At 38.8% G+C, this 56,084-nt stretch carries 63 protein-coding genes, 3 tRNA genes, 1 pseudogene and 1 riboswitch (2 of these 68 running past the window's edge); of the genes and pseudogenes, 10 read left to right on the forward strand and 57 right to left on the reverse strand.

Annotated elements, in window-relative coordinates:
- The 7 genes from prfB to AB3I27_RS06465 all read right to left on the reverse strand — a co-directional run.
- Positions 1 to 125 (reverse strand): peptide chain release factor 2 gene (prfB, locus tag AB3I27_RS06435; RefSeq protein WP_096948712.1). Its coding sequence is split into 2 segments (ribosomal slippage): positions 1 to 52 and positions 54 to 125, totalling 1,101 coding nucleotides (it extends 977 nt beyond the left edge of the window); the frame shifts between segments, so codons are not numbered across the junction.
- Positions 126 to 251: 126 nt separating this feature from the next.
- Complete coding sequence (gene secA, locus AB3I27_RS06440) at positions 252 to 2,786, reverse strand: preprotein translocase subunit SecA (protein WP_002308589.1); 2,535 nt, start codon at positions 2,784 to 2,786, stop codon at positions 252 to 254.
- Positions 2,787 to 3,007: 221 nt separating this feature from the next.
- Positions 3,008 to 3,559 (reverse strand): ribosome-associated translation inhibitor RaiA, encoded by a 552-nt coding sequence (gene raiA / locus AB3I27_RS06445; protein WP_002292771.1) that lies wholly within the window; start codon positions 3,557 to 3,559, stop codon positions 3,008 to 3,010.
- Positions 3,560 to 3,686: 127 nt separating this feature from the next.
- The gene (locus AB3I27_RS06450; RefSeq protein ID WP_002313494.1) at positions 3,687 to 4,406 is read right to left on the reverse strand and encodes a ComF family protein; all 720 of its coding nucleotides are present in this window, start codon (positions 4,404 to 4,406) and stop codon (positions 3,687 to 3,689) included.
- Positions 4,403 to 5,716, reverse strand: coding sequence for a DEAD/DEAH box helicase family protein (locus AB3I27_RS06455; RefSeq protein ID WP_002313493.1), 1,314 nt, complete (start codon positions 5,714 to 5,716; stop codon positions 4,403 to 4,405). The genes AB3I27_RS06450 and AB3I27_RS06455 overlap by 4 nt, the downstream gene beginning before the upstream one ends.
- 80 nt (positions 5,717 to 5,796) lie before the next feature.
- Positions 5,797 to 6,117: a PTS sugar transporter subunit IIB gene (locus tag AB3I27_RS06460; protein ID WP_002292778.1), complete on the reverse strand. Its 321-nt coding sequence runs from the start codon at positions 6,115 to 6,117 to the stop codon at positions 5,797 to 5,799.
- A gap of 107 nt (positions 6,118 to 6,224) precedes the next feature.
- On the reverse strand, positions 6,225 to 6,512 hold the full coding sequence (locus AB3I27_RS06465; RefSeq protein ID WP_002292779.1) for a hypothetical protein: 288 nt from the start codon (positions 6,510 to 6,512) through the stop codon (positions 6,225 to 6,227).
- Positions 6,513 to 6,638: 126 nt separating this feature from the next.
- On the opposite strand from AB3I27_RS06465, the gene AB3I27_RS06470 reads away from it, so the two are divergent.
- Positions 6,639 to 7,283, forward strand: a complete 645-nt coding sequence (locus tag AB3I27_RS06470) for a YigZ family protein (protein ID WP_002308585.1) — start codon at positions 6,639 to 6,641, stop codon at positions 7,281 to 7,283.
- Positions 7,284 to 7,340: 57 nt separating this feature from the next.
- On the opposite strand, the gene AB3I27_RS06475 is transcribed toward AB3I27_RS06470, so the two are convergent.
- From AB3I27_RS06475 to AB3I27_RS06595, 25 genes are all read right to left on the reverse strand, one after another.
- Entirely contained in the window at positions 7,341 to 8,048 is a 708-nt protein-coding gene (locus AB3I27_RS06475) for a GntR family transcriptional regulator (RefSeq protein ID WP_002313489.1), read from the reverse strand.
- Positions 8,049 to 8,267: 219 nt separating this feature from the next.
- The gene (locus AB3I27_RS06480) at positions 8,268 to 8,438 is read right to left on the reverse strand and encodes a hypothetical protein (protein ID WP_222897055.1); all 171 of its coding nucleotides are present in this window, start codon (positions 8,436 to 8,438) and stop codon (positions 8,268 to 8,270) included.
- 123 nt (positions 8,439 to 8,561) lie between these two features.
- A tRNA-Gln gene (locus AB3I27_RS06485) sits at positions 8,562 to 8,633 on the reverse strand.
- A gap of 5 nt (positions 8,634 to 8,638) precedes the next feature.
- Positions 8,639 to 8,719, reverse strand: a tRNA-Tyr gene (locus tag AB3I27_RS06490).
- Positions 8,720 to 8,806: 87 nt separating this feature from the next.
- Positions 8,807 to 9,043, reverse strand: coding sequence for a DUF2969 domain-containing protein (locus AB3I27_RS06495; protein WP_002316425.1), 237 nt, complete (start codon positions 9,041 to 9,043; stop codon positions 8,807 to 8,809).
- A gap of 110 nt (positions 9,044 to 9,153) precedes the next feature.
- Positions 9,154 to 10,038, reverse strand: a complete 885-nt coding sequence (locus AB3I27_RS06500; RefSeq protein WP_104771547.1) for an ROK family protein — start codon at positions 10,036 to 10,038, stop codon at positions 9,154 to 9,156.
- An 81-nt stretch (positions 10,039 to 10,119) separates the two neighbouring features.
- Positions 10,120 to 10,590, reverse strand: coding sequence for an N-acetyltransferase (locus AB3I27_RS06505; RefSeq protein WP_002308582.1), 471 nt, complete (start codon positions 10,588 to 10,590; stop codon positions 10,120 to 10,122).
- Positions 10,591 to 10,769: 179 nt separating this feature from the next.
- Entirely contained in the window at positions 10,770 to 11,066 is a 297-nt protein-coding gene (yidD, locus tag AB3I27_RS06510) for a membrane protein insertion efficiency factor YidD (protein WP_002308581.1), read from the reverse strand.
- A 131-nt stretch (positions 11,067 to 11,197) separates the two neighbouring features.
- Positions 11,198 to 11,374 carry a DNA-directed RNA polymerase subunit beta gene (locus tag AB3I27_RS06515; protein WP_002292789.1) on the reverse strand — a complete coding sequence of 59 codons (177 nt, stop codon included), beginning with the start codon at positions 11,372 to 11,374 and terminating at the stop codon, positions 11,198 to 11,200.
- Positions 11,375 to 11,386: 12 nt separating this feature from the next.
- Complete coding sequence (gene murA / locus AB3I27_RS06520; protein ID WP_148411288.1) at positions 11,387 to 12,688, reverse strand: UDP-N-acetylglucosamine 1-carboxyvinyltransferase; 1,302 nt, start codon at positions 12,686 to 12,688, stop codon at positions 11,387 to 11,389.
- A gap of 99 nt (positions 12,689 to 12,787) precedes the next feature.
- Positions 12,788 to 13,018: a DUF1146 family protein gene (locus AB3I27_RS06525; RefSeq protein ID WP_002300479.1), complete on the reverse strand. Its 231-nt coding sequence runs from the start codon at positions 13,016 to 13,018 to the stop codon at positions 12,788 to 12,790.
- 336 nt (positions 13,019 to 13,354) lie between these two features.
- Positions 13,355 to 13,777, reverse strand: coding sequence for a F0F1 ATP synthase subunit epsilon (locus AB3I27_RS06530; RefSeq protein ID WP_002289005.1), 423 nt, complete (start codon positions 13,775 to 13,777; stop codon positions 13,355 to 13,357).
- Between the two features lie 13 nt (positions 13,778 to 13,790).
- The gene (gene atpD, locus AB3I27_RS06535; RefSeq protein WP_002289006.1) at positions 13,791 to 15,197 is read right to left on the reverse strand and encodes a F0F1 ATP synthase subunit beta; all 1,407 of its coding nucleotides are present in this window, start codon (positions 15,195 to 15,197) and stop codon (positions 13,791 to 13,793) included.
- 22 nt (positions 15,198 to 15,219) lie between these two features.
- Positions 15,220 to 16,122 carry a F0F1 ATP synthase subunit gamma gene (locus AB3I27_RS06540; RefSeq protein ID WP_002292792.1) on the reverse strand — a complete coding sequence of 301 codons (903 nt, stop codon included), beginning with the start codon at positions 16,120 to 16,122 and terminating at the stop codon, positions 15,220 to 15,222.
- 13 nt (positions 16,123 to 16,135) lie between these two features.
- On the reverse strand, positions 16,136 to 17,692 hold the full coding sequence (atpA, locus tag AB3I27_RS06545; RefSeq protein WP_002292793.1) for a F0F1 ATP synthase subunit alpha: 1,557 nt from the start codon (positions 17,690 to 17,692) through the stop codon (positions 16,136 to 16,138).
- Between the two features lie 22 nt (positions 17,693 to 17,714).
- A complete protein-coding gene (locus AB3I27_RS06550) occupies positions 17,715 to 18,257 on the reverse strand; it encodes a F0F1 ATP synthase subunit delta (protein ID WP_002292794.1) in 543 nt (180 codons plus the stop codon).
- Positions 18,244 to 18,768, reverse strand: a complete 525-nt coding sequence (gene atpF / locus AB3I27_RS06555) for a F0F1 ATP synthase subunit B (RefSeq protein WP_002292796.1) — start codon at positions 18,766 to 18,768, stop codon at positions 18,244 to 18,246. Before atpF ends, AB3I27_RS06550 begins: the two co-directional genes overlap by 14 nt.
- 90 nt (positions 18,769 to 18,858) lie before the next feature.
- Positions 18,859 to 19,074 carry an ATP synthase F0 subunit C gene (gene atpE, locus AB3I27_RS06560; RefSeq protein WP_002292797.1) on the reverse strand — a complete coding sequence of 72 codons (216 nt, stop codon included), beginning with the start codon at positions 19,072 to 19,074 and terminating at the stop codon, positions 18,859 to 18,861.
- 52 nt (positions 19,075 to 19,126) lie between these two features.
- Positions 19,127 to 19,846, reverse strand: coding sequence for a F0F1 ATP synthase subunit A (gene atpB / locus AB3I27_RS06565; RefSeq protein WP_002300474.1), 720 nt, complete (start codon positions 19,844 to 19,846; stop codon positions 19,127 to 19,129).
- A 301-nt stretch (positions 19,847 to 20,147) separates the two neighbouring features.
- Entirely contained in the window at positions 20,148 to 20,612 is a 465-nt protein-coding gene (gene smpB, locus AB3I27_RS06570) for an SsrA-binding protein SmpB (RefSeq protein WP_002292799.1), read from the reverse strand.
- 21 nt (positions 20,613 to 20,633) lie between these two features.
- Complete coding sequence (gene rnr / locus AB3I27_RS06575) at positions 20,634 to 22,991, reverse strand: ribonuclease R (protein ID WP_002308574.1); 2,358 nt, start codon at positions 22,989 to 22,991, stop codon at positions 20,634 to 20,636.
- Positions 22,992 to 22,993: 2 nt separating this feature from the next.
- Positions 22,994 to 23,749 (reverse strand): carboxylesterase, encoded by a 756-nt coding sequence (locus AB3I27_RS06580; RefSeq protein ID WP_180811643.1) that lies wholly within the window; start codon positions 23,747 to 23,749, stop codon positions 22,994 to 22,996.
- A gap of 102 nt (positions 23,750 to 23,851) precedes the next feature.
- Positions 23,852 to 24,088, reverse strand: a complete 237-nt coding sequence (secG, locus tag AB3I27_RS06585) for a preprotein translocase subunit SecG (protein WP_002292802.1) — start codon at positions 24,086 to 24,088, stop codon at positions 23,852 to 23,854.
- A 117-nt stretch (positions 24,089 to 24,205) separates the two neighbouring features.
- Positions 24,206 to 24,484 carry a GNAT family N-acetyltransferase gene (locus AB3I27_RS06590; protein WP_002300467.1) on the reverse strand — a complete coding sequence of 93 codons (279 nt, stop codon included), beginning with the start codon at positions 24,482 to 24,484 and terminating at the stop codon, positions 24,206 to 24,208.
- A 112-nt stretch (positions 24,485 to 24,596) separates the two neighbouring features.
- The gene (locus AB3I27_RS06595) at positions 24,597 to 25,565 is read right to left on the reverse strand and encodes an alpha/beta hydrolase (protein WP_222897052.1); all 969 of its coding nucleotides are present in this window, start codon (positions 25,563 to 25,565) and stop codon (positions 24,597 to 24,599) included.
- Positions 25,566 to 25,779: 214 nt separating this feature from the next.
- Positions 25,780 to 25,824: riboswitch (PreQ1 riboswitch) on the forward strand.
- A 23-nt stretch (positions 25,825 to 25,847) separates the two neighbouring features.
- On the opposite strand from AB3I27_RS06595, the gene AB3I27_RS06600 reads away from it, so the two are divergent.
- Positions 25,848 to 26,822, forward strand: coding sequence for a nucleoside hydrolase (locus AB3I27_RS06600; RefSeq protein WP_002316429.1), 975 nt, complete (start codon positions 25,848 to 25,850; stop codon positions 26,820 to 26,822).
- Positions 26,823 to 26,826: 4 nt separating this feature from the next.
- On the forward strand, positions 26,827 to 27,402 hold the full coding sequence (locus tag AB3I27_RS06605; protein WP_002308568.1) for an ECF transporter S component: 576 nt from the start codon (positions 26,827 to 26,829) through the stop codon (positions 27,400 to 27,402).
- A 64-nt stretch (positions 27,403 to 27,466) separates the two neighbouring features.
- Here AB3I27_RS06605 and AB3I27_RS06610 read toward each other — a convergent pair whose 3' ends face one another.
- The 9 genes from AB3I27_RS06610 to rpoN all read right to left on the reverse strand — a co-directional run bounded on the left by AB3I27_RS06610 (position 27,467) and on the right by rpoN (position 37,118).
- Positions 27,467 to 28,606 (reverse strand): ArgE/DapE family deacylase, encoded by a 1,140-nt coding sequence (locus AB3I27_RS06610; protein ID WP_087064022.1) that lies wholly within the window; start codon positions 28,604 to 28,606, stop codon positions 27,467 to 27,469.
- 219 nt (positions 28,607 to 28,825) lie between these two features.
- A complete protein-coding gene (locus AB3I27_RS06615; protein WP_002346068.1) occupies positions 28,826 to 29,188 on the reverse strand; it encodes a hypothetical protein in 363 nt (120 codons plus the stop codon).
- 2 nt (positions 29,189 to 29,190) lie between these two features.
- On the reverse strand, positions 29,191 to 29,352 hold the full coding sequence (locus AB3I27_RS06620; protein WP_002292811.1) for a hypothetical protein: 162 nt from the start codon (positions 29,350 to 29,352) through the stop codon (positions 29,191 to 29,193).
- Between the two features lie 578 nt (positions 29,353 to 29,930).
- Positions 29,931 to 31,229, reverse strand: coding sequence for a phosphopyruvate hydratase (gene eno, locus AB3I27_RS06625; RefSeq protein WP_002292812.1), 1,299 nt, complete (start codon positions 31,227 to 31,229; stop codon positions 29,931 to 29,933).
- Positions 31,230 to 31,344: 115 nt separating this feature from the next.
- Positions 31,345 to 32,100 carry a triose-phosphate isomerase gene (gene tpiA / locus AB3I27_RS06630; protein WP_002292815.1) on the reverse strand — a complete coding sequence of 252 codons (756 nt, stop codon included), beginning with the start codon at positions 32,098 to 32,100 and terminating at the stop codon, positions 31,345 to 31,347.
- A 103-nt stretch (positions 32,101 to 32,203) separates the two neighbouring features.
- Positions 32,204 to 33,394, reverse strand: a complete 1,191-nt coding sequence (pgk, locus tag AB3I27_RS06635) for a phosphoglycerate kinase (RefSeq protein ID WP_002292817.1) — start codon at positions 33,392 to 33,394, stop codon at positions 32,204 to 32,206.
- Between the two features lie 109 nt (positions 33,395 to 33,503).
- Positions 33,504 to 34,505 carry a type I glyceraldehyde-3-phosphate dehydrogenase gene (gene gap / locus AB3I27_RS06640; protein WP_002292818.1) on the reverse strand — a complete coding sequence of 334 codons (1,002 nt, stop codon included), beginning with the start codon at positions 34,503 to 34,505 and terminating at the stop codon, positions 33,504 to 33,506.
- A gap of 40 nt (positions 34,506 to 34,545) precedes the next feature.
- The gene (locus AB3I27_RS06645; protein WP_368022954.1) at positions 34,546 to 35,637 is read right to left on the reverse strand and encodes a sugar-binding transcriptional regulator; all 1,092 of its coding nucleotides are present in this window, start codon (positions 35,635 to 35,637) and stop codon (positions 34,546 to 34,548) included.
- 149 nt (positions 35,638 to 35,786) lie between these two features.
- Entirely contained in the window at positions 35,787 to 37,118 is a 1,332-nt protein-coding gene (gene rpoN / locus AB3I27_RS06650; RefSeq protein WP_002308565.1) for an RNA polymerase factor sigma-54, read from the reverse strand.
- Positions 37,119 to 37,177: 59 nt separating this feature from the next.
- Between rpoN and AB3I27_RS06655 the strand changes: the two genes are divergently transcribed.
- The 3 genes and pseudogenes from AB3I27_RS06655 (at position 37,178) to AB3I27_RS06665 (ending at position 39,502) form a co-directional block, all read left to right on the forward strand.
- Positions 37,178 to 37,249, forward strand: a tRNA-Arg gene (locus AB3I27_RS06655).
- Positions 37,250 to 37,957: 708 nt separating this feature from the next.
- Positions 37,958 to 38,884 carry an ABC transporter ATP-binding protein gene (locus AB3I27_RS06660; protein WP_002347791.1) on the forward strand — a complete coding sequence of 309 codons (927 nt, stop codon included), beginning with the start codon at positions 37,958 to 37,960 and terminating at the stop codon, positions 38,882 to 38,884.
- Positions 38,874 to 39,502: pseudogene (locus tag AB3I27_RS06665) on the forward strand (ABC transporter permease). The gene AB3I27_RS06660 and the pseudogene AB3I27_RS06665 overlap by 11 nt, the downstream one beginning before the upstream one ends.
- Before the next feature lie 258 nt (positions 39,503 to 39,760).
- Here the strand turns inward: AB3I27_RS06665 and AB3I27_RS06670 are convergent.
- The 9 genes from AB3I27_RS06670 to AB3I27_RS06710 all read right to left on the reverse strand — a co-directional run bounded on the left by AB3I27_RS06670 (position 39,761) and on the right by AB3I27_RS06710 (position 45,726).
- The gene (locus AB3I27_RS06670; protein WP_218569146.1) at positions 39,761 to 39,904 is read right to left on the reverse strand and encodes a GHKL domain-containing protein; all 144 of its coding nucleotides are present in this window, start codon (positions 39,902 to 39,904) and stop codon (positions 39,761 to 39,763) included.
- Positions 39,871 to 40,497, reverse strand: coding sequence for a sensor histidine kinase (locus AB3I27_RS06675; RefSeq protein ID WP_230309693.1), 627 nt, complete (start codon positions 40,495 to 40,497; stop codon positions 39,871 to 39,873). Before AB3I27_RS06675 ends, AB3I27_RS06670 begins: the two co-directional genes overlap by 34 nt.
- 547 nt (positions 40,498 to 41,044) lie before the next feature.
- Positions 41,045 to 41,254, reverse strand: a complete 210-nt coding sequence (locus AB3I27_RS06680; RefSeq protein ID WP_230078816.1) for a LytTR family transcriptional regulator DNA-binding domain-containing protein — start codon at positions 41,252 to 41,254, stop codon at positions 41,045 to 41,047.
- A 66-nt stretch (positions 41,255 to 41,320) separates the two neighbouring features.
- Positions 41,321 to 41,743 (reverse strand): LytTR family DNA-binding domain-containing protein, encoded by a 423-nt coding sequence (locus AB3I27_RS06685; RefSeq protein ID WP_002342852.1) that lies wholly within the window; start codon positions 41,741 to 41,743, stop codon positions 41,321 to 41,323.
- Positions 41,744 to 41,931: 188 nt separating this feature from the next.
- Positions 41,932 to 42,822 (reverse strand): polysaccharide deacetylase family protein, encoded by an 891-nt coding sequence (locus tag AB3I27_RS06690; RefSeq protein ID WP_104771550.1) that lies wholly within the window; start codon positions 42,820 to 42,822, stop codon positions 41,932 to 41,934.
- Between the two features lie 82 nt (positions 42,823 to 42,904).
- Positions 42,905 to 43,804, reverse strand: coding sequence for an RsiV family protein (locus AB3I27_RS06695; RefSeq protein ID WP_002308550.1), 900 nt, complete (start codon positions 43,802 to 43,804; stop codon positions 42,905 to 42,907).
- A 16-nt stretch (positions 43,805 to 43,820) separates the two neighbouring features.
- Positions 43,821 to 44,327 carry an RNA polymerase sigma factor gene (locus AB3I27_RS06700; protein ID WP_002292824.1) on the reverse strand — a complete coding sequence of 169 codons (507 nt, stop codon included), beginning with the start codon at positions 44,325 to 44,327 and terminating at the stop codon, positions 43,821 to 43,823.
- A gap of 265 nt (positions 44,328 to 44,592) precedes the next feature.
- Entirely contained in the window at positions 44,593 to 45,213 is a 621-nt protein-coding gene (gene rpoE, locus AB3I27_RS06705) for a DNA-directed RNA polymerase subunit delta (RefSeq protein ID WP_002292825.1), read from the reverse strand.
- 75 nt (positions 45,214 to 45,288) lie between these two features.
- The gene (locus tag AB3I27_RS06710; RefSeq protein ID WP_002346076.1) at positions 45,289 to 45,726 is read right to left on the reverse strand and encodes a DUF1934 domain-containing protein; all 438 of its coding nucleotides are present in this window, start codon (positions 45,724 to 45,726) and stop codon (positions 45,289 to 45,291) included.
- A gap of 162 nt (positions 45,727 to 45,888) precedes the next feature.
- Here AB3I27_RS06710 and AB3I27_RS06715 point away from each other — a divergent pair, with 162 nt between their 5' ends.
- The 3 genes from AB3I27_RS06715 to yidA are packed head-to-tail and all read left to right on the forward strand — an operon-like array spanning position 45,889 to position 48,898.
- On the forward strand, positions 45,889 to 46,719 hold the full coding sequence (locus AB3I27_RS06715) for a lipoate--protein ligase family protein (protein WP_002313475.1): 831 nt from the start codon (positions 45,889 to 45,891) through the stop codon (positions 46,717 to 46,719).
- On the forward strand, positions 46,703 to 48,070 hold the full coding sequence (locus tag AB3I27_RS06720) for an HD domain-containing protein (protein ID WP_002308544.1): 1,368 nt from the start codon (positions 46,703 to 46,705) through the stop codon (positions 48,068 to 48,070). Before AB3I27_RS06715 ends, AB3I27_RS06720 begins: the two co-directional genes overlap by 17 nt.
- A gap of 18 nt (positions 48,071 to 48,088) precedes the next feature.
- Entirely contained in the window at positions 48,089 to 48,898 is an 810-nt protein-coding gene (yidA, locus tag AB3I27_RS06725; RefSeq protein WP_002292832.1) for a sugar-phosphatase, read from the forward strand.
- A 48-nt stretch (positions 48,899 to 48,946) separates the two neighbouring features.
- Here the strand turns inward: yidA and AB3I27_RS06730 are convergent, their stop codons facing one another.
- Positions 48,947 to 49,390 (reverse strand): NUDIX hydrolase, encoded by a 444-nt coding sequence (locus tag AB3I27_RS06730; protein WP_002308540.1) that lies wholly within the window; start codon positions 49,388 to 49,390, stop codon positions 48,947 to 48,949.
- 133 nt (positions 49,391 to 49,523) lie between these two features.
- Between AB3I27_RS06730 and AB3I27_RS06735 the strand changes: the two genes are divergently transcribed.
- On the forward strand, positions 49,524 to 49,895 hold the full coding sequence (locus AB3I27_RS06735) for a VOC family protein (protein WP_047927411.1): 372 nt from the start codon (positions 49,524 to 49,526) through the stop codon (positions 49,893 to 49,895).
- A gap of 188 nt (positions 49,896 to 50,083) precedes the next feature.
- On the opposite strand, the gene AB3I27_RS06740 is transcribed toward AB3I27_RS06735, so the two are convergent.
- The 6 genes in view from AB3I27_RS06740 to AB3I27_RS06765 are tightly spaced (at most 29 nt apart) and all read right to left on the reverse strand, a layout consistent with a single transcriptional unit that may run on beyond the window.
- Positions 50,084 to 51,439 (reverse strand): TrkH family potassium uptake protein, encoded by a 1,356-nt coding sequence (locus AB3I27_RS06740; protein ID WP_002308536.1) that lies wholly within the window; start codon positions 51,437 to 51,439, stop codon positions 50,084 to 50,086.
- 29 nt (positions 51,440 to 51,468) lie between these two features.
- Positions 51,469 to 52,104: a V-type ATP synthase subunit D gene (locus AB3I27_RS06745; protein WP_002313474.1), complete on the reverse strand. Its 636-nt coding sequence runs from the start codon at positions 52,102 to 52,104 to the stop codon at positions 51,469 to 51,471.
- Positions 52,105 to 52,110: 6 nt separating this feature from the next.
- Positions 52,111 to 53,487 (reverse strand): V-type ATP synthase subunit B, encoded by a 1,377-nt coding sequence (locus tag AB3I27_RS06750; protein ID WP_002313473.1) that lies wholly within the window; start codon positions 53,485 to 53,487, stop codon positions 52,111 to 52,113.
- Positions 53,480 to 55,261, reverse strand: a complete 1,782-nt coding sequence (locus AB3I27_RS06755) for a V-type ATP synthase subunit A (RefSeq protein WP_047927413.1) — start codon at positions 55,259 to 55,261, stop codon at positions 53,480 to 53,482. Before AB3I27_RS06755 ends, AB3I27_RS06750 begins: the two co-directional genes overlap by 8 nt.
- Positions 55,262 to 55,282: 21 nt before the next feature.
- The gene (locus AB3I27_RS06760; RefSeq protein ID WP_002292844.1) at positions 55,283 to 55,594 is read right to left on the reverse strand and encodes a V-type ATP synthase subunit F; all 312 of its coding nucleotides are present in this window, start codon (positions 55,592 to 55,594) and stop codon (positions 55,283 to 55,285) included.
- Positions 55,584 to 56,084, reverse strand: the 3' portion of a protein-coding gene (locus AB3I27_RS06765; protein WP_047927414.1) for a V-type ATPase subunit. The gene runs 486 nt beyond the window's last position; 501 of the gene's 987 nt are visible here — the last part of the coding sequence; its start codon lies beyond the right edge, outside the window — the gene reads right to left on this strand; it ends in the stop codon at positions 55,584 to 55,586. Before AB3I27_RS06765 ends, AB3I27_RS06760 begins: the two co-directional genes overlap by 11 nt.

Below are 56,084 nucleotides of genomic sequence, written 5' to 3' on the forward strand. Positions count from 1 at the left end.
CAGCCATTTTTGCTTCTGCTTCCGCAATGTCTTCTTCCAGCTGGTCTAAGTCAAAGAGACCTCCTGAAGCTTGTGACCTTTTCCTGCATTTCTGTCAGGAGATTTCGAATTTCGGATATTTCCATGTTTTTTTCCTTCTTTCACTATACTTTTTTTATTATATCTAGTCTAACAGAATCGTCAAATAACAGAAAGAAGGTGAGACAAATTCTTTAAAAAAGAATTTGTCTCACCAATCCTGCTGTCAGAAATTAGTTTGCATCTTTTCCGTGACAGTTCTTATATTTTTTCCCGCTTCCACAAGGACAAGGATCATTTCTACCAACCTTGTTCACATGGATTGGTTGTTTTTTCGCGCTAGTATTACTGTTTTCTTTGGCATCTCCATCTTCTGAGTGAGAAGCTGTTCCTTGAGAAACTTGCTCACGTTGTACGTTTTGACGGATCTCAGCTTTCATGAAGATACGAGTGACTTCATATTCAATGGCACCTACCATATCTTCGAACATCTTATAACCTTCTGTTTGGTATTCGACTAATGGATTGTTTTGACCATAGGCACGCAAGCCGATTGACTGACGTAATTGGTCCATTGCATCAATATGATCTGTCCATTTAGAGTCCACGACACGTAAGATCACGACTTTTTCAAATTCAAGCAGTTGCTCTGGTCCGTTCAATTGAGCTGCTTTGGTATTGAATACTTCTTGTGCTCGTTCGTTTAGATATTCTTTGATTTCTTGAGAGGTTTTTCCTTCGATATCTGTAAGGGAAATACTGTCTTCATGGACAAGCGTGCTGCCAGCAAAATCGACGATACTTTCCAAATTCCAATTTTCTTTTTCTAATTGCGTATGCGCATCTACCACACGACTGATTGTCCGTTTGACCATATTCATCAGTGGTTTAGATAAGCTTTTTTCTTCCATGATCACTTCTTGACGCTGTTTATAGATTACTTCACGTTGCTCACGCATCACGTCATCGTATTGCAAGACGTTCTTACGTGTGTCGTAGTTGTTTCCTTCTACGCGTTTTTGTGCAGCTTCTACTTGTTTCGTCAGCATCTTGCTTTGGATCACAGCATCTTCGTCACCGATCTTCATTCGATCTAAGAAAGCTTTGATTCGTTCTGAACCGAATCGTTTCATCAAATCATCTTCTAAAGACAAGTAGAATTGTGACATACCAGGGTCTCCTTGACGTCCTGCACGTCCTCGAAGCTGGTTATCGATACGACGAGATTCATGTCGTTCTGTCCCGATAACTGCTAGGCCACCAAGTTCTCTTACGCCAAGCCCTAGCTTGATATCTGTTCCCCGACCAGCCATGTTGGTAGCAATCGTCACTGCACCTTTTTGACCCGCATTCATGATGATTTCTGCTTCTTTAAAGTGATTTTTCGCATTCAGTACTTCATGAGGAATACGTTCTTGATTCAGCATATCTGATAATAACTCAGATGTTTCAACCGCAACAGTTCCGACTAAGACAGGCTGTCCTTTGCGGTAGCGATCTTTGATATCTTGTACGACAGCATGGAACTTGCTTTGTAATGTTGGGTAAAGCAAATCTGGTCGATCGTCACGGATGACCGGACGGTTTGTCGGAATCTGGTATACTTGAATATTATAAATCTCTCTGAACTCTTCTTCTTCTGTCTTAGCTGTACCAGTCATCCCCGCAAGTTTCTTGTACATACGGAAATAGTTCTGGAAAGTAATCGTCGCCATCGTTTTCGTTTCGTCTTCGATCTCTACGCCTTCTTTAGCTTCGATCGCTTGATGAAGACCATCTGAATAACGGCGTCCATCCATGATCCGACCCGTAAATTGGTCAACAATCAATACTTTTCCATCTTGAACAACATAATCGATGTCTAAAAGCATGATGTAGTTGGCTCTCAATGCTTGATCCAAGTGATGGGTCAATGCAGTATTTTCAATGTCATATAAGTTGTCCAAACCGAATGTTTCTTCAGCTTTTTCGATCCCTGCTTCAGTTAAACTGATTGTTTTTGATTGTATATCGATTTTATAATCTTCTTCTTCTTTCAAACGTTTCACGAAGTTGTCTGCTCTTGTATATAAAGCTGTTGATTTTTCTGCTTGCCCTGAAATGATCAGCGGCGTTCTCGCTTCATCAATCAAGATCGAGTCAACTTCATCGACAATGGCATAATTCAGCGGACGTTGTACCATTTGATGACGGTAAACGACCATGTTGTCTCTCAAATAGTCAAATCCTAATTCATTATTCGTGCTATAAGTGATATCGCAATTATAAGCCTCGCGTTTTTCATCCGAAGATTTTGAGTTGATATTCAACCCAACTGTCAATCCTAAGAAATTATAAAGCTCGCCCATTTCCGTCGAGTCACGGGTTGCTAAATATTCATTGACGGTAACTACGTGGACCCCTTCGCCAGTCAACGCATTCAGATACACCGGCATCGTTGCAGTCAAGGTTTTACCTTCACCAGTACGCATTTCAGGGATATTCCCATCGTGAAGCACGATCCCACCCATTAATTGTACGTGGTATGGATATAACCCCAATACACGTTTTGCTGCTTCCCGAACGACTGCAAAAGCTTCCGGAAGTAATTGATCTAATGTTTCTCCTTTTTGGTATCTGCTCTTGAATTCAGCAGTTTTTGCTTGTAATTGTTCATCAGTTAATGCTGCCATTTGGTCAGCGTATGATTCAACTTTTTTTGCAATGCTATCTAAACGTTTTAGTTCTTTCTTATCATTTTCGATAAGTGAACGAATCAAATTGGCCATGCGTTGTGTAATCTCCTTTTCCTTCTGTGTATTATCCAGACTATGTAGACTCTACTTTTTATTTTATCATTAGTTATAGATAATTGAAATATCTTAATCGTATTAAAGTAAGAACTTCATAATTTATTCATATTTTAACTAAAAAAGAGACGAACTCAAAAAAACTTGCGGCAGCTATTGACAGCTGCTGCAAGTTTTTGATGTTATTTAAGTATGGATGATCAGTCTGTTTCGATCAATCCGTATTTTCCATCTTTTCGGCGGTAAACGATACTTGTACCATTTGTTTCTGCATCTTCAAAAATAAAGAAGTTATGTCCCAGCATGTTCATTTGTAAGACTGCTTCTTCACTGTCCATTGGTTTCAATGAAAGGCGTTTTGTACGTACGATATCTAATTCAGAATCGTTTTCGTTTTCTTCCTCTCCATTGAATAAAACAGCAGCATCTGCAGTATTCATGCCCGTTTCACGGGATTTACGATTGATTTTTGTTTTGAATTTGCGGATTTGGCGTTCCAATTTGTCAACAACCAAATCGATACTTGCGTATAGATCTGGAGAAGTTTCTTCGGCACGTAATACAAGATAAGGTAATGGGATCGTTACTTCCACTTTTGCTGTTTTTTCTGTATAAACTTTTAAGTTCACATGCGCCGTAGCATCGGGTGCGTCACTGAAATAGCGTTCTAGTTTGCCTACTTTTTTCTCAACGTAGTCGCGAATCGCTTCAGTTACTTCGATATTTTCGCCGCGTACATTATATCTAAACATAAAAATTACCCCTTTCGTCTACCACAATCAAGAAGGAGAAGGACCACTCTTTCCCTCTTCTTAATTCTATTATATCGAACTCTAAGTTATTTGCAAATTAAATCGCTATCAAATTTCCACATCTGATTCATCTTGCCAAAGAAATGGTTCGGATGATTTTTGGCTGTGCGGTCTGCAAGCAATCTGCTGCATGAAAAAGTGTCTGACCTGTTGTATAGACATCGTCAATAATCAATATTTTTTTATGTTGTATCTTAGAAAGAGGTACAGCAAGCTCAAAAGGCTGAGGCATCTCCAATCTTTCCTTTCGCGTGTTTTTTGCTTGAGCAAGCAGATGTTGCTCTCTTTTGAGCAGCATCTGAAAAGGAATTTTTGCTGCTTTCAACATCTCGCTTACTTGATTGAATCCTCTTTCTAGCCACCTTTTTTCAGATAAAGGTATTGGACAATAAATATATGCCGGGTAATCTTTTTTTATCTGAGTCCATTTATATGCAAAAGTCCCTGCTAATCGGATGTCTCCCATAAACTTGTACCGATTGATCCAAGCCTGCATTTTTTCATCGTACGTAAAAAAGGCGCGGTGTTGAAAATCATATGCAGGATATTTCTTCTTCCATTCTTGACAGTCGTTGCAGAAAACGAAACTAGTCTTTGCTTTCTTTTTCGTCTCCTCGTATGTCAAATGGATTGGTTTTTGACAACCTGCACAACCTTTTGCTTCCAATAAATGGAATTGTGCGCGGCAAACTGAACAGGTCTGAGGAAGTCTATATTTCGACACACCGATGATCTCGCTGAATGTTAAATTTTGGATGATGTCTTTACTGCAGCAACTACATCTCACAGCATCTTCTTCCCTTCTTCGTTCATTTCTTTGATTTCCTGACAGGCTTTTCGAATAGCTGAAGTTTTTTCTTCATAGAAAAAATAGACTCGACTGTTCGTATAAGGACCTTTACGATCGGCTCTTCCTGCGATTTGCACCAAAGAGGATTTAGTAAAAACTGGATGATCTGCTCCTAAAACGATGACAGAGATTCTTTCAAATGTGACTCCTCGTTCTAGGATCATCGTGGTTAACAGTATCTCGTATGTTGCTTCTCGCATTTTCTGAACTTTCTTTGCCCGTTGATCGTCTTGTGAAGAAACATCTGTTATCTCATATTCTGGAAAAGCTTCTTGCAGTGTGACTTTTAAACGATGCATCATCGTAATACTTGGACAAAATAAAAGGATATGGTTTTCTTTGATTAGTTGCTGAATGATCCGCACCAAAGAGTTGATTTTCTTTTTGTTCCCACATTTTTGTCGCCAATTATTCATGAAAACAAGTACGGGTTCAGGAAGCAAGCGCCGATGAAAGCGCAAGGCAAGTTTGTGGATCTCAAATGTCTGCTTGATTTCCTTTAGTAACTTTTCATCAGGCGTGGCGCTTAAGTAGATGAATCGACCGTCTGATTTGATTGCTGTTTGCACAGCGTGAGCTAGCCCAGCATCCCCGCTATAAGGAAAAGCATCAATCTCATCAATTACTAATAAGTCAAAGGATCGATAAAAACGATATAGTTGATGAATCGTACAGATAACAAAAGAACTAAAGGTATAAGCTGTTGTTGTATTCCCATGGAGTAACATGATTGTTTCTTCTGGAAAAACAGGACGATAACGTAAAAACAATTCATTACAAACGTCGATTCGCGGTGTACAAATGGCTACTCTTCCTCCAGCTTTTAACGTTTTCACTAAAATCGGATAAAGCATTTCTGTTTTTCCTGCACCTGTTACTGCCCAAATAAGATGGTGTCTTTTTTCTGAATGATAAAGTATCCTATCTGCGATTTCCGTTTGTTTTTCAGTAAGCTGTCCTGTCCAAGAAAAGACGACTTCTCGAGATTCTGCTTTTGGCTGATCAAATAAATATAACTCTTGTTGACTGTCGCATCGCCCTAAAGACAGGCAATGTATGCAAAAATAGCCATAGTCTGCAAGCTGTCCCTCAAAGAAAGGCGTTTTCACTCCACAACGATGACAAAGAATCCTGTTACCTAAACGTTCTACAGCTGCGATCTTCTTATAATTTGGTAAGTTTCCCTCCTCACAATCCATTGCTTCAATCTCTCTCGTAAGAAGCCTTCTGCCCCAAAAATGATTCATATCATTCGCCCTAAAAAAATATACGAAAAAACAAGCAATCTTTTTTTTGATTGCTTGTTTGATAGTTCTATATAATCTATTTATTCACCAATCAATGTAATTGCTTGGTCTAATACTTTTTCGCCATTCATCATTCCATAATCAGCCATATTGATGACGTCTAAAGGAATGCCTTTTGGTTCCAGACGTTTTTCAAAATCAGCTTTCATAAAGCGAACTTGAGGTCCTAATAACAGTACATCTACATCTTTATTTGCAAGATTATTATCTGCATCAGAAGCTGACACAGCGAAAATATCAGAATCGATTCCTTTTGCTTCCGCAGCTTTTTGCATTTTTGTTACTAGCAAACTTGTGCTCATACCAGCCGAACATACAAGCATGATTGTTTTTTTAGCCATACTTTTCTCTCCTTTTTAAAACAGACTACGCAAACGTTTTCTTAGCGTTTGTTACTCTATTATATAAAAAGAAAGAAATTTGTCAACGTTTTCTAAACACGGTTTATTTAATCAAATAGCCAGCTAGATTTCACTAATTTATTGAATACGACATATTCTTTATCCAAATTGATGACCACTACTTCATAGCCTGCATTTAACCAGCCGTAGGCACCCTTTTCTGGATGTCTATAGTCATTTGCCCACCAATCTGTGCTTTCCCTGGCTGTTTTGGGAAGTCCGTTACTGGGAAACAACAGTTCATCAAATTGAGTAAAGGTTAATGTTACTTGGGAGCCGCCGTTGTTCTTCAAATAATGCGTAATTGCATCATACTTTTTCATTCGTTCCTTCATCCCCGGATCCACCTGCCTTTGTCTTTATTATCGCATACTACAGTAATTGCGCAACCGTTATAGTGTTGAAACAACCTAGAACTTTCTTTATACTGAATAAAGCAACCGAAAAAAAGAGGTGACAAGATGATCGAACGTTATCGTACAATCAAAGAAAATGGACAAAGTGAGATTGAAATCAAGAAATCACGCTTTATCTGTTCTCTTAAACGAATAGAATCAGAAGAAGAAGCGAAAAACTTCATCCAAGAAATCAAAAAAGAACATTGGAAAGCAAACCATAACTGCAGCGCCTTCGTCATTGGCGAAAAAAATGAGATCCAACGTAGCAGCGATGATGGCGAACCAAGTGGAACGGCGGGCGTACCGATGTTGGAAGTCCTCAAAAAAAATCAACTGATCAATGTAGCTGCAGTAGTCACTCGATATTTTGGAGGAACGAAACTCGGCACGGGCGGATTGATACGTGCATACACTCATGCGGTCTCTCAAGCATTGTCCGACATTGGAATCGTAGAAGGTACCTTGCAACAGGAGATCTCCGTAGTGATCACGTATCCGCAACTAGGAAAATTACAAAATTATCTTGAACTACAGCATTTTTTCATAAAAGAAATCCAATACACTGATCAAGTCATCGTCATCTGTGCAGTGGATGAAAAAAATGCTGACAGCTTTAAAGAATCCATCATTGAGCTGCTGAACGGACAAGTCCAATTTGAAGAAGGTCCTGTTTCTTATCACGAGCAACTGATAACTGATCATAGATAAAAACAGGTGATTCTGATTCTCTTTTTTTCGAATAAGGAATCAGGGATCACCTGTTTTTTATTTTTCCAAATAAAACTCAAAACGATTTCCTACATATTGCGTACGCACATACTCAAATGGCGTACCATCATCAAAATAGGAAATCTGACGCAAACGAAGAACTGCATCTCCTCGTTTCACCTCTAAATAGTCTGCGATTTTCTCAGAAGCCAATACAGCAGTAATCGTTTGATTCGCTGGACCGATTTTTTTCCCGCCTTTTTCTTCTAATGTGCGATACAGCGATTCAGTAATCTCTGCTTTGCTGTAGCCATCGATCAGCTTTTGCGGAACACTGGCTACTTCAAAACAAATAGGGACATCATCTGCAAAACGAATACGCTCCATTCGCAAGATCGTGTCATCTTTACTCAAGTTTAGTTTTTCCATTTCACTTGAGCTTGGCGAAGTCAAAAAGTAAGAGATTGTTCGACTAGAAGGTACTCTATTTTGCGATTCCATGATTTCTGTAAAACTTGTCGCGCCAGACATCTTTTCTTGTACTTTTTCTCGCGCAACATATGTACCCGAACCGATCTTTCTTTCTAAGATTCCTTCATCTGCCAAGTTTTGAATTGCTTGTCTCAACGTCATACGGCTGACATTGAATTTCACTGCTAATTCTCTTTCTGAAGGAAGACGGTCTCCGACTTTCCATATACCTTGTTCGATTTCATTTTTTAATTGGTCATGAATCTGTATATATACAGGTAATTGATTCGACATAACGTACACCCGTCCTTTCGTTTCTTCTATTATAACTGGTATATACCTGATTCACAACTGAAAAAGATAAAGGATTCTATCCATAAACAGATGATGTAGGTACAAATCCTTCTTCCCATTCCTATTAATAGAATTCATTTTCTAGATATGTCCTATTGAGAAAATAACAAAAGACCCTATAATCGCTGAAAATGCCGATTTATGGATCTTTTGTTATTATTAGCGGTTTTTAGCCATCCATTTTTTGGTATGATTCGTTGGGCGTTTTGATTTTACATTGACTGCTTTTTCACCTTTTTTAGGAATGTTCACTTCGATATCGTATTTTTCTGATTTGACCAAGTCATATAACTTTTCAGCTGCTTCGTCTACTTTTTCTTTCCACTTCATTTTGACCCCTCCAATTTTTTTTGTTAACTTAACTCTATCTTAATTTGACAGAATCTTCAAGGAACAAGGTAGCAAAGCAAAAAAAGAGCTCTCGAACTTACGAGAGCCTACGGTTGTGCTATACTGGGGTAGCTGGATTCGAACCAACGCATGAGGGAGTCAAAGTCCCTTGCCTTACCGCTTGGCTATACCCCAATGAATGGAGGAGAGTGGATTCGAACCACTGAACCCTAAGGAACGGATTTACAGTCCGTCGCGTTTAGCCACTTCGCTACTCCTCCGAAAGGTTTGTATCAACCTGACTTAGTTATAATACCTAATTTTCCAGATTTTTGCAACCCTTTATTGAAAGTTTTTTTGATATTTTTTTATTCGTGCAGATTCCAGTGACGAATCACTGTTTCTATCGCGTTTTCAAGACTTTTTTCTTTTCCAAAATCTTCTTCACCAAAGAAAATTTCATATTCTTTTGGTCCATAGGCTAAAATTTCACCAATCATTTTTTTTCCTATAAATAACTGAGTGACTTCATAATTCTTACCTTTGATATCTTTTTTTACTTCTTCGATACGTACTTCAATATCTTTATTTTTTTTTGACATCATTTTCACCTCTCAGACATTTTATCATATTGCAGCCAATAAAACATTCCTTAGGCAAAAATCTCTTGTCCATTTCATCTTCTTTTATGCAAGAAGTGACTTCTCTAAAGCTTTTAATTCTCCCCTTGACCTATAGCGATATAGTTGGCCGCTGCGCCTACAAGGTTAGCATCGTTTCTGTATTCACACAATAGGATCTGTGGCTCGAAATCATGCAGGTCGAATTGATCTGTCAACTTCTTCATTCTACTTTGGATCTCATCGATGAGCCCATCCTTTGCAGAAACGCCACCGCCTAATACGATAACTTCCGGATCGAATGAAAATTGGATACTGAATAAACCTTTTGCAAGGTACGTATAAAAACTCTCAACTTCTTCTTTTGCTATTTCATCCCCAGTTTCTGCTAATTCAAAGACGTCTTTTCCGGTATAAGTATTCTTATCGACTCCTTTGCGTTCACAATACCGCCAAGCCATCTGTACGGCTGTACCAAGTTTACTAAATGTCTGATCGCCCTCTAAGAACATCAAACCGAACTCTCCACCATAAAGATGTGCACCTTTATTGATTTGGCCTTTCGTGAACATCGCCCCACCAATCCCAGTTCCTACCACGACAAAAGCAACATCTCGATAATCACGAGCAGCTCCTTCATAAAACTCAGCCATTCCGGCACAGTTGGCGTCATTTTCAATCGTTACCGGAAGTTGAAACAAAGTTTCCAAATCTCTAAAAATATTAAAGCCATGAATATAAGGGATCGCACTGATTCCCTCAATTACCTGTTTCTCATTATTCACTACTCCAGGTGAGCTGATCCCAATTCCTTCAATCTCAAAAGAAAGACACATGTCTTTATAGACTTGTAATAATTGCGCTTTCATTTCTTCCCAAGATTCGGGCGTTGCAAATTGGCCCTTGCCTTTGACATCTTTACTATCCCAACAACCATATTTGACAGCCGACCCGCCAAAATCAAAAACTAATATCCCCATAAACATATTCTCCTTTTTGCTTGCTAAAGCTATTGTAATGTATATGTTTAGTATTTGAAAGCATTTTCTCGGATCACAAGTCTATTCGTTAAAGCTGGTTTTGTGTAAGTGAATTGCTAAAATCACTTGATCTCGCAATTGTTCTCCGTTCTCAAAAATCGGTTTAGAATAATGATGGATAAAATAGTCTTTGACTCGACCAATCTCCACATAGCCCATTTTTTGATAGAGATGTAACGCAGCACTGCTAGTACTGCCGGTTCGTATGATGATCTGAGTTTGACTGGAAGCGAGCTGTGAAAGCTCCTGAAAAGCTGTCTCAAGGAGTTTCCCACCAATCCCTTTTCCTTGATGCGAAGGTTCTACAGCTACGTTAACGATTTCGAATTCTTTTTCCCTTACTATATAGATCAGTATACCTATTGTTTTTTCTTTTTCTTTCCATATCCAGCCGTTCCCCTTTGAAACATATACCTGAACTTTTTCTTTATCAGGATCTGCATCTAATAACAAGGACCATGGTAAATCTATCTTATTGAGTTCTTCGATCATTTTTGACCTCCATATATGTAGTCATGAAGTCGTTGCTTTGATAGTCACTCTCTCTTTTCTTTATTGCCCAGTACTACCCGTATTTTTCACAACCTTTTTTGACGGTGTTCAAAATCCAGCACTTCGGCAATAACTCACAATTTTGCAAAATATGGGAAGCTATTTTCCAAATTATTTCTTTATTGCTCAGTGCTACCCGTATTTTTCACAACCTTTTCATAATCTGGTTCTTTTTTATCTTTCTTATTTCTCGTTAATTGAAAGGTCAAAGGTACATAGTCAATACCGCCTTTGACAAAGGGATGACAGCGTAAGATCCGAGCCGTTCCCATTACCGTCCCTTTTAGCGCACCATGAGTTTGAATTGCTTTTATCATATAATTAGAACAGGTTGGATAATAGCGGCAACTAGGAGGAAATGCAGGCGAAATAAAGCGCTGATATCCTCTAACTAAATAAATCAATATCTTCTTCATCAACTAGATTCCTTCTTTTCTTTTACTAAAAAAAGGGATCGCGACTAAAGTCAACGTTCCCTTCTGTTTTCTTTTATCCTATGCTGCTTCATAGCTCATTTCCTATCGACTAGAACCACCGTAATTAATTATCAATGAAAAAAGTCTCGAATATGAATCCACAAGCTTGGTTGAAATACTTTAAATGGATTGCCACCACCGATGACGCCATATCCAATCATCGTTCCGGCTACAAAAAGAAGGATAAGTAATAAGATCACCACTAAAATCTTTATCAGAGTTAATAAGATATATCGTTGGTTACTCATTCAGCCACTTCCTTATGCAATCGTTTGTGCTGTTTTTTCAGCAGGAGTTTGATCCATGTCTACACGTTCAACATCTGCACCTAATTTTTGTAGTTTGATATGGAAGTTATAATAGCCACGATCTAGATAATTCAAGTTACGGACACGTGTGATTCCATTTGCTTTCAAGCCAGCTAAAACTAATGCTGCTGCTGCACGCAAGTCTGTTGCATACACTTCCGCACCTTGCAATTCATGGTTTCCATCCATGATTGCTACATTTCCATCGATTTTGACGTGGGCGTTCATACGGCGCATTTCTTCTAAATGTTGGAACCGATTTTCAAAAACTGTTTCAGTTACTATGCTTGTACCTTCTGCCACTAATTGGATGGCTGTCATTTGAGCTTGCATATCTGTAGGGAAACCAGGATGAGGCATCGTTTTTACATCTGTAGGTAAGATATGTTTTGGTCCGATGACACGGATTCCGCCTTCTTCTTCAATGATTTCTGCACCCATTTCGATCAATTTAGAAATCAATGGGCGGTTATGTTCAGAGATAGCATCAGCAATCAGTACATTGCCTTCTGTCATTGCAGCAGCGACCATAAAGGTACCAGCTTCGATACGATCTTGTACGATTGAATGGTTGACTGCATGTAAATGATCAACGCCTTCGATACGCATTGTTTCAGTACCCGCTCCATAGACATGAGCACCCATTTTATTTAAAATATTTGCTAAATCAACGATTTCTGGTTCGCGAGCTACGTTTTCAATGATGGTTGTTCCTTTTGCTTTTACGGCAGCCATCATGATATTTTGAGTAGCACCTACACTAGGAAAATCTAAATAAATCGTGTTACCGATCAATTCATCTGCAATTGCTTCAATATAGCCGTTTTTTTGAATAATTTTTGCTCCTAAAGCTTGAAATCCTTTTAAATGTAAATCGATTGGGCGTTTACCAATCGCACATCCACCAGGCATAGCCACTTTTGCATGTCCATTTCTAGCAAGTAGCGGTCCCATCACAACGATTGAAGCACGCATTTGACTAACATATTCATAAGGCGCTTCGATCTCTAATTGTCTTGAAGCGTCGATTGTTACTTGATTCTTTTGTTCATCAAAATCTACATCTACATTTAAGTGACGAATCACTTGATTCATAGTGAAGACATCAGAAAGAATCGGAACGTTGTCTAATGTCGTAATACCTTCTTCTGCTAACAAACTGGCAGCTAAAATAGGCAATACAGCATTTTTAGCTCCTTCAATTCTTACTGTTCCATTTAATTGATTGCCACCTCTTACGATGATCTCTTCCATGTTGTTGTTCCCTCCAAAAAATTCCAATGAGCATACACTTACTCAAAATCTTTTCTATTATAACACCCTTGCTTTTAAAATAGTACCTTTTTTTAAAATTTACAGGCTAACGAAAAGATTTCGGCATAAAGCGATAACTTCTAAGAAAAAATTACTTGCAGTGTACCCTAAAAAGATTGAAAAAAGTACGATTGCCATTCTAATTTGCGTATTATGCATTGGTCTAAAAAAAGTCTCAATGCGTAACGAACGTAAAGACCAGAAGGCTAAGTAGATAAACGCCAAATGACTCACGATTCGAAGTATCGCATCAATTCCGTATACTTGCATAATGACGTCCTTTCTAACAGTTGTTTTTATAATAACTAATAAAATGATAATACCATAAAATGTATAAAAGGAAAAACAAGTATACTTAAAAATAGAGGAATACCCTTACATTTTTAGGAAATAAGGGAAAAAATATGCAAAAAAAGAGACTGAGACAAAAGTCTTGTCTCAGTCCTTTATTCTAAATAAACGGTGTTCTCCTGCCAACTCCTCGGTCACAAGCCACAATATTCATCAAACATGAGAACCTGTTTTTTTTAATTTGTTCCTTGTGACCTCGGAGCTGAATGGCAGGCTCACGACCTCTGATACACGGATAAACATCCGCTTCTCATTTTATGAGTGCTTAGATACTTTAATACGATTGATTGCTCGATGCAACGCAACAGTTGCCCGCTTCAATTCGTTCGTATCTTGTTTTGCTTTTGCTTCTTCGATCTGGCGTTCTGCACGTTGTTTTGCACGTTCCGCACGAGATACATCGATATCCCGTTCACGTTCCGCACTATCAGCAACGATTGAAACAACATTATCACGCACTTCCATGATTCCGCCATTCACAGCAATCCAATCGACATGGGTATCTGAATCTGTCCGTTTTACACGAACTTCATCAATCGTCAAAGGAACGATGATCGGTGCATGTTTAGGCAAAATCCCAAGCTCACCAGCTGTCGTACGTGCGACGACGATAGCTGCATGGTGATCATAGACCAAACCGGCAGGAGTTACCACATTTACTGTTAAATATTGATCCATGGGGCACCCCTTTCTAGTAGCCTAGTGTTTTCGCTTTTTCTACGACGTCTTCGATTCGGCCAACACTTCGGAAAGCTTCTTCAGGAAGATCATCGTATTTGCCTTCCAAGATTTCGCGGAATCCTTTCACTGTTTCTTCTACAGGAACATAAGAACCTGGAAGACCAGTAAATTGTTCAGCCACGTTAAAGTTTTGTGACAAGAAGAATTGGACTCTGCGGGCACGAGAAACTAACACTTTTTCCTGATCGGATAATTCATCCATACCTAAGATAGCAATAATATCTTGTAATTCGCGATATCGTTGCAATACGTGTTGGACTTCTGTTGCTACTTTATAGTGTTCTTCTCCCACGATTTCAGGTGCTAAAGCACTTGAAGAAGAAGCCAATGGATCTACCGCTGGATAAATCCCTTGTTCTGTTAATTTACGTTCCAAGTTGGTTGTCGCATCCAAATGGGCGAATGCTGTTGCCGGCGCCGGGTCAGTGTAGTCATCGGCTGGCACATAGATGGCTTGGATCGATGTAATCGAACCTTTTTTCGTAGATGTGATACGTTCTTGCAATTGACCCATTTCTGTTGCCAATGTTGGTTGATAACCAACCGCAGAAGGCATCCGTCCTAACAAGGCTGATACTTCAGATCCAGCTTGAGTGAAACGGAAAATATTGTCGATGAACAACAGTACATCTTGGCCTTCTACATCACGGAAATATTCCGCAATCGTCAAACCAGTTAACGCAACACGCATACGTGCACCTGGTGGTTCGTTCATTTGACCGAACACCATGGCTGTCTTTTCGATAACTCCTGAATCTTTCATTTCATAATACAAGTCATTACCTTCACGAGTACGTTCACCAACACCGGTAAATACAGAAATACCACCGTGTTCTTGGGCGATATTATGGATTAGTTCTTGGATCAGTACGGTTTTACCAACACCGGCACCACCAAATAGTCCAACTTTCCCACCTTTTAAATATGGGGCAAGCAAGTCGATAACTTTGATCCCTGTTTCCAAAATTTCTGTACTTGTACTTAATTCGTCAAAGGCTGGTGCTTTTTTATGAATTTCGCTTCTTTCCGCATCTTCTGGGAAAGGTGTTTCTAAATCGATCGTATCTCCTAGTACGTTGAATACGCGACCTAATGTTTCTTTACCTACAGGAACAGAGATTGCTTTGCCTGTATCAATGACTTCCATTCCTCTTTGTAAACCATCTGTTGATTCCATTGCAATGGTTCGGATCACTCCGTCCCCTAATTCTAATGCTGCTTCAAGAACAACTTTTGATTTATTTTCGTCATTTTTATAAACAACTAATGCGTTGTTGATATCTGGTAAGGATTGGTCTAAAGAAAATTCCACGTCGACAACGGGACCGATTACTTGAACAATCTTGCCTGAACTCATCTTTTTTCCTCCAATCTCAATACTATTCTAGTGCCGAAGCTCCGGCAACAATTTCGGTAATTTCTTGGGTAATAGCCCCTTGTCTTGCACGGTTGTAAGAAACCGTCAGCTCATCAATGATATTAGCAGCATTATCAGTTGCTGTTTTCATTGCTGTCATACCAGCAGCATGTTCTGCTGTTTTGGCGTCAACGATCGCACCGTAGATCAAACTTTCAGCATACTGAGGCAATAACTGAGACAAGATTTCTTCTTTTGAAGGTTCAAAAATATATTCTTGTTCGAAAGTCGTTGCTTCTTCTGGATCTAAGTCTGAGATTGGCAGCATTTTTTCTACACGAAACTGACTAGTTAGCGAATTGATATGATGGTTATAACATACGTATAATTCATCGAATACTTCGTTTTGGTACATAGTTGTTGCCATATTTACGATTTTGCGGACTTCATCAAAGCTTGGCTGATCAGATAAATTGCGCAGCTCATATGCTAGGTTGATACCGCGTGCTTTAAAGAAGTCTGCACCAGTTCCGCCAATTGCGATCATCACGTAATCATCGGGTGATTGGTGGTCTTCTTCTAAAATAGACATCGTTTGTTTCAATATCGAACTGTTATATCCACCGACCAGACCGCCATCTGCAGTGATGACGATATAACCGGTTTTCTTCACAGGACGGCTGAGCAGCATGCTGTTGTAATTGATATCCCCTCTAGGATTTTCTGAGGCAATATCATTTAACTGAGTAGCAGTCAAATGCGTAACGATTTCCCTTACTTTTGTTGCATAAACCTGAAACTTCTGTGAAGAAGCTTCAGATTTTGTCAACTTAGAAGCAGACACCATCTGCATTGCCCGCGTGATTTGGCTCGTTTTTTTCGTTGAAGCGATACGTGTCTTGATTTCATTTAATGAAGCACCCATTCATCTCACCTCACTATGCATTTTGAATGGATTTCAATTTATCTTCTGTAGAGGAATTATTTCCTTTTGTAGCTAAGAACATGTCTTTATATTCCTGAATCGCACTGTTCAACGTTTCTTCTTCTGGAAGATCTTTTGTTGTACGGATTGTTTCAAAAATATCTGAATGATTGGTATCCAGATATTCGAATAATTCATGTTCGAAGTCTAAAATACTGTCTACAGGGATACTGTCCAAGAATCCATGCGTCAAGGCATACAAAATCACTACTTGTTTTTCAACAGCTAGCGGTGCATGCAGTTTTTGTTTCAAGATTTCTACTGTACGGCGTCCACGATTTAGTTTTGCTTGTGTTGCCGCATCCAAATCAGAACCGAATTGTGTAAATGCTTCTAATTCACGATAACTTGCTAAGTCTAGACGTAAAGTCCCAGCAACTTTTTTCATTGCTTTGATTTGCGCAGAACCCCCTACACGAGAGACAGATAGTCCGGCATCAACCGCTGGACGAGTACCTGCGTAGAACAAGTCGCTTTCTAAGAAGATTTGTCCGTCAGTGATTGAAATAACGTTTGTTGGGATATAAGCAGAGATATCTCCAGCTTGCGTTTCAACAAATGGTAAAGCAGTCATTGAACCGCCGCCTAAATCATCACTTAATTTTGCTGCACGTTCTAATAAACGTGAGTGCAAGTAGAAAACATCCCCAGGATAAGCTTCACGACCTGGTGGACGGCGAAGTAGCAAGGAAAGTTCACGATAAGCAACAGCTTGTTTTGAAAGATCATCAAAAATGATCAATACATGTTTACCATTGTACATGAATTCTTCACCCATTGCAGTACCAGCATATGGTGCGATATAAAGCAATGGTGCTGGTTGAGACGCACCGGCATTCACAACGATTGTGTAATCCATTGCGCCATATTTTTTCAATGTTTCAACTTGTGTACGAACTGTAGAATCTTTTTGTCCGATTGCTACATAGATACAGATCATATCTTGGCCTTTTTGGTTGATGATCGTATCGATCGCAATAGAAGTTTTCCCTGTTTTACGGTCACCGATGACTAATTCACGTTGTCCGCGTCCGATTGGCACAAGGGCGTCGATCGCTTTTAGCCCTGTTTGCATTGGTTCGTTAACAGATTTACGTTGCATAACGCCTGGTGCCATCGCTTCTACTGGACGAGCTTTGTCAGTAACGATTTCACCTAGTCCGTCGATTGGTTGACCTAGCGGATTGACTACCCGACCAATCAAGGCCTCTCCAACTGGAACTTCCATGATTTTACCTGTTCGTTTTACTTTATCTCCTTCACGAATGGACTCGAAATCGCCAAGGATAATGATACCTACATCATTTGACTCTAAGTTTTGCGCCATTCCGTATGAGCCGTTTGAAAATTCAAGCAACTCACCACTCATCGCGTTTTCTAAACCATGTGCACGAGCGATCCCGTCACCTACATAAGTTACGGTACCGATTTCTTCGACTGAAAGCACGTTTTGATAATTTTCAATTTGTTCTTTAATCAAGGCACTAATTTCTTCTGCTTTGATGGCCATTCGATTCACCTACCTCTTTGTACTATCTATTTAATTGATTACGCATTTTTTCTAATTGCGTGCGAATGCTTCCGTCGATTACTCGATGGTTGGCTTCAACAATCGCGCCACCAATAATAGAAGAATCAACGATTTGTTTTAATTCAACTGATTGATAGTCCATTGTTTTTGCAACATTCTTTTCTAATTGTATTCGTTGTTCGTCTGAAAGTGGGACTGCTGTTGTGACACTTCCCAATAGTAACCCTTGATGTTCATCATATCGACGTTCATATTCTTCGATCATGAACAAAAGGTCATCCATTCGGTTATACTCATAAACAACTTCTAAAAAGTTTTTAACGATCCCATCATAACCGCTGACAAGCTTGTCCATGATTTCTCGTTTTTCATGAGGTTCTAGACGAACATCACTTAACATATTCCCTAATCCAGGTACTTGTTCATAGATTTGACGTAAACTTACGAGATCTTGATAGATTTCTTCTGCTTGATTTGAATCGATCGCCAGTTCAAATAAAGCTTTCCCGTAACGTCTTCCTACTGTATATTTATCTAGTTTCATTTGAAGAACCTAGACCTTCAATGTATTGATTGATTAATGATTCATGCATTTCTGGAGATAATTCTTTGTTCAAGATTTTTTCCGCGATTTGAAGAGAGAGTTCTGCAACGTCGTCTTTTACAGAGTTCAGCGCTGAATCACGTTCTACAGTGATATCAGCTTGGGCTTTGCTTTTTAGACGAGCTGCTTCTTCTTGAGCATCCTTCAAAATATTTTGGCGGCTTAATTCTCCACTTTCTTTCGCATTTTTGATGATATCAGCTGCATCAGAACGAGAGGCTAACAATTGTTGTTCGCGTTCTTGTTCCATTTTCGCTGAGTTGATGCGAGATTGTTCTGCAGAATCTAAATCATTGGCGATCTTGTCTTCACGTTTTTTCAAAATATCGCTGATTGGTCCCCAAGCAAAGTGCTTCAAGAGAGCCAGTAGTATCAAAAATGAGCCGCTGACAACGATGATGTTACCTAACATCGCATTGCCAACTTCTGCAATTGCCAATTGATTCAGCATAGGCGAGCCTTCCTTTCTTTGGAGTATTTCTAGTTTCCATGTAAAAAAGCAGTAACAAACGATGTTGTTTCTGCCTTAATACTGATTCAATTAAACGGCAAAAACTAGAATCAAGGCGATAACTACCCCTAAGATAGGAACAGCTTCAACTAGAGCTACCCCGATAAACATTGTTGTACGGAATTGACCAGACATTTCAGGTTGGCGAGCCATTGATTCGATTGTTTTAGAGATAACTTGACCGTTACCATAACCGGCTCCGATTGCTGCTCCCATGATTGCGATTGCTGCTGCGATATAATTCATAATTGTTTTCCTCCTAAAATAGATAAATAGTAGTTTGTTTTTTAACCGAGTATTATTCTTCTACTTCAATCTTATGGCTCATATAAACCATTGACAAAGTAACAAAGACAAATGCTTGGATGCTCCCAATAAACAAGGAGAACGCGATCCAGACCATCTCTAATGGAATTGCTAATGGTAATGAGAACCAGCCTAAGCTTGTCATCATTTTTGCAATCAAGGTTAGCAAAACTTCCCCCGCATAAATATTCCCATAAAGACGTAAAGCAAGTGTTAATAAGTTTGTAAATTCTTCAATCAGTTTCATCGGAAACATAAAACTATAGGGTTTCAAGAACGAATTTACGAAATATCCTTTGAAGCCTAACTTTTTCACCCCGAATAAGTGAGTAAGTAAGATCATTATAAATGCCAAAGTTAAAGTAACAAACGGGTCTGCTGTCGGGCTTTTCCAAAGTGTTGTTTCGTTAGGTAAGACGATTTTTGTTACTAAACCGATGTTGTTTGCAACAAAAACAAATAAAAACAATGTAAATGCCAACAAATGGAAATTGCTCAATTCTTTTCTAGGCAGATTATCTGTTACGATTCCTCGACTAAAATCAATGACCCATTCTATCGCATTTTGTTTGCCTGTTGGTTTCAACTTAAGATTTCTTGTAAAAAAGTAAGCTAAGAAGAAAACAATCAAACAGGTCAGTAACACCATTATACAAACTGTACCATCAAACCAAATTGGTCCAATGTGGAACGTTAGCGAGCGTTCATCCAATCCATTTCACCTCTTTTCCCCGAAATTCACATAAAATCAATTCATGTGCGTATCTGGTTTTTTCCAATCGGTTTCTAACCACACGGTATCATACCACCATGAAACAGAAAATTCAAAACATTTTCATGAAAATTAGACACTTTTTTATTTCAGTCAAAAACGAAGCGAATTTTTCCCCATGCACGGTGCTCCTGATCTAAGAAAAAACCTGTGATAATCATGTTTTATCAGATTAAATGCTAACAAATTTTATCATTAAGTAAAAGCAAAAGCACCGAATATGCGAAAAAGGATAATGAAATTATCTAGAGAAATTTTTTAATGTTCGATCAATTTGTCGATCGATATCTTTTCGTTTCAAATCTTCCCGTTTATCATACGATTTTTTCCCTTTTGCCAGACCAATCAATACCTTGGCATAGCCGTTACGAATATAGACTTTTAAAGGAACAACAGTGATTCCCGTGTTTTTCAATTCGTTTTCAAGACGAACGATTTGTTTCTTGTGCAATAATAGTTTTCTCGTGCGCAACGGATCATGATTAAAAATATTTCCTTGTTCATAAGGACTGATATGAACATTATGCAAGAAAGCTTCCCCGTTGCGGACACGAATAAATCCATCTTTCAGATTGATCCGGCTGTTTCGTATCGACTTGATCTCCGTTCCTTGCAAGACCATCCCTGCTTCCATCGTGTCGATGATCGAATAATCATGGCGAGCTTTCTTGTTTTGTGCAATTAATTTTCCCTCGCCTTTTGGCATAGCTGTTTCCTCCAACTCATTTTATTTTTTCTTTTTCTTCTTTTTGACACCTTTGTAAAATGGCTTTTTCCCTTTTTTCTTACCGAACGTTTGCTTACTATCACTATATCGTTTGTTCTTCTTGCCATTTTTTTCTGAGCGTTTGCCTGCTTGTTTTCCTTCTCGTTTTCCAGATTTTCCATTGCGTGATTTTGGACGTTCCAACGCAGTGACCTCTTCTGCGGAAACGAGTTCAAAATCCACTGCTCGTTCATCTGGATCAGCTTTGACTACTTTTACGCGCACTTTTTGTCCGATTTTAAAAGTCAGACCGGTTCTTTCACCTACAAGTGCTAAATGATTTTCAATAAAATGGAAGTAGTCTTGTTTCAATTCATTGATATGGATCAATCCTTCTACTGTATTCGGCAGTTCGATAAACAGTCCGAATTTCACAACAGAGCTGATGATCCCGTCGAATTCTTCTCCCACTTTGTCCATCATGAATTCTGCTTTCTTCATCGCATCTACTTCACGTTCTGTTTCTACTGCGCGACGCTCCATCTTAGAACTATGATCTGCAATTTCAGGAAGTTCCTCAGCCCATAAACTTTGAATGCTTTCACTTTTATCTTGGCTATAGGAACGGATCAGCCGATGGACGATCAGATCGGGATATCGCCGAATAGGAGATGTAAAATGTGTGTAGTAATCTGCTGCTAAGCCATAATGTCCAAAATTATCTTCTGAATAGCGTGCTTGTTGCATACTTCTTAGCAACATAGTATTGATAACTGCTGCTTCTGGTTTATCTTCTACTCCTTCGATCACATGCTGTAAATCTTTTGGTGTGATCGTTCCTTTCGTTCCTCGTACCAGAATGCCCAAAGCTGAAGCAAAATCAAAGAAGCGCTGCATTTTTTCTTCTTTTGGCTGTTCATGGATTCGATAAATAAACGGAAGATTTAATTTATTATAATGTTCAGCTACTGTTTCGTTGGCGGCAAGCATAAAGGATTCGATCAAGCGTTCACCTATCCCTCTGCTTCTTAGCTGGATGTCATTTGGATGTCCTTCAGCATCAACAAGGATCTTCGCTTCACGATCCTCAAAAGAAATCGCTCCACGTTTGATTCGCATCGTTTCAAGGATTCGATGCAATTCACCCATTTCTTGGAACATAGGCACGAGCTGAGCATAGCGTTGCATCGTTTCTTCATCTTGATCTTCTAAGATTTGATTGACAGCTGTGTAGGTCATCCGTTCTGTTGTTTGGATCACACTTGGAAAAATCTCATGTGAGACAACTTGTCCATTTGGATCGATCTCCATTTCACAACTCATGGTGAGTCGTGGAACATGGGGATTCAATGAACAGATACCATTGGATAAACGTTGTGGGATCATCGGAATCACTCGATCGGTCAAATAGACACTTGTTCCTCTTTCGTATGCTTCTCTGTCCAGTTGACTGCCTTGCGTCACATAGTAAGATACATCTGCAATGTGTACTCCAAGAAAATAATTACCATTTTCTAATTTTTTTACCGTTACTGCATCATCTAGATCTTTTGCATCTTCTCCATCAATTGTAACAATGAGCTGATTTCTTAAATCTCTGCGTCCAACAATATCCGTTTCGCTGATCTGGTCTGGAACTTCATCTGCCTCAGACAACACATCATCAGGAAATTTTGTAGGAATACCGTTAGCCACGACAATCGAGAGGATATCCATGCCAGGGTCATTCTTATGACCAATCACTTGCTTGATTATCCCTTCTAAACTAGTCGCATACCCTTTTTCAGGGTAATGGGTCAGTTCGATCAGTACAATACTTCCGTCAACTGGACGAACTCCCTCTGCCGCTGCATACACTTTGAATTGGTTAAGCTTTCTATCTTTCGGGATGACCACACCATAAAGATCCGTTTCCTGTATCTCTTCGTCTGAATAAGCAACAAATTCTCCGGCTAACTGAGTAGTCGCTCGGTCTCGAATCTCCACTACTTTTCCCTCTGCTCCGCGATCCATATCTGTATTTGCTCGCTTCATGATATCAATTGCTACGGTATCCCCATCCATTGCGAAGCCAGTCGCTTCTTTCGGGATATAGATATCATCTTCTTCGGGATCAATCGTTACAAATCCAAATCCTCGTTCATTTGCCCGAAATGTCCCTTCGACCAAGATTGGTTTTAAAGGAAGTTTCACTTTTCCTTTTTTATTGAAAACGATACTCTGTTCTCTTTCCATTTGAGCAATCGTTTGTACTAGTAATTTAAAATCATCGCTTTTTTGAAAGCCTAGACCTTCAGCGATTTCTTCCATAGAAAAACTACGTTTGCGACTGCTTTCCATGAAAAAGAGAATTTTCTCTTTTATTGTTTCTTTTGTCATATTTATTCCTCATTCCAAGGTAATTTTTCTAAAAATTCCAACACGTCTTTTTCTAATTCGCGTCTTGCTGTGCCAACTGTAATCACATGACCGCTTTCAGGATACCATTGAAGTGTCACCCGTTGGCGGCTCAATTTGCGTGCCGTTTCAAATACACCATTTGGGTCGATCATTTCATCTTTCCCAGCTTGAGCTAAAAATATCGGCTGTTGGATATCTGATAGTCTACTTTCTGCGATTGCTGCTTGGTCTTGTATATCCATTAATTGATGTTCAGCTAACGAGCGATAAGACACTGCTTTTTCATTGATTTCTTTTTCAGATTTGCCTGCTATCTTCAGCACTTGACGTACATATTTTTCAAAATTTTCAGGCACGTTTGTTTTTACAGGAGACAGGGGCGAACAGAAAAAACCGCCGCCAATTACTGATTCTTCTTCTAGTGCCCGTACAGCAAAGATGCCACCCATCGATAGTCCCAATACGGCAATATCAGAAAACTGTTCAGACTGTAAAAAATGGATGGCTTTTTTAGTATCTGCCCACCAGATTTCTGCTTTTTCTTGCAAGATATCATATGGCTCCATCGTTCCATGTCCTTTAAATAGCGGCGCATAGACTGTATAATCTGCTTTTTCTAAAAACCGTGCGAGCATCCGGACATCATTTGGACTTCCTGAGTACGCATGAAGCAGCAAAACTACTCGTTTTCCATGTTTTGCATAAAGGGGTTTTGGTAATTGTTTCACTCGTTTCACCTCTTTCGCCTCATTTTACCATAGTTTCTTTCATAACTTCTTCTTAAGCGTTCTCTTTGCAATAAAAAAAGCCGCCCGCCGTTGTGCGAGAGGCTTATTCGACTACTTCGAAGATAAAAATGCTAGGACAAATAATAAGATCATCCAGACAGCTCCCATGACTGCAGTTGATCGCTGCATGACAGCTTCAAAGCCGCGAGCTTTTTGTTTGCCGAATAGTTGATCCGCACCGCCGGTAAATGCACTCGCTGCACTATTTTGCTTGCTTGGCTGCATCATAATCGCAATGACCATAACAATTGATAAAACGATCACGATTCCCAAAATTAAATTATACATATAGCAGCCTCCTTCCCAAAAGATATCGTCTCTTTAACTTTATCATAGATAAAACTCCGTGACAACTCTATATAAATGGAAAAACAGCTGAAAGTGCAAAACTTTCAGCTGTTATTATTATGATTGGCGTAAGACGTCATGATATTCTGGTTTCTTCTCAAACTCTTTTTTTGCGTAAGGGCATAAAGGGATGATCTTTTTCCCTTCACGTCTTGCTAGTTCTACTCCAGTATACACTAGCTTTTCAGCTAATTTTTGACCACGATATGCTGGATCGACAAATGTATGGTCAATGATCATAATGTCTGGCCCCGCATCCGACCATGTCATTTCTCCGATTTCTTGTTGCTCATCATTGAATAAAGCAAGACGATTTTTTTCCTCTTTGATTTCCATATGCCGCACTCCTCAAATAACTGATATTTTTTTATTCCTACCTTATTTTAACAGTCTCCTGGTCTATAAACAATTATTTATCCTCGGATTGCTTACAAAAAGGAAGAGGAAATCAATCCATCGTTATTCTTTGTTCAATAAATGAAAAAATCACTGTCCAATAGGTCTTCGGATCTTTCATCGATGCTTCCAAATGTTCTGCTTCTGGAACAAGCAGTAATGCTTTATCCCCTGCCGTAGCGTTTTGAATCGTGTATGCTGCTTCTGTAGGAACAAAATGATCTCTTTCACCATGGATGACTAACAAAGGCAAATGGTTACTACCAAGCTGTCTTGTAGCTGATGCTTGCTTTAAAGAATAACCTGCGTATTTCTGAGCATAGTGATTCGCATATCTCATGATCATTTTTTTAGGAAAGACCGTGATTTTACTTAACATGTACCGAAATTCCGCATAAACAGAAACATATCCGCTGTCTAAGATAAATCCTTTGACTGCAGATGGAAGCTTTTCACCACTTGCCATCATAATTGTAGAAGCGCCCATTGAACCCCCGTGCAAAATAATGGATGCATCTGGTTGTTCATCTAAGATGAGTTGGATCCATGCAATTAAATCTAGCCGGTCTAGCCATCCCATTCCGATGATTTCTCCTTCACTTTCTCCATGCGCACGTAAATCGAGTATAAGAACGTTGAATCCTTTCTCTGCATATCTTTTACCTATATGAGACATATCTCTTTTCCCTGTACTTCGATAATCATGTACACAAATGACCCATTTATTCTGCTGAGTTGGTTGGATGAACATCTGTCCAGCTAGTTTCAACCCGTCATAGCTTTTGATCGTTTTCGGTATTCCTTGTTCCCAGAAGCTTTCACACTCTTCTTCTAATTTTTGTCGCTTTTTTTCTACTGACGTGACTGCAGCAGGATCCATCAAGCGGTGCCCAGTGTCTTCATACCAGTCATAGCCTCTCTGAACTCCCGCTCTTACTAATTTCTTTGCATAAAAATAAGAAAGAAAATGGTAACTGATTCCTATAATTATCAGAATAAGAATGAAATAAAAAATAACCATCGTACACCCGCCGCTTTCTGCCAAACTATAATCTATTTATTATACAATATACCGATCAATAGGATTCTTTTTCTTCGGCACACGTAAATTCCATTTCCTTTTCATTGTATCATTTATTTAAAGTTCTTCTCAATAGATTTACTTGTAAGAGAGCATTTACATTCACAATAAAAGCCAGTATACTAATTTCGTGCATTATAAACAAGACGCTCGTCTTGGACTGGTTCGGAAACTTCCCAGAATAAAAAACTAAGTATCTCTAAAGAAAGGAGATTGGAAATAATGCGAAAAGTAATTATTGATTGCGATCCAGGGATCGACGACACTTTAGCTTTATCACTAGCTGTCAAATCCCCTGATATCGAAGTAGTTGCTATTACCGTCGTTTGCGGGAATGTCCCTGTAGATATCGGTACGCAGAATGTGCTGAAATGTTTGGAACGCTGTGATCGTTTAGATATTCCTGTTTATCAAGGAATGGAAAAACCTTTGAAGCAACCTTTCATTAGTGCGCAAGACACTCATGGGTTGGATGGATTAGGGGACACAAATTTCCCGATGGTCTTAGCCAAACAGGCAGAATCGCTCCATGCAGTTGATTTTCTGGCTGATTATTTCAAAGAAAAAACAGATACATCAGTCATTGCTTTGGGTCCTTTGACCAATATCGCTTCTGCTTTGAAAAACAATCCATCTGTTGGAAAACATATGGATCGTTTTGTCTCAATGGGCGGAACTTACAAAAGCCATGGTAACTGTTCACCAGTTGCTGAATACAATTACTGGTGTGATCCTGAAGCAGCTTCTTATGTATTCGAGAAGCTCAAACAACCGATAGAAATGGTTGGGTTAGATGTGACAAGAGAAATCGTCTTGACACCGACTATCCTTGAATATTGCTGCCAAATGAATCCTGAAGAGGGAGAGTATCTAAAAACGATCACTCGTTTTTATTTTGACTTTCACTGGAAACAAGAAAGAATCTTGGGGTGTGTCATCAATGATCCGTTAGCTGTTGCTTATTTTATCGATGAGTCCATCTGTGAAGGCTTTAAAAGCTTCACTGCTGTAGAAACTGAAGGACTAAGTCGTGGACAAACATTGGTTGACCGTTATGAATTTTGGCAGAAACCTGCTAACAGTAAAATTATGACAAAAGTAGATACTCGTCTTTTTTTCCAAAAGTTTTTAACCGTTCTTTTAAATGCACAAGAAGAAACGATTATGAAAGATTTGGAAAGGTTAAAGATGGGCTGACAAAATGAATAAAAACAAGATGGCAACTCGCGTACTTACAATGATGGCTTTGTGTATTGGGATCAATTATGTTGGAGGAACGATTGCTTTATGGCTTCGTTTGCCAATCTATCTAGACTCTATTGGAACGATTTTTGCTGGCGCGTTACTTGGTCCCATACCAGGAATGTTGACAGGACTATCCAGTGGGGTATTAAGCGGGGTGACTACAGATATTTTTTCACTGTATTATTCACCGATCCAAATCCTCACAGGTTTGTTGGCTGGATTGATTTTACCAAGGTATCTCGACAAAGATAAAAAACGTTTGAAACTTTTATTACTCGCTTTGATTTTGTCTGTACCTGGAACGATTGTCTCTTCGAGCATTACCGTTCAGTTATTTGGCGGAATCACTTCCTCAGGATCTAGCATGATCGTCCAATTGTTACATGGGTTAGGTTTCGATCAAACCATCAGTGTGATCTTGGTACAGGCGGGCACAGACTACCTTGACCGTCTGCTATCTATCGTCGTTGTTACATTAGTCATCACTATGTTGCCGCAGCGCTTGATATATTCCAAGAGAAAAATAGGATGAACAAACAGAGCCAAATGAGCAAAAAGTTGCTCATCTGGCTCTATTTTTCATCGATTAAAAAAACTTACGCTAAGTAAGATAAAATAATAGCTTGATATTTTTCGATCATATCTAAATAATTATCGAGCTCGACATACTCATCTACTTGATGAGGCAAAGTAACGACACCAGGCCCAAAGACGACAAAATCGAAGGAGTGGTCAGCTTTTGTAAATTCGGCTGCATCTGTGGTTGCTGCCGCTCCAACTAAAGGTAATGGCTGACTGAATTGTTGCTGAATGCAATGAATCAAAGGAGAATCTGGATCAGCTTTGACAGGTATTTTGTTGTAATCGATCGTCAATTCCAAATGGTAGTCTGTCTCTTGATTCAATTCCTTGACGATTGATTGCAGTAATGCAATGATTTTATCATTTGGATATTCAGGAATCGATCGGATATTCCCTTGAAGCTGCGCGTGGCTCGGAATGCTGTTTACTTGATTGCCGCCGCTGATCAACGTGACATTATGGATTGTTTTTCCTAAGACGGGATTCTCGATTGTTTCAGCGAGGTAATTCATTTCAGCATTTGCTTTCGTAATGAATTCATTTAGATGATTGATCGCATTATAGCCTTGGTCTGGCATAGAGCTATGCGCTTCTTTTCCGTGCGAGATGACCGTATAGTTGATTGATCCCATGTGTGTGTACATCAAACTGTAATTAGTTGGCTCTCCGATGATCAAGGCATCTAAGTCATCCACATAGCCTGCTTTCGTGAGCTGTTCCCCACCTAATTCACCCACTTCTTCTCCGACAGTGGCTAATAATTTGACTGTTCCGTTAAATGGTTTTCCTGACTCTTTGAGCTCGATCATGGCAATCACCATCGCCGCCAAGCCACTCTTCATATCTGTAGCACCACGTCCATACAAACGATTCCCATGGATTTCTGCTGCAAAGGGCGCATAGGTCCAAGACGATTCATTCCCCGCCGCCACGACATCCATATGACCAGATAGGCCTAACACTTTTCCTGATTGCCCTTTTTGGAATTGAGCAATCAGATTATCTCTACCATTACTGTAAGAAACGATTTCACCTATTATGCCATGTTTTTCCAAAATCTTATTCAAATAAGCTGCTACTTCTCCTTCGTTCCCATTCACTGATTTTATTCGGATGATCTCTTGTAAAATCGCAATTTTTTCTTCTTTTTTCATCTAATCTTCTCCTTTGCTGTTTCTTTTATTGTATTGGAGTGCACCTAGATTTACAAATAAGAGAGGCCACAGAAAAAAAGGGCGTGACAAAAGCAGCGTCACATTCCCCTTTTCCAAGTAAATGGCTTTCCAATTCTTGCCTCTACGCTAGTAAATCCAACCAAGTAAAAAAACAAGAGAAGCTACTTCGTTGAACTGTTCTTCTATAGTCAAATCATTTTATTCCTCATCATTGAAAATAAGAGTATCACATGATCTATAGCTACTCCTACTTACGTAATAACCACGTAGCCAATTATTTTCTTCAAGAGAGTAGTCATATTCATACACATACACACTATTCCTTACCATGAAAAAAATACTGACACCGCCTCTACCACTTTTCGTATCTTTCACCACTCTTGAAATAAAAATATCATAATCGGTTAATTGGTATTCCTCCTCTAATAATTGATACAGTGCTCGTGTAGCTATATGTTTCTTGATTGGAAATTGATAGAGCCATGTACCCCCTAACAGTAAACCTATCGAAATAAAAATCTTAGAACAGTAATTTCTTTTTTTAGAAATCCTCCTTCTCATCATCAATTCTCCCATGTTAAGATATGGATCGCTCTTTCATCAAAATAATCAGGAAGATCGTATGGCAAAGCAATAAGCGGCTGATACATCCCTCCTACTTGCACGGCAGCCGAAGCATACCAATAAGCTTGCCAGACGATTTTAGAACAGTAAGTCGGATCCATCCCAAAAATATTTGTAGTTATCCCATATTTATAATTTTTATCATTGTAATTATCTAAATTTTTTCATTTTTCTGTCTCCCTGTTCAAATGATTTTTATCGAAAGAGGAAGATTGCCATCCCCTTTTTGAAGAGAATCATCCTATCCGGGCGTAAAAGGATATGAATGAAACGAAGACTGCTTCCTCCTCTCTCATTGTTCTATCCTTAAAAGGTCCTATACGATGTTATCTCTTGATAACTGACTTTTTTCGATACGATTGTCTCGTATCGATATTTGTAAATATTATATACAAAAGCCAGTTACAAAAATAAAATTATGAGTTATTTTTAATAAATACGGATATTTATATAATAGGGTTTATATGATATATATAAATAAACAGTTGTTATTATAATAATTTATGTACTCTCCCGATTTTTCTGTTCTTAAAAAAGAGATTTATTCATCAAATGATTTTCACAACAAAAAAACTCTCTACTTGCTGAAATCAGCAGGTAGAGAGTCTGATTACTTAACTAAGTGATCATGCTCGTCTATCTTTCAATCGGTCGATCATGTATCTTCATTAGAAAAGAATTATTTGTTTTTCAAGTTGTAGAAAGATTTCAAACCTTTGTATTCTGCAACTTCACCAAGTTGGTCTTCGATACGTAGTAATTGATTGTATTTAGCAATACGGTCAGTACGTGATAGAGAACCTGTTTTGATTTGACCAGCGTTTGTTGCAACAGCGATATCAGAGATTGTTGAATCTTCTGTTTCACCAGAACGGTGAGATACAACTGCTGTGTAGCCAGCTTCTTTAGCCATTTCGATTGCTTCGAAAGTTTCTGTTAATGTACCGATTTGGTTCACTTTGATAAGGATTGAGTTAGCAATTCCTTTTTCGATACCTTCAGATAATTTTTGAGTGTTTGTTACGAACAAGTCGTCACCAACTAATTGAACTTTGTCGCCTAATACGTCAGTTAATTTCTTGAATCCGTCCCAGTCGTTTTCGTCTAATCCATCTTCGATTGAGATGATTGGATATTTAGAAACTAATTCTTCGTAGAATTTGATCATTTCGTCAGTTGTTTTTTCGCCTTCGCCTGAGTCAGCTAGTACGTAAACGCCTTTTTCTTTGTCGTAGAATTCTGAAGAAGCAGCATCCATAGCAAGAACAACGTCTTTACCAGGTACATAGCCAGCTTTTTCGATTGCTTCGATGATTACTTCGAAACCTTCTTCGTTTGAACCAAGGTTTGGAGCAAATCCACCTTCGTCACCAACAGAAGTTGCTAATCCGCGAGCTTTCAAGATTGAAGCTAATGCGTGGAATACTTCAGCACCCATACGTAGAGCTTCTTTGAATGTTGGAGCGCCAACAGGCATGATCATGAATTCTTGGAAGTCGATTGAGTTATCAGCATGTGATCCGCCGTTGATGATGTTCATCATTGGTGTTGGCAATACTTTCGTGTTGAATCCGCCTAGGTAGTGGTATAAAGGTACTTCTAGGTAGTCAGCAGCTGCACGTGCAACAGCGATAGAAACACCTAAAATAGCGTTCGCACCTAATTTACCTTTGTTAGGAGTTCCGTCTAAAGCGATCATAGCTTTGTCGATAGCCATTTGGTCACGAACATCGTAGCCAATGATTGCTTCAGCAATGATGTTGTTTACGTTGTCGACAGCTTTAGTTACACCTTTACCGCCATAACGAGCTTTGTCTCCGTCACGTAATTCAACTGCTTCGTATTCACCAGTTGAAGCACCTGAAGGAACCATTCCGCGGCCAAAAGCTCCGCTTTCTGTGTATACTTCTACTTCGATTGTTGGGTTACCACGTGAGTCTAAGATCTCGCGAGCGTAAACATCAGTAATAATTGACATGTTTTGTCTCTCCTTTGAGTTTGTTTTTTCCTAAGGGATTTCCCTCATATACGATTTTAGTTAATTTTGCTCATTAGTGCAAACATTTCTTGCATTTTTCGCAAATTTTCATCAATTATTTTACAGCGTCTAACAATGACAAGAATGAATCTGCTTGCAAGCTTGCGCCGCCGACTAAAGCACCGTCAACATTTTCTTTTGCCATGTATTCAGCAATATTTTCTGGTTTTACAGAACCGCCGTATTGGATACGAACAGCTTCTGATACTTCTTTTCCATAAAGTTTTTCAACTGTTTGACGTACAACACCACAAATTTCGTCAGCGATTTGTGCGTCAGCTGATTTACCAGTACCGATTGCCCAGATTGGTTCATAAGCAATCACCATGTTTGACACTTGCTCAGCTGAAAGATCAGCTAAACCAGCTGTAATTTGTCCTTCGATCCATTCAGCAGTTTTGCCTGCTTCATATGTTTCTAAAGATTCGCCACAGCATAAGATTGGTGTCATACCGTTTGCAAAGATAGCTTTTGCTTTTTTATTGATGTCTTCGTCTGTTTCATGGAAATATTCACGACGTTCTGAATGTCCGATGATCACATAGTGAACACCTAGATCAGCAAGAGCTGCTGGTGAAGTTTCACCAGTGAACGCACCTGAGTTTTCCCAGTAGCAGTTTTGTGCTGAGATTTTTAGTTCTGTACCTTCAGCTGATGTCATTAATTCTTGTAAGAATAATGCAGGAGATCCGATGACTGAATCAACCTTGTCATTTGAAGGGATTTTGTTTTTTACTGCTTCAGCAAATTCTTTTGCTTCGGATGCAGTTTTGTTCATTTTCCAGTTACCTGCGATAATAGGTTTACGCATTGAGGAACACACTCCTTAATTTATTGAAAAATGGCTAGGGAGTCATGAAAACTCCCTTCACCTTTTGATCGATTACTCGTCAGAATAGAGCAAAATTGGCTGTTTATTTATCGTTGATTGCTGCTAGTCCTGGTAATTCTTTACCTTCAAGCAATTCCAAGCTTGCGCCGCCACCTGTTGAGATGTGTGTGAATTTGTCAGCAAAACCTAATTGTTCTGCTGCTGCAGCTGAGTCTCCTCCGCCGATGATTGTTGTTGCGCCTTCTAAGTTAGCGATTGCTTCACAAACACCGATTGTACCTTTAGCAAAGTTACTCATTTCAAATACACCCATAGGTCCGTTCCAAACAACTGTTTTTGCACCTTGTAATGTATCAGCAAATAATTTTACTGATGCTGGGCCGATGTCTAAAGCCATCAAACCGTCAGGAATGTCTCCTTCGATTACTTGTGTTTCTACATCATTTGAAAATTCTGGTGCACAGACATTGTCGATTGGCAAGACAAGTTTGTCGCCTGCTTTTTCGATCAATTCTTTTGCTAGTTCTACTTTGTCAGCTTCTACTAGAGAGTTACCGATCTTGATTCCTTTTGCTTCGTAGAATGTGTAAGTCATTCCGCCACCAATCAAGATTTTGTCTGCTTTAGGAATCAAGTTTTCGATTACGCCGATTTTATCAGAAACTTTTGCGCCACCAAGGATTGCGATCATTGGGCGTTTTGGTTCTTCTACTGCTTCACCGATGAACTTGATTTCTTTTTCCATCAAGAATCCAGCAACTGTTGGGATACCAGTTGAAGCGATACCTACGTTAGAAGCATGCGCACGGTGAGCTGTACCGAAAGCATCGTTAACAAATACATCACCTAATGAAGCCCAGTATTTACCTAGCTCTGTATCGTTTTTGCTTTCTTTTTTACCATCAACATCTTCAAAACGTGTGTTTTCAAATACGACAACGTCGCCATCTTTCATGTTGCGGATTGCTTCTTCTAATTGTTCTCCGCGAGTTTCAGGTACGAATGTTACTTCTTTACCTAATAATTCGCCTAGACGTTTTGCAACTGGAGCTAAAGATTTTCCTTCTTTATCTTCTTCTGTTTTTACACGTCCAAGGTGAGAGAAAAGGATTGCTTTTCCGCCTTGTTCTAAAACGTAGTTGATTGTTGGCAATGCTGCTTTGATACGAGTGTCGTCAGTGATCACGCCGTCTTTCAAAGGAACATTGAAGTCAACACGGACAAGAACTTTTTTGTCTTTTAAATCGATATCTTTCACTGTTTTCTTAGCCATTTTATTTCCTCCTGAATAAACTTATTATCAAAAAAAGCGGAAGAAGCGCGATTGCTTCCCCGCTTTTAAATGTACATGTCTATCATTTACACTTGTACGTTTGTCTATCTTATAAGTTAGCGAAGTATTCTAAAGTACGTACTAATTGTGCAGTGTATGACATTTCGTTGTCGTACCAAGCAACAGTTTTAACTAATTGTTTGTCGCCAACTGTCATTACTTTAGTTTGTGTAGCATCAAATAATGAACCGTAAGTCATACCAACGATATCTGAAGAAACGATTTCGTCTGTGTTGTATCCGTAAGATTCGTTTGAAGCTTCTTTCATTGCTGCGTTGATTTCGTCAACAGTTACTTCTTTTTCAAGAACTGTTACTAATTCTGTTAATGAACCTGTTGGTACAGGAACACGTTGAGCAGCTCCGTCTAATTTACCGTTCAATTCAGGGATTACTAAACCGATAGCTTTAGCAGCACCTGTTGAGTTAGGAACGATGTTTGCAGCAGCAGCGCGTGCACGGCGGAAGTCACCTTTAGGATGAGGTCCGTCTAGAGTCATTTGGTCACCTGTGTAAGCGTGGATAGTTGTCATTAATCCTTCAACAACACCAAATTTGTCGTTCAATGTTTTAGCCATAGGAGCTAAACAGTTAGTTGTACATGAAGCACCTGAGATAACTGTTTCTTTACCAGTTAATGTTTCGTGGTTTGTGTTATAAACGATTGTTGGAACATCGTTTCCGCCAGGAGCAGAGATAACAACGCGTTTAGCACCAGCTGTCAAATGTTTTTCAGCTGCTGATTTAGAAGTGAAGAAACCAGTACATTCTAGAACGATATCTACGCCTAGTTCGCCCCATGGTAATTCTTCTGGGTTGCGGTTAGCTAATACTTTAACTTCTTTTCCGTTTACGTTGAATGAACCTTCATGAACTTCAACTGTTCCGTTGAAACGTCCTTGAGTTGTGTCGTATTTTAACAAGTGTGCCAACATTTTAGCATCTGTCAAGTCGTTGATTGCTACTACTTCGATTCCATCTACATCTTGGATACGACGGAATGCTAGACGTCCAATACGTCCAAAACCATTAATACCTACTTTAACTGTCATTTAAGATTTCCTCCTTATGAAAATCAAAAAAATATTTATTTTAAAGGGTTACCCCTTTTAAAATCTCGTTTGCAGCAGCTTCATCAGTGATGAGCCACGTTTGTTTTGGTGCATTTTTCATATAAGCTTGAATTGCTTTGGCTTTTGATTTTCCGCCCGCTATCGCCATGATGATTGGGACTTTCGCCAAATCTTGCAATTCTATGCCGATCCTAGGGACCTTATAAACAACTTCGCCTTTTTCATTGAAAAAGTAGCCAAAGGATTCCGCTACAGCATTTGCTTGTTTCAGCATGACTAATTCTTTTTCAGTCATCTTTCGACGTGCTGCCATGTGTAATGCACGCCCAATACTATGAATAACACAATTCGCCTCACTAATCAAGTTTAAGACTTCTTGGATAGATGGCTCATTGAGTAAAGAATTGTAAGTTGCCAGACTTAATTGCTCCGGAACATAAAGTGCACGGTGGTTTCCGTTTGCTTTGGCAGCCATTCTTGCACTGACAGAATTTGCCTGTACAGTTATCGCTTCACCGATCCCCCCTCTTGCAGGGACAAATAGGTTATGCCGTTTTTTATTTTCCAGATTAGACAACTGTTCTGCTACAACTGCCATGGTGGTTCCTCCCATCACAGCGATGATATTCTCGCCTTCCGGAAGCAGTCGGTCTAAGGCTTCACTCAGCGCTTCGCCGAATGCATCAGCCACTTTGGTTTGCTCTTCGCTGTTTCCTGAAACAACGATACAGCGCTGATTACCAAAATATTCTGCCAACTGTTGTTCGGTTTGATGCGTACCTAAAAGCTGATCCATGAAGTTTTCAAGACTTTGATAAACTTCTTCACCCTTAGTTGTCAGCGTCATACCGCTTTTTGAGGTATCGATCAAATTCAGATTTTTCAAAAGGTCTGTTTCTGTTCGCAATACTCGTTCTGTTATCCCCATACTTTCTGATAAACTTCGACGTCCAATCGGCTGCATCCAATAGATATTTCGTAAAATTTTATAGCGTTCTTGCAACACTTCGATAATATCTGGTGCAACAGATTCAATCATTTTTATTTCATCTAGCATAGCGATCTCCTTAGTTGGACACTTTGCGTCCAATGTAGACTTAAAACGACCCATATACGATAAAAAAAAGAAATTAACTTTTCGAATTTCACATCAATAAAGGGAAATCTCAACCTCACGACTGTTAGTCTAACAGTTTTGCTTTCGTTTTTCAACTAAAAAGATCAGAAAAGGTAAAATACTTTTTCTGATTTTTTGGATGATTAATTATCATAACGTTTTCTTTTTGATGAACTCGGGATTCCTAATAAATCACGGTATTTTGCTACTGTCCGTCTTGAGATCGCTATCTCATCTTTTTTCAGCAATTCAACCAATTTCTGGTCCGACAACGGCTTGCTTTTGTCTTCTTGATCAACTAATTCCTGCAACTTTTTCTTCGCAGTATCTGCCGAAAGATCTTCTGTCTGTTCTGCACCGTTAGTAGGGATTCTTGCAGTGAAAAATTTCTTTAACTCAAATACACCGAAATCTGTTTCCAAATATTTCCCGTTGACTGCTCGACTGACCGTAGATTCATGCACATTTATCTCGGTCGCAACTTCCTTTAACGTAAGAGGTTTGATGGGCCGCTCCTTGTCGATAAAGAAAGCTTTTTGCCGAGAAACAATGACTTGAGCAACCCGCAAAATTGTATCCCCGCGTTGGAGGATCGTTTTCTTCAACCATTCGAATTCCTGTTTCCGTTCTTTTAAATAATTTTCAGTTTCTTTATCTGCTTGTTGTGACATTTGCTTGAAGTAGGTCTCTTGAAATCGGATATTCGGTTGTTTTTTTCGGTTTGAGATGACTTGTACATTTCCATCGTCCACTAATACCCGGACATCAGGAATAATGTACAATTCGCTACTACGATCGAAAATTCGTCCTGGACTTGGGCTCAATGTTTGCAAATAGTCGAATATTTGCTGAACAGCGTGTAAATCAACAGAAAAACGCTGCGCAATCTCTTTCCATTTTCGCTCCACCAATTGCTCAAAACATTCTTCTAGCACGATGTAGGCTAGTTCCGGCGCATAATCATCCCGTTCCGTTTGAAGCATGAGGCATTCTTGCAAACTACGTGCACCTACTCCAGCTGGTTCTAATTGCTGGATTAGTGTCAACGCATCGAGCATTTGGATAGGCGTCGCTCCGATCTCTTTTCCAGCTTCCTCTAAACTAATCGTCAAAAATCCGTTCAAATCGATGTATTCTACAAGATAAAGAACGATTTTCCTTAAAAAAGTATCTCGGTAATTCAAGTGGACTTGTTCGATCAATGAATCAAATAAAGACCCTTTTGTATCAGGAATCTGATTTAGGTAATTTGTCTCTTCTCCTTCATAAGAAGATGAAGAAGCTTTTATGTAATCTGGCTGCCATTCCGGCTCAACAACTTCCACCAATGGGTTTTCCATTGCTTGGTTCTCAACGAATGCCAACAGCTCTTCACTGTTATATTGTAAAACTTGGATGGACTGCTGCAACTGTTGCGTCATGGCTAGTTTCTGTGTCTGCTGCTGTTTTTGTGAAAAATTTTGCTCAAATTTCATTTTTTTGTCCAATCCCCTTGTAATTTTTTATCTGTTTAGTTACAATTATCCCAGTGCTTGCGTCCTTAGTGTAGTGGATATCACGTAAGATTCCGGTTCTTGAGACGGGGGTTCGATTCCCTCAGGACGCGTTCTATTTTTTTATAGTAGGATTCACGACACTTTCTACCAGAGACGGAAAGTGTCTTTTTTTTGCTTTTTCTAAAATTTGCCTACCCATTAATTCCTACCCTCAACGTTACGCAAGTCACTTTTATTTTTGAAATGCTGATGTTTGAATGTCTTCCATAGCAACATGCTAAAGTAGATACGCACTTATTATACCTGTTCATCTAACCACTTATCAATCACATTTCGACTAAATCACCAGAATCTATTCACTCCAACATAAAATGTACATATAATTGACTTTTATCCCTTTTGTTTATGGACATATTCTAACACTTCTAATTTTTTGTTGATTCATCTCTTTTGTATGAATAACTTTATTTTCAAGTTAAATCATCTTGTTTATACACTAAAGTTTGAATAAGGTTAAATATTACAGCTACTTGGTTAATTGTATCATTTAGATTGTTGAACGTATTTTTGTTTTATTATTAATTTATCGAATTTGATGATAAAACATTGATTCGACGATCTTAATGCTTGGCAATTTCGAGTCTACAGTATAACTGACATACGTTTAACTTTAAACATGATTAGGGATGATCCTTTTTTGTTTGATAACAAGACTTGCCATTCGAAATTAATCCTTGCTCTAGGAATGGGTGCAGATATATTCATTCTTTTAGTGTGGTTAATACCAACAATCAACTACTTTAGGACGTGATTTTACTATGAACAATCATTTAAGTATCCATTCTCTTTCAAAAAAATATAAGAATAGTAGTAATTTTGCCAATAAAAATATAACTATCGTTTTTTCCCCTGGAGAAATTGTTGCTGTAACTGGACACAACGGTGCAGGAAAAACAACTTTCTTAAATCAAATCATAGGCGGAACAAAACCTACTTCCGGTAGTATTACTTTTCAAGGCCACTCTTTAGATAAAAACTGGAAAATGGCTAGGCAATTTGCAGCAATGATGCCCCAATTTCATGCACCATTAGATGGGGTTACCATGCAACAGTCTATTGAAGCTATTTTAAGGATACGAGGATTGAATAAATCTGATACCCAGACTCACGTTATAGAGATTATGCAAGAACTTAAAATTTCGAAATGGGCACATGTACAAGGGCAGAAACTATCAGGCGGATTGCAAAGGCTTACTTCATTTGCCATGTCTATTGTTGCCCCTCCACCAATCTTACTGCTTGATGAACCTACAAATAATGTTGATCCGATAAGAAGAAAAATCATTTGGAATTCCTTAAGAAAATTAGCTCAAAAAGGACACATTGTAATTGTGGTAACTCACAATTTACTCGAAGTAGATCAATATGCAGATAGATATCTACTCTTTGATAAGGGAACTTTAATTAAAGATGCGTATGTTCGCGAATCGTTAGAAAAAACGTTGATCCAAATGCACCTTGTACTATTCTCTGATAAGGAATTTGAAATGCAAGAATTACCTAGAAATATTGGCTGTATCTTACAAAAGGGTGAGTTACGTTACGATGTCACTTTGTCACAAGAACAAGTAGTTGATGCAATGATATGGATTAATGAAAAGATTTCATCAAGAGAAGTAACGAACTATAGCTTATCACCTCAAACATTAGAAAACACATACGGAGGATTAACGAATGAAAAATAAGCAAAGCTACGATTCCTATTCACGCCCTTCCGATAGTCGATTATTTCAATTATACGCTTTACTTAGATGGAGTCTAGTAAGATACAAGGTACTTTTGCCAGTCTTTACAGTGGCCCAACTGCTACTATCATTAGCAATTGTTTACGGACTCACTTTTTTAATTCCTACAATGGATGATACAACCGCTGTCTATTTATCCTCTGGTGCAATAGTACTTGGGATTATTGCTGTTGGGGGCGTCTTATCGGCACAGATAGTAAGCACTGCTAAGCAAAATGGGATCGTTTCTTATCAAAGAACACTGCCCGTTTCCCGATTCAATCTCCTATTGGCTGATTTTATTATCTGGGGATTCGCTTCTTTACCAGGAATCCTGATGTCTTTTCTTGCTTCATCCCTAAAATTTGGTCTAGCGATTCATTTTTCTGTCCTGTCTGTCGCTTTATTGATTTTAGCTCAAATGTCGATGATTTCTTACCTTTTGTCCCAACAGCCAATTTGATTCGTACTTCTTTTTTTGGCTCTGGATTTATTCAACTAAAAAATATCCTAACAGTTAGTATTTGGTTAATCATCACCGGCGCATTGTCATTAAGAGCACTATCACGGAGGAATTGAAGATTTTGAGAAGAATTGAAATAGCTGAATTATATAAAACCACCTCTATCACTGCTGTTATAAACATTATAGGTGTTTCAAATATTGTCGTTTTAGGTGTATTGAATTACACAATATTAACATTTATACTGTCAGTTTTTATCGCTCTGATTATTGGAATGACACTAATCACCTTTACACAACGCATAGAAAAAACAGAAATACTTTAAATTCCAATAATGGAAAACTAGACAGACTAACTTTTAAATTCTGTAGTCTCTATTCATAAACGTCAAACAATACGATGCTTGCAAAGTATCTATCAGCTTCAGTCCAAGTATGATAGATTCCACCATTTTTCTCGACTAAAGATCTTATACTTTTTGTACCTATACCAGCACTCTGTCTTCCTTTCTTGTATATCTCTCATTGACTAAATAAGCATTATTTATCTCTATGAAAAGATCACTTTTAAACTGCTTAATAATCACGGTGATATCTTTGCCTTTTCCGTTATTTCGAGTGCATGCTTCGATTGCATTATCCATTAGGTTTCCCACAATGATTGCTATAATATCATAATCAATTTTTACATTTTCTGATATAAAAATCGATGTATTGACCTGAATTTCCGATTGTTCTGCTATAGTCAGTTTTTCATTTAAAATATAATTCAAGATAGGATCCGAAGTATAAAAGTCAGTAATCATTTCTTGTTGTTTCATCGTCTTCCTCAGATATTTCTTAGCTGAAGAAATATCTTCATTTTCTAACAGCCCCGATAGAACTAAAAAATGATTTCGCAAATCGTGTCTAATTTGTTTCAGATTCTCTTGGCTCTTTTTAATTTCCTCCACATATTTTATTTCTGATTCAAGCGCCTTCTTCTCTAGAGAGATTTGATTGATATGTGCTTGATGAAAAGAAATACTGTGATAAAGGTATAAAACACAAATATTCATGATTACAATTCCCATCGTTATAAAAATATCTATTATCCTTCTATTGATGGCCATGTTTACTTCTGACATAAGAAACCCGAAAGGTATGATACTTGAAATAATCGGAATTGAACTCATTGTTAAGAGAGATATAGTATTAATTTGATTATGTAGCGTTTCTTTTCGTGAAAGGAATAGTCGCATGCCAAAGAAAAATAAAATTTCGATAAGTAACGTGAGACTAGTGCTAAATAGGATCGAATAATGAGTAATTGTATTTTCTACCTGATTCAAAATTATTAACTGAATCAACTTGACGGAAACCGATTCGCAGATGAAATTAACTGCTAGTAGAAACAACATCCAAAAGAAAATCTCACTATCTGATAAAAAATATTTCTTCGCAATACTCGCAATTACAAAAAGACTCCAGAAAATATTAATATAAGGTAAATATTCAAACGGTAAAAAAAGATTCGAAAGGAAATTGAATAAAATAATCGTACAAATAATTAAATTTATCAAGAAAGTCTTACTTTTTTTACTGCCACTCCAGAGAAAAAATAATCGAGCAAAAAAACGTACATTATTAGACTAATATTTCGAAGTAACTCATCTTCCATTAGAATAAATCTCTCTTTCGCATAAGTATCTTTGTTAGAGCGTCTGTTTTAAACTTTCTGCTTATAGGCAATTCAATGATATTTTCGCAATTGCTTAATCGAACATAGTTTTTTCCTATTTCTCTTATATGCTCCATGTTTATAATAAATGAAGTATGTGTTTGAACAAATGTTGATGTCAACTTAGCAATGATCTCCAAAGTTGACATATTTGTTTTGAGATGTCATATTGATGAATACTTGACGTCTATTTTTTTCAAAAAACAAAATGTCATTTAACGCGATTCGATAATCCGTTTTTCTATAGGAAAACTCAATTTATTATTTAAAACTCCTAAATATTTGATAGCCCTTTCAATCACTTGAAAAAAATAGTTCTGTTCCAACGGTTTCAGAATATAATCAAACGTATGTAATTTAAAGACTTTTTCCATATATTCTCGATAACTCGTTAAAAAAATAATCGGAACATTGAAATCATTTTGCCGAATAAAATCTGCTACCTCCATTCCATTCTTTCCTGGAAATTCAATATCTAAAATATACATATCAAAATTTAATTGATCCATTTGTTTGATCAACTTTGACGAATCATAATATACATAAGGTTCAAATAAATCTGGATCATAATTTTGCAACAAATTACCTACATAGTTAGTAATGCCAAGTTCATCATCGCAGATAGCAACCTTCAACATAATATCACTCCTATTGTATGCTGACATACCTTGAATGTGTACAACTATTAGGGTTCGATTCCCTCAGGACGCGTTCTATTGCCATTTTAGCATAACTTCCGAATGTTTGCTTCTTTACTTTTCAAGTGAAAACTGTCCACCAAAAAAATTAGCGGACAGTTTTTTTATTATAGTATACTTGTTTTCACTTACTGGACTGGCCGATGATCGTTTCTGCCATAATAATTCTCGACAGTCGTTGGATGTCCTAATAAATCCCCCACTGTCGTAATGCGGTACCCTTGCTCTTGCAGATAATCGATCACTTGAGGGACGGCACGAATCGTTTCAGGATAAATATCATAGAATAAAATAATTGCACCATCGTATACTGTTGCTTGGATCTTCTGCAAAATCAAATCAGGATTTCTTGTCTTCCAATCTTCTGAATCGACCGACCATTCGATGATTGGCCGCCGGATAACACTTGCTCCTACACTTGTGATCGAACCATAGGGCGGACGAACGAAAGTGGGGGTTTTACCAGTGGCTTTTTTTATCCCAGTGTCTGTTTTTGCCACTTCTTCTGTGATCGACTGGGCAGAAAGCACCGCCAGATCCTGATGATCATACGTGTGATTGCCGATCTCGTGTCCTGCTTCAGCTGTCTGCTTCACAATTTCAGGATGTTGCGCCGTATTTTCTCCTAAAACAAAAAAAGTGGCGTGTACGTTTTTTTCTTTAAGTATTTGCAACAGCTGTGGTGTCGTGGTCGCTCCTGGTCCATCATCAAAACTGATGGCAATACTTTTGACAGTTGGATCTTGGACAGCTTCTGTACTTTCTTGTGTTGGTTCTAGTTCAGTTGATTGACTTTGTGTTGATTTCACTGATTCTTGAGTGGATTCATTGACGCTAGCTGTTTCAGTCGACTTGTTTTTATTCGTTGATTGTTCTGATTGTTTGAAAGATTGTGATGAGCGTTCCGATGAAGTTACTTTTCCTTTCTCTTCGCTGATCAATGATGCGACCGAAGTGACTTCGAAAAATAAAAGCACGGATAAAGCAATGATACTGATAACTAAGTAATTTCTTTTCACTATATCTCTTCTTTCTCTTCTTAATTACTTACTTGAAAATAACTGTAAAAATTTGAAACTGCTAGTCGCAACTACTTCTCGCCTAATGATCCAAATAATTTTCCGATGCCAAAATCGTTTTTGTCACGGACTTGGGAATGACGAATTCTGGTGTTCCCATATAACCAGGAGCAATTTCATATTGAGAAAAAGTCAGAACTAATTGATGCTCTTTATTCAAATAAAAACTTCGTGTTGGTGTAACAAGTGTTGGTTTTTCTATCGTTCCTTCTTGAATATCTTGTTCTGTCCAATAGTACTTAGACGGATCTTCCTTGACTTGTTCGGCCATTTGCCGCTTGACTTCTTTTGTCAAAACAGATAGATAGGTGTCATCTTTGAATAACAGCGGAAGTGAGAGCTGGACACTGTTTTTCTTGTCGATCGTGTCGTATCTTTTTTCAACGTGGCTATCCGCTGCTGTTTGGGTAATCTGTCTTTCGATCACAAGAAACCGGTCATCGTCTACGATTTTCTGATAATCACCCAGAACTTGGTAATGATCCGTTTCAAGATTTCCATATTCTTTTTCAGCTTTTTTAAAATCTGCTTGTCCTTCGTGAAAGTATTTTTGGTTTAATCCATGAATCGTTTTGTTTTCTTTCTCATTTTGAGTATGGATCTTCGGTACTTGAATATCTATTTTTTCAGATTGATCAGTAAAACGTTCACCTAAGATCAATTCAATGACTGATCCTAAAATTGGCAAGTCTTCTGCAAAGCTTCGAACTTGACTATTAAAAAGGAGACTACTTGTTGTAATCATCACGATAGCCAAAGATACTACGAACCCTTGGAGGCGTCTTTTTCTCCGTCTTGCTTTTATGAATGATTGCTCTTCGATAAGAAAACGCTGGCGGATCTCCTCTTGAAGCCCTCTTGGAATTTCTTGTTCTTTATAAGTTTTCTTTAGTTTTTTTAACTTTTCTTTTTGAGAATACATAGCGGTCTTCTCTCCTTCATTCTAGGATTTGACGTAAAACATTCAGTGAACGATACATTTTTGTTTTAACTGTGTTTTCGTTCATATCTAAGATAGTCGCAATTTCTTTCAAACGAAATCCTTCAAAAAAGTAAAGGATCAGAATCTCTTTTTCCGGACTGTCTATTTTATCTAAAATCATATGAAGTTCTGCAACGGAAGTTTCTAAAGGTAATTGCTGCGGGATATCTTGAATTTCAAATAAGTCAACAGGTGTCCTTTTTTGTCTGCGCCAACTATCTAATGCCGTGCGGATCAATATCCGGTAAAACCATGCACTAAAATGCTCGATTTCTTTTTCTTTTTCAAAATACTTCAGTGCTTTATGGAAACTATCTTGCATCACATCTAAGGCCTCTTCTTTATCATGTACGTAATTCATCGTGATACGGAACATTTTTTGATAATCAGTTTCGATGAGTCCATTCAGCAGGTGACGGTATTTTTCAATCTGCCGTTTTTTCTTATATCCAGTAAAAATCATTCTCCACTCCTTTCCGCCTCACTTAATATGACGTACAAGGTACGCTAAAAGTTTCAATTATTTTATTTTTTATGTATTTACTTTGAATTTTTATATACAAAAAAGAAGGTGTGACAAAAATCATGTCACACCTTCTTATTCTGATAGCTTCAACGTCTCTGTTGCAACCTCTGATACACGGTGTTCTAGAAGTAGCTTCTTCGGAAATAAGTGGAAATTTCTTGAAGTTGACCACTTCCGTCACAGCCTCTACAGTAAATGATGTTTATTCTTTTTCAGAGTCAGAAAATTCTTCCTCTTCATAGTCTTCATCATCATCGTCTTCGTCTATGATACTTAAATCTTCTTCGATATTCCCAGGCAAGTCTTCTTCATCATCTGTTGGGTCATCTGCTCCAATTTCTTGCAAGTCAGAATTATAAGCAGCGATTTCTTCATCTTCATCATCATCGTCATCAAACAGATCATCGTCGTCTTCTTCTGTCAGATCTGTATCTTCTGGGTCATCGTCATTGTAATCGATCGCGTCTTCATCATCATTGATAAAGGCGTTGACTTTCTTGCGTTTACGGCGACGCGGAGTATCTTCATCCTCTTCGTCCATTCCATGGTTTACTTCTTCATCGATCGAATCGATAGCATACCATGAACGCAAGCCCCAACGATTATCCCCTAATGAGATAAAGCTGCCGTCAATATTCAAGTCAGTATAAAATTGTGCGAGTGAATCACGAATTTCACTGTCTGATTTACCAAGATAGTTTTGGATTTGGTTGGCTAAATCAGAAAAATCCATGACATCGCCACGTTGTTCTAAAATCGCGTGTGCTACTTCGATCATTGATAATTCGCTTTTGTTTGCACCTTCAAATACACTAATTTCCAATCAGGACACGTCCTTTCACAGTCTACTCCTTATCATACAAAATCAGACACAAAAAATCAAACTTTTCTTTTATATTTACGCTGTAAAATCCAATGTCAAATAATATTCGCCGATTTTTTCTAGTCCCATGAACAAATCATAATCGATCCGAACCTTTCCTGCTGTGGGACGGTCTTTCAAACTTACATGCAGTTCTTTCGTAAAGGTAGCAATCTGAATCATACCGTATGGTGTTCGGTAGGCTGTTTCTAACCGTTCTTTATAACCAAATTTCAAACGCATTCGCATTTCTCCTGCACGAATCAGCTGTACATGACCATCTGGAACTAATTTGATCGTTACAGGGATTTCATCGCCTGTTTCCTCTTGCATCTCTTTATACCGTATGTACAGCGTATCGCCAATCGTCACCATTTGCCCTTTCAAATCAAAATAAAAATCTTGCATTTCCCCTTGTTGTTTCACTTTTGTACGCAATTTGATCGAAATCGGTGTTCCTTGTGATAATTCCATTCTTCATTCTCCTTTACTTCTCATAGCTACATTGTTCCTAGTTTCTTTTGTTTTGTCAACCAACTTGTCCATTTTTACAGAAAACCTTTTTTCCAAAACAACTCCTTGAATTTAGAGTATAATATTGTAGAAAATATGAATTTATAAAAAGGAGCCGGTTGAATGAACCCTGCGATTCGACTAGATCAGCACATTTATCAAAAAAACGACTTTTCCCCTTTCGCATTAACAGATATATTAACGGAATATTCCAAAGAACACCAGCAGATCTTTTTGCATTTCTGGCAATATGACTGCACCGTCATCTTAGGTATGAAAGATGTTCGGACACCTTTTCTTAGAGACGGGATCCAAACACTGAAAGATGCAGGTTATGCTCCGATAATCAGAAACTCAGGTGGATTAGGAATCGTATCAGACGAAGGGATTTTGAATATTTCTTTGATTTTCCCCCAGAATGACAAAAAAAAAATAACCATCGATGAAGCTTACGAGCAAATGCTTCGATTGACTAAATACGCCTTTCCTAAGGCACCGATTCAAGCATTCGAAATCACCCATTCTTATTGTCCTGGAACTTATGATTTAAGCATCCATGGCAAAAAATTTGCCGGCATCGCTCAGCGTCGCATCAAAAATGGGATTTCTGTTATGATGTACTTAAGTGTCAACGGTAATCAGGAAAAGCGCGGGCAAGTCATGAAACGATTTTATCAATCTGCTTTAAAAGAAGGCTTTGGTACAAATGGCTATCCTGCAGTTGATCCTGCCACAATGGCAACACTTGAAGAACTGCTTGACCATCCCCTTCTCGTAGAAGAAGTCAAAGAAGCATTTGCAAAAGCTTTTGAAAAGCTGTATTCTGCAAGTGATTTACTGGATTCTACCGACTGGCTAAAAAAAGAAATCCAGCTGGAGCAATGGAACAACCAAATCCAGAGAATGGAACAACGCAATAACATAAAGGAGCTACAATATGACAACCCCTTATAAATATCAAATGCTGCCTATGGAGAAAGTTTTTCGTGACCCAGTCCATAACTATATCCATGTCCAGCATCAAGTAATCTTAGATTTGATCAACTCGAAAGAAGTCCAACGTCTGCGACGAATCAAACAATTAGGCACTGCTTCTTTCACTTTTCACGGAGCAGAACATAGCCGTTTTACCCATTCATTAGGTGTTTATGAGATTTCAAGACGAATTTGCGATATCTTTTCTCGAAATTTTCCAAAAGAAAAGATAGGCAACGGAGGCTGGGATGATCAGGAACGGCTGGTAACTTTATGTGCGGCACTATTGCATGATGTCGGTCACGGTCCTTACTCTCATACATTCGAGCACATCTTCCATACGAATCACGAGGCTATCACTGTAGAGATCATCACTTCTCCAGAAACAGAGGTGTATCAGATCCTTAACCGAGTAGAAGAAGGTTTTCCTGAAAAAGTAGCGAGCGTGATCCAAAAAACCTACTCTAATCCGCAAGTTGTCCAAATGATTTCCAGCCAGATCGATGCAGATCGAATGGACTATTTGCTTCGGGATGCTTATTTCACCGGAACGGAGTATGGAACATTTGACCTTACCCGAATATTACGTGTGATTCGTCCATATGAAGGCGGGATCGCCTTTTCCATGAGCGGCATGCATGCAGTGGAAGATTATATCGTTAGCCGATATCAAATGTATGTGCAAGTGTACTTCCATCCTGTTTCCCGTGGTATGGAAGTGATCTTGGAGCATCTGCTTCATCGCGCGCACGAGTTGTATCAAGAAGATGCCAGCAGTTTTGAACTACACTCTCAACTACTCTTGCCATTTCTTGACGGAAGCTTTACTTTAGAAGAATACCTCAAACTTGATGATGGGGTCTTGGGTACTTACTTTACTCAATGGTCTGAATCTGCTGATCCTATTTTAAATGATTTAGCTAAACGTTTTTTGAATCGTAAACCACTGAAATCTGCCACTTTTTCTGGCAACCGGGATTCAAATTTGATTCAAAAACTCACTTTGTTAGTAGAAAAGGTCGGCTATAACCCTGTTTATTACACTGCTGTCAACTCTAGCTACGATCTGCCTTATGATTTTTATCGCCCAGAACAAGGCAGACATCGCACGCAAATCGAGATTTTGCGAAATGACGGAACTTTGATAGAATTATCACAGGTTAGTCAGCTTGTTGCCGCTTTAGCGGGACAAGAACAAGGAGATGAGCGATTTTTCTTTCCAAAAGAAATGGTTGACCCATCCTTGCGTGATCATTATGATTTATTTGATGAAACTTATCAAGAATTTGCCAGCCATATCCGTAATGGCGCATTGATTGAAATAAACTAAAATATATTGGAGGAAATTATGGCTATCAAACTAGTCGCTATCGACATCGATGGTACTTTATTAAATGAGAAAAGAGAAGTAACAAAAGAAGTAAAAGAAGCGATTGCCGCTGCTGTTGCAAAAGGGGTCTCAATCGTTTTATGTACTGGTCGCCCCTTACCAGGTGTCCAAGAACAGTTAAACGAGCTGGACCTTTTTCAAGATAATGATTACGTTATTACTTATAATGGGGCACTCGTACAACAAACAAAATCAGGTAAAATCATCGCCCGTCACGGTCTGACTCATGAAGATTTTCTAGAAATCGAAGTGATGGCACGCCGTGTTGGCAGTCATCTCCATTCGATTGATGACAAAGCAATCTACACACCTAATCGAGATATCAGCGCTTATACGATACACGAAGCAAGCTTAGTCAAGATGCCGCTAAAATATCGAACACCTGAAGAAATGACACCAGACATGAACATCGTCAAAATGATGATGATCGACGAACCAGAAATTTTAGACGCAGCAATTGCACGTTTACCGCAAACTTTCCGTGATAAATACACAACGGTCAAAAGTGCACCCTATTACTTCGAAGTACTAAATAAAGAAGCAAGTAAAGGTGCGGCAGTTGCGAATCTTGGACAACATCTTGGTATTGACCAAGATGAAATCATGGCTATAGGGGATAACGAGAACGACTTATCCATGATTGAATATGCTGGTCTAGGAGTAGCTATGGGAAATGCCGTTTCTCTTGTCAAAGAAGCAGCAAATGTCATCACTTCATCGAACGACGAACACGGTGTAGCTGAAGCAATCAAAAAATACGTTCTGTAATAAATAAAAAACTGAGAGAAAGCTGGTCTACTCGCTTTCTTTCAGTTTTTATTTATTATTTTTTTCGATCCATCTCTCGACTGCCCATCGATGGCTGCCACGTTTCAATTTATCAAGTGCTTCTCGAGGACTGACCCACCAGATTTTATTGGTCTTTTCTGTGGGTTCTCCTATACGCTTCCAAGAATCAGCAGCAAAGAAATATCCTGGATTATAGTAATAAGTTGCACGATAATTCGAGTAAAAGTACTCATCTGCTTCTCCCAGATAGAAAGCAATTTCTGCCGCAATCCCCATTTCTTCTATTAGCTCACGAACGATTGCTTCTTCTTTCGTCTCATCTCCTTCAATTTCCCCGCCAGGAAGAAAAAAAGCACCATTTGGAGCCTCGATTACTGCAATCTGCTGATCTTTTTCTATGACGATATATGCTGCATAACGGGTTTGATAATCAGCAAATTGCTTTTTTTCACCAAAAATTGGTTTATCCATGAATAGTTTCCACCTTAACAGTTTTATTTTCTATCCATTTTACATGAGAAATTTCTCATGAACAAGCACAAATCAACTATTTCCTTACTTCTTTTTGTTATGATTAAATAAAAGGAAAGGGAGAGATGAATCTATGAAAATGGCTCACACATGTGTTCGAGTGAAAGATCTTGAAGCATCAATCGAATTTTATCAAAAGGCATTTGGTTTTGAAGAAAGCCGCCGCCGTGATTTTCCAGAAAACAAATTTACACTTGTTTATTTGACACTTCCTGGGGATGACTATGAATTAGAGTTGACTTATAACTACAATCATGGTGCCTATGATTTAGGAAATGGTTATGGTCATATAGCTATTGCAGCTGATGATTTAGAAAAATTACATGAACAGCATAAAGCTGCAGGTCTTGAAATTACTGACTTAAAAGGATTACCTGGCACTGCGCCTTCTTACTACTTTGTCATTGACCCTGATGGTTATAAAATCGAAGTCATCCGAGGCTAATAAAAAGAAACTGTGACAAAAATCTTGTCACAGTTTCTTTTTTTCGAATAAACGATGTTCCAGAAGTAGCTTCTTCGGAAATAAGCCGAAATTTCACAAAAATTTGAGAAGTAATTTCCGTAAATTCCTTCTTATTTCTTGAAGCTGCCTCCTTCTGTCACAACCTCTATTTATGTTATCCGCATACTTTATCCAATCATGACACTTTCTTCTGGATATTTGTATTTTGATTGAGTTCTTTGTGCTTTTGTCATCAGAGAGAAGACCACAGTCAATACCCCAACTCGTCCAATGTACATAAGCGCTATAATGATCAATTTCCCTATTGCAGTCAAGTCTGGCGTCAATCCCATCGTAAGTCCTACTGTTCCAAATGCAGAAAAGACCTCAAAAGCAATATATTCGATGCCAGAAGTTTTAGGTATCGTTTCAGTCACTGATAAAATCATGATGGCGACTACACACAGTGTCAACGTGATAAAAAACAACGTGAGTGCTCGCAACACTGCGCCTTGACGGATTGTACGGCCAAATGCTTCCGCTCTCGTACGTCCTTTAAGCATCGAACGCATCTGGATCAGCAACACACCTAACGTAGTTGTTTTCAATCCGCCGGCAGTCGACCCAGATGTTCCGCCAATGTACATCAAAAACATCGTTAAGATCAGACCGGCATGACTCATATGGAGGTAATCAACTGAATAATATCCAGCCGTTCTAGGTGTTACACTCATAAAAAAAGTATTTGCCAATCGTTGAAACATATTCCCTTCCACTAACGTTGCCCCATTGTGTTCTGTGAAAAAGAACACAACAAAACCGCCTAATAAAAGGGTACCTGTAACGGTTAATGCGATTTTTGAATGAATCGTCATCTTCTTTTTCTGATGATATTCCAATAAGTCACGCCAAACGATAAAGCCTAATCCGCCAGAAATAATCAAAGCAGATACCACCATGATCAAATAAACATTTTGCTGGTGATTGGCTAAACTGTCTCCTAACAAATCAAACCCTGCATTACAAAAACTAGAGATTGCGTGAAACAAACTGTACCAGATCCCTTTCAGCCAGCCAAATTCAGGCACAAATACAAAAGATAAAGCAACCGTACCAATCAATTGAATCACAAAGGCCAATTTCAGGATGTAAAGCATGAGCTTCATCACACCTGATACTTCTTCTAGATTTAGCGCTTCTTTTAATATAATACGTGTGCTGAGACTGACTTTTTTCTTTATCAATGCAAAGCATAGAATCGGAACCATCATAAAACCAAGACCGCCGATCTCAATCAAAAGCATGATCAAAAACTGACCAGCACTGTTCCAATGTTCTGCTGTATTCAATGTCGTCAATCCCGTCACGCAGACGGCAGAAGTTGCAGTGAAAAGCGCATCGATAAAATTTGTCCCATGCCCACTATTACTAAAAAATGGCAGGGTAAGTAGGCCGCCGCCAACTAAAATCAGGAGAAAAAATCCTAATGCGAGAAGCTGAACGGCCGGCAAGCGTTTCTTTAATTGTTTGTTTTGTTTAATCATCGTTTTCCTCTTTTAAAAAAGGATACCACTTAGTCAGTGGTACCCATATTTTTTACTTTGATCAACCTTGTTACTTCTGCGCGCTCGTTTTCTTCTAGCTTCATACGAATATAATAGATCGTTTCTTCTAATTGAGGAATCGTCATATATTCTAATGCATTGACTCGTCGACGTGTCTTTTCGATTTCACTCGCCATCAGCTGACAAGTTTTTTCGATTTCTGTCAGTTCCAAAAGTTTTGGAAGTAAGGTAGTAAAGCGATCGATTGACCGATCCAGTTCGGCACTGGAATTCAAATACCCGTATTCCAAAGGGGAGTCTGTCAGCTGTTCATCATATTCAAAATTCATCACAGGTACTTTTACACTCATGATATTTTTGTCTACAATAGATAAATCAACGTTTTCCGCCGGCAAAGCAAACAATTCTTCGATGAAAGGTTCCGTGATCGAAGCATTTGCCAATACAAAATCAGACATTGCTTCTGTCATAGACTCTTCCATTTCTTGACGCAGTTGGTTGTTCTTTCGAATCAACAGGATGAATTGACGCATCAGTTCATCTTGCTTATCTTTTAATAATTTATGCCCTCTTGTGGCAGTTGTCAACTGTTTTTTCAATCGGGTCAATTCCATGCGAGTCGGATTCACATTCAATCGTACCATCAGAACTCACTTCCCTTCTGGCAGATATTTGTCCAGCATGTCGTCTTTGATTCGTTTTAATTCGGTTCTTGGCAACATCGATAGCAGTTCCCACCCTAGATCAAGTGTTTCAGTAATCGAACGGTTCGTGTAGAATCCTTGATTGACATATTCTTTTTCAAACCGCTCAGCAAACTTCGCATAGATCTTGTCTACATCAGATAAAGCAGATTCTCCTAAAACTACGGCTAATTCTTTTGCCTGTTTTCCTTGTGCATAGGCTGCAAAAAGCTGATTCATCGTAGCCGCATGGTCTTCTCTTGTCTTTCCGGGTCCAGTTCCTTTATCTTTTAACCGCGAAAGAGACGGAAGTACATCAATTGGTGGTTGAATCCCACTCTTGTAAAGCTCTCTAGTCAAGATGATCTGACCTTCTGTAATATAACCGGTCAAGTCAGGGATCGGATGGGTCTTATCGTCTTCTGGCATTGTTAAAATCGGAATTTGAGTAACTGATCCTTTTAGTCCGCGGATCCTTCCTGCTCGTTCGAACAAAGTAGCTAAGTTCGTGTAAAGATACCCAGGATAGCCTCTTCTCCCTGGAACTTCTCGCCGTGCTGCAGAAATCTCTCGCAATGCCTCTGCATAGTTGGTCATGTCTGTCATGATAACCAATACATGCATTCCTTTTTCATAAGCAAGATATTCTGCAGCAGTCAAAGCCATACGAGGAGTAGCAATACGTTCGATTGCAGGGTCGTTTGCTAAATTCATGAACATGACAGAACGGTCGATTGCACCAGTTTGTCGAAAATCTTCCATGAAAAATTCTGCTTCTTCAAAAGTAATTCCAATAGCAGCAAAGACTACGGCGAAATCATCTGATGAATCAAGTACCGTTGCTTGTCGCGCAATCTGAGCAGCTAATTCTTTGTGAGGAAGACCAGAACCAGAAAATACTGGTAATTTTTGTCCACGAACTAATGTGTTCAAATGATCGATTGCAGAAATCCCTGTTTGGATAAACTCATCTGGGTAATCCCGAGCTACTGGATTGATTACTTCTCCGTTAATATCCAAATACTTTTCGGGCAGGATTTCTGGTCCATTATCTTTTGGACGTCCCAAGCCATCGAATACTCGACCGATCATGTCTTCCGATACACCTAGTTCTAAAGGATGTCCTAAAAATCGTACAGAAGAGTCACGTAAATTGATACCACTTGTTCCTTCAAATATTTGGACCATTGCTTTATCTTCTTGGACTTCCAATACTTGTCCACGACGAATCTCGCCATTTTGCATACGGACTTCGATTAATTCTTCATATTTGACACCAGCAACTTTTTCAACCGCCATCAATGGACCGACGACTTCACCGATCGTACGATATTCTTTAATCATTGCTCATGCCTCCTTCTGAAACGATTGTTTGCATCGTTTGCTTGATTTCACCGATAATTTGATCTAGTTTTTCTAATTCTGTTTCCGGGATATACTTGCTTCGTCCGATCCTTTCACGAATCGATACGGTACCGTCCATGATCTCACTTAAATAAGCACCTAACGACAACGCACGCCGTCCTTCTTCACCAAAGGTTAAGATCATCTTCAACATTTTGAATTGTTTCTCTCTTGAAGTGAATGTATCGACATCATCAAAAGCATTTTGCTGCAAATAATCTTCACGAATGGATTTTGCCACTTCTAATGTCAGACGGTCATTATCTGAAAGGGAATCAATCCCTACCAAACGCACGATTTCATTCAGCTGCTGTTCTTCCTGCAAAATACGCATGCCCTCGGTGACCATGGATGCCCAGTCAGCTTGAAGGATATGATCCATATACTTCCCTACTTCTGTTGAATAAAGAGAATAGCTTTGTATCCAATCGATCGAAGGAAAATGTCTTTTTTGGGCTAAACTGGAATCAAGACCCCAGAATACTTTTACGACCCGCAATGTATTTTGTGTGACTGGTTCCGAAATATCCCCTCCAGAGGGCGATACAGCACTGATTGCGGTTATACTTCCTTCGCGACCTTCTGATCCTAATGCAATGACTCTTCCAGATCGTTCATAGTATTCCGCAAGCCGTGAACCAAGATAAGCTGGATAACCTTCATCACCAGGCATTTCTTCCAAACGTCCGCTCATCTCACGAAGTGCTTCTGCCCATCGTGAAGTGGAGTCAGCCATGATAGCAACGTCATAACCCATGTCACGGAAATATTCCGCAATCGTGATTCCCGTATAGATAGAAGCTTCTCGAGCCGCTACCGGCATGTTAGATGTATTCGCAATCAATACCGTACGTTCCATCAATGATTCTCCTGTATTAGGGTCAATCAATTCAGGGAATTCATTTAAAACATCCGTCATCTCATTTCCACGTTCACCGCATCCCACATAAACGACCATGTCCACATCGGCCCATTTTGCGATTTGATGCTGAACGACTGTTTTTCCTGCACCAAATGGACCAGGAACAGCAGCTGCTCCCCCTTTTGTCACTGGGAAGAACGTATCGATCACTCGCTGTCCGGTGATCATCGGTGCATCAGGGTTTAATTTTTCTTTGATTGGTCGACTACGTCTTACTGGCCATTTTTGGAGCATCGTCAAGTTTTTGTCACCATTTTCAGTTTCAACGACACATACGGTTTCATCAATAGTGAACGACCCTTTTTCGATTGTTTTGATCGTACCTTTTATCCCATTTGGCACCATGATTTTGTGTTTGATAACTTTTGTTTCTTCTACGATTCCAATCACATCGCCAGCACTAACCGTTTCTCCGGCTTCTAATATTGGTTCGAACCACCATTTTTTCTCATGATCCAATGCAGGCAATTGGACTCCCCGTCCTAAGAAATTACTTTGTGTGATTTCCATAAAGGTATCTAATGGCCGTTGGATTCCGTCAAACATTTGTGAAATGATCCCTGGTCCTAATTCAACAGATAAAGCTTCACCAGTAGAGCGAACCGGTTCGCCTGGACCAATTCCAGAAGTCTCTTCATATACTTGAATAGACGCCACGTCGCCACGCATCTCAATAATTTCTCCGATAACTCCTAGATCTCCCACTAAACACATGTCCTGGATACTGGCATCAGACATGTTCTCAGCCATTACAAGAGGTCCGGAGACTTTTATGATTTTTCCAATTTGCAAAATTTCTATCTCCTTTTCATACTATAAGATATTTTGACCTACTGCTTTTTCTACGTTCTTTTGAATTTCTTCCAGCCCAATCCCTAATGATCCTTGATGGTTGGGAATCAATACGATAGCAGGTATCATTTGTTCCTTGTAACGTTCGATCGTTTCTGGGCTCAATGCTGCACATTGCTCTGTGACATAAATCACGCCATATTCATTCTTTGCCATTTCTTCAATTGCCTGGCGAACGGTCTGCTTGGTTGTACCGTAACGAACATCGAAGCCAAACAATTTGAATGGCAAAACAGAATCTTTGTCGCCAACTACACCGATCTTATGCGTCATAGACTTGTCTCACCCGCTTTCTGATTGTTTCTGGTTCGAAATGGCTTCTTTTGCCGATAACCAGTAAACGAAGGTTTTTGCTTTCTACCTCTTTTGCGTTCAAAAAGGCTAGTAGTGGCAGTGGTCCGAAAGCCTGGGTTTGTGCTTCTTGATACAATGAACTTAGATAATCATCTTTCAACTGTTCAAACTTTACGAGATCAAGATTTCCCTCACGGATGACAGGACGCAGAAACTCAGCATAATCTGTCTCTAATAGAAAGTTCGTGTAAGCTTCCATGTCTTTATCTACAAAGTTCAAAAATACTTCTTTTTCGATACTTCCCGAACTGGAAAGCACCGTCGTCATGAACCCATATGTTCTTTTCTGCAATATTCCTCGAGCCATCGTTGTGATATTGGTCAAGTCAATAAAAGTAATGACTTCTGTCAGTAATTCTTGATATCCTAGCTTATCGGCGAGCCGTCGCTGTTCAGTCATAAACTGCCG

The organism is Enterococcus sp. C46 (assembly GCF_040887565.1).
Taxonomy (GTDB): Bacteria; Bacillota; Bacilli; order Lactobacillales; family Enterococcaceae; genus Enterococcus_B; species Enterococcus_B lactis.

What these genes read in the sequence shown, in the direction of transcription:
- yidD (WP_002308581.1), bottom strand. Translation starts at nt 11,066, where the DNA reads ATGAAGAAGATATTGATTTATTTAGTTAGAGGATATCAGCGCTTTATT.
- AB3I27_RS06675 (WP_230309693.1), bottom strand. Translation starts at nt 40,497, where the DNA reads ATGGCCATCAATAGAAGGATAATAGATATTTTTATAACGATGGGAATT.
- atpA (WP_002292793.1), bottom strand. Translation starts at nt 17,692, where the DNA reads ATGGCCATCAAAGCAGAAGAAATTAGTGCCTTGATTAAAGAACAAATT.
- AB3I27_RS06480 (WP_222897055.1), bottom strand. Translation starts at nt 8,438, where the DNA reads ATGAAGTGGAAAGAAAAAGTAGACGAAGCAGCTGAAAAGTTATATGAC.
- secG (WP_002292802.1), bottom strand. Translation starts at nt 24,088, where the DNA reads ATGTATAATTTAATTTTGGGAATCGTGATCGTTTTATCAATTGTTATG.
- AB3I27_RS06530 (WP_002289005.1), bottom strand. Translation starts at nt 13,777, where the DNA reads ATGGATCAATATTTAACAGTAAATGTGGTAACTCCTGCCGGTTTGGTC.
- AB3I27_RS06610 (WP_087064022.1), bottom strand. Translation starts at nt 28,606, where the DNA reads ATGAAAAAAGAAGAAAAAATTGCGATTTTACAAGAGATCATCCGAATA.
- AB3I27_RS06660 (WP_002347791.1), top strand. Translation starts at nt 37,958, where the DNA reads ATGAACAATCATTTAAGTATCCATTCTCTTTCAAAAAAATATAAGAAT.
- AB3I27_RS06730 (WP_002308540.1), bottom strand. Translation starts at nt 49,390, where the DNA reads ATGGATAAACCAATTTTTGGTGAAAAAAAGCAATTTGCTGATTATCAA.
- gap (WP_002292818.1), bottom strand. Translation starts at nt 34,505, where the DNA reads ATGACAGTTAAAGTAGGTATTAATGGTTTTGGACGTATTGGACGTCTA.
- atpE (WP_002292797.1), bottom strand. Translation starts at nt 19,074, where the DNA reads ATGAATTATATCGCAGCAGCAATCGCAATCATGGGAGCAGCAATCGGA.
- rnr (WP_002308574.1), bottom strand. Translation starts at nt 22,991, where the DNA reads ATGACAAAAGAAACAATAAAAGAGAAAATTCTCTTTTTCATGGAAAGC.
- AB3I27_RS06455 (WP_002313493.1), bottom strand. Translation starts at nt 5,716, where the DNA reads ATGAATCATTTTTGGGGCAGAAGGCTTCTTACGAGAGAGATTGAAGCA.
- AB3I27_RS06595 (WP_222897052.1), bottom strand. Translation starts at nt 25,565, where the DNA reads ATGGTTATTTTTTATTTCATTCTTATTCTGATAATTATAGGAATCAGT.
- smpB (WP_002292799.1), bottom strand. Translation starts at nt 20,612, where the DNA reads ATGCCAAAAGGCGAGGGAAAATTAATTGCACAAAACAAGAAAGCTCGC.
- AB3I27_RS06695 (WP_002308550.1), bottom strand. Translation starts at nt 43,804, where the DNA reads ATGTATTCTCAAAAAGAAAAGTTAAAAAAACTAAAGAAAACTTATAAA.
- AB3I27_RS06460 (WP_002292778.1), bottom strand. Translation starts at nt 6,117, where the DNA reads ATGGCTAAAAAAACAATCATGCTTGTATGTTCGGCTGGTATGAGCACA.
- AB3I27_RS06615 (WP_002346068.1), bottom strand. Translation starts at nt 29,188, where the DNA reads ATGAGAAGGAGGATTTCTAAAAAAAGAAATTACTGTTCTAAGATTTTT.
- AB3I27_RS06515 (WP_002292789.1), bottom strand. Translation starts at nt 11,374, where the DNA reads ATGAGTAACCAACGATATATCTTATTAACTCTGATAAAGATTTTAGTG.
- AB3I27_RS06710 (WP_002346076.1), bottom strand. Translation starts at nt 45,726, where the DNA reads ATGGAATTATCACAAGGAACACCGATTTCGATCAAATTGCGTACAAAA.
- AB3I27_RS06735 (WP_047927411.1), top strand. Translation starts at nt 49,524, where the DNA reads ATGAAAATGGCTCACACATGTGTTCGAGTGAAAGATCTTGAAGCATCA.
- AB3I27_RS06540 (WP_002292792.1), bottom strand. Translation starts at nt 16,122, where the DNA reads ATGGGTGCTTCATTAAATGAAATCAAGACACGTATCGCTTCAACGAAA.
- AB3I27_RS06470 (WP_002308585.1), top strand. Translation starts at nt 6,639, where the DNA reads ATGATCGAACGTTATCGTACAATCAAAGAAAATGGACAAAGTGAGATT.
- AB3I27_RS06645 (WP_368022954.1), bottom strand. Translation starts at nt 35,637, where the DNA reads ATGGGTCGTTTTAAGTCTACATTGGACGCAAAGTGTCCAACTAAGGAG.
- eno (WP_002292812.1), bottom strand. Translation starts at nt 31,229, where the DNA reads ATGTCAATTATTACTGATGTTTACGCTCGCGAGATCTTAGACTCACGT.
- rpoN (WP_002308565.1), bottom strand. Translation starts at nt 37,118, where the DNA reads ATGAAATTTGAGCAAAATTTTTCACAAAAACAGCAGCAGACACAGAAA.
- pgk (WP_002292817.1), bottom strand. Translation starts at nt 33,394, where the DNA reads ATGGCTAAGAAAACAGTGAAAGATATCGATTTAAAAGACAAAAAAGTT.
- AB3I27_RS06600 (WP_002316429.1), top strand. Translation starts at nt 25,848, where the DNA reads ATGCGAAAAGTAATTATTGATTGCGATCCAGGGATCGACGACACTTTA.
- AB3I27_RS06525 (WP_002300479.1), bottom strand. Translation starts at nt 13,018, where the DNA reads ATGCAAGTATACGGAATTGATGCGATACTTCGAATCGTGAGTCATTTG.
- AB3I27_RS06750 (WP_002313473.1), bottom strand. Translation starts at nt 53,487, where the DNA reads ATGATTAAAGAATATCGTACGATCGGTGAAGTCGTCGGTCCATTGATG.
- AB3I27_RS06550 (WP_002292794.1), bottom strand. Translation starts at nt 18,257, where the DNA reads ATGAAACTAGATAAATATACAGTAGGAAGACGTTACGGGAAAGCTTTA.
- atpF (WP_002292796.1), bottom strand. Translation starts at nt 18,768, where the DNA reads ATGCTGAATCAATTGGCAATTGCAGAAGTTGGCAATGCGATGTTAGGT.
- secA (WP_002308589.1), bottom strand. Translation starts at nt 2,786, where the DNA reads ATGGCCAATTTGATTCGTTCACTTATCGAAAATGATAAGAAAGAACTA.
- AB3I27_RS06590 (WP_002300467.1), bottom strand. Translation starts at nt 24,484, where the DNA reads ATGGAAATCAAAGAGGAAAAAAATCGTCTTGCTTTATTCAATGATGAG.
- AB3I27_RS06500 (WP_104771547.1), bottom strand. Translation starts at nt 10,038, where the DNA reads ATGGGGATATTAGTTTTTGATTTTGGCGGGTCGGCTGTCAAATATGGT.
- atpD (WP_002289006.1), bottom strand. Translation starts at nt 15,197, where the DNA reads ATGAGTTCAGGCAAGATTGTTCAAGTAATCGGTCCCGTTGTCGACGTG.
- AB3I27_RS06760 (WP_002292844.1), bottom strand. Translation starts at nt 55,594, where the DNA reads ATGACGCATAAGATCGGTGTAGTTGGCGACAAAGATTCTGTTTTGCCA.
- AB3I27_RS06700 (WP_002292824.1), bottom strand. Translation starts at nt 44,327, where the DNA reads ATGATTTTTACTGGATATAAGAAAAAACGGCAGATTGAAAAATACCGT.
- raiA (WP_002292771.1), bottom strand. Translation starts at nt 3,559, where the DNA reads ATGTTTAGATATAATGTACGCGGCGAAAATATCGAAGTAACTGAAGCG.
- AB3I27_RS06685 (WP_002342852.1), bottom strand. Translation starts at nt 41,743, where the DNA reads ATGTTGAAGGTTGCTATCTGCGATGATGAACTTGGCATTACTAACTAT.
- AB3I27_RS06740 (WP_002308536.1), bottom strand. Translation starts at nt 51,439, where the DNA reads ATGATTAAACAAAACAAACAATTAAAGAAACGCTTGCCGGCCGTTCAG.
- AB3I27_RS06605 (WP_002308568.1), top strand. Translation starts at nt 26,827, where the DNA reads ATGAATAAAAACAAGATGGCAACTCGCGTACTTACAATGATGGCTTTG.
- AB3I27_RS06475 (WP_002313489.1), bottom strand. Translation starts at nt 8,048, where the DNA reads ATGTCGAATCAATTACCTGTATATATACAGATTCATGACCAATTAAAA.
- AB3I27_RS06465 (WP_002292779.1), bottom strand. Translation starts at nt 6,512, where the DNA reads ATGAAGGAACGAATGAAAAAGTATGATGCAATTACGCATTATTTGAAG.
- AB3I27_RS06620 (WP_002292811.1), bottom strand. Translation starts at nt 29,352, where the DNA reads ATGGATCCGACTTACTGTTCTAAAATCGTCTGGCAAGCTTATTGGTAT.
- AB3I27_RS06715 (WP_002313475.1), top strand. Translation starts at nt 45,889, where the DNA reads ATGAACCCTGCGATTCGACTAGATCAGCACATTTATCAAAAAAACGAC.
- AB3I27_RS06745 (WP_002313474.1), bottom strand. Translation starts at nt 52,104, where the DNA reads ATGGTACGATTGAATGTGAATCCGACTCGCATGGAATTGACCCGATTG.
- AB3I27_RS06505 (WP_002308582.1), bottom strand. Translation starts at nt 10,590, where the DNA reads ATGATCGAAGAACTCAATAAGATAGATTTACCATGGTCCTTGTTATTA.
- AB3I27_RS06680 (WP_230078816.1), bottom strand. Translation starts at nt 41,254, where the DNA reads ATGTCAACTTTGGAGATCATTGCTAAGTTGACATCAACATTTGTTCAA.
- AB3I27_RS06720 (WP_002308544.1), top strand. Translation starts at nt 46,703, where the DNA reads ATGACAACCCCTTATAAATATCAAATGCTGCCTATGGAGAAAGTTTTT.
- AB3I27_RS06495 (WP_002316425.1), bottom strand. Translation starts at nt 9,043, where the DNA reads ATGATGTCAAAAAAAAATAAAGATATTGAAGTACGTATCGAAGAAGTA.
- yidA (WP_002292832.1), top strand. Translation starts at nt 48,089, where the DNA reads ATGGCTATCAAACTAGTCGCTATCGACATCGATGGTACTTTATTAAAT.
- murA (WP_148411288.1), bottom strand. Translation starts at nt 12,688, where the DNA reads ATGGAAGAGATCATCGTAAGAGGTGGCAATCAATTAAATGGAACAGTA.
- tpiA (WP_002292815.1), bottom strand. Translation starts at nt 32,100, where the DNA reads ATGCGTAAACCTATTATCGCAGGTAACTGGAAAATGAACAAAACTGCA.